This window comes from Agrobacterium vitis (assembly GCF_013337045.2).
Classification (GTDB): domain Bacteria; phylum Pseudomonadota; class Alphaproteobacteria; order Rhizobiales; family Rhizobiaceae; genus Allorhizobium; species Allorhizobium vitis_B.
On sequence record NZ_CP118259.1, the window covers coordinates 1,373,808 to 1,430,432 of the forward strand.

General features: G+C 57.9%; 54 protein-coding genes (2 of these 54 running past the window's edge). 29 read left to right on the top strand and 25 right to left on the bottom strand.

Features of this window, described 5'->3' with window-relative positions:
* Positions 1-652 carry the 5' portion of a zinc ABC transporter substrate-binding protein ZnuA gene (gene znuA / locus G6L01_RS06475; protein ID WP_139190317.1) on the bottom strand. 281 nt of this gene lie to the left of the window's left edge, so only the first 652 of its 933 coding nucleotides appear in the window; it begins with the start codon at positions 650-652; its stop codon lies beyond the left edge, outside the window.
* Between the two features lie 176 nt (positions 653-828).
* Between znuA and G6L01_RS06480 the strand changes: the two genes are divergently transcribed.
* From G6L01_RS06480 to G6L01_RS06490, 3 genes are read left to right on the top strand one after another with little or no spacing between them, the layout of a single operon-like run.
* Entirely contained in the window at positions 829-1,788 is a 960-nt protein-coding gene (locus G6L01_RS06480) for an ATP-binding cassette domain-containing protein (protein ID WP_337692691.1), read from the top strand.
* Positions 1,778-2,590, top strand: a complete 813-nt coding sequence (gene znuB / locus G6L01_RS06485; RefSeq protein ID WP_070164670.1) for a zinc ABC transporter permease subunit ZnuB — start codon at positions 1,778-1,780, stop codon at positions 2,588-2,590. Before G6L01_RS06480 ends, znuB begins: the two co-directional genes overlap by 11 nt.
* 7 nt (positions 2,591-2,597) lie before the next feature.
* Positions 2,598-2,996 carry a Fur family transcriptional regulator gene (locus G6L01_RS06490; RefSeq protein WP_070164671.1) on the top strand — a complete coding sequence of 133 codons (399 nt, stop codon included), beginning with the start codon at positions 2,598-2,600 and terminating at the stop codon, positions 2,994-2,996.
* A 10-nt stretch (positions 2,997-3,006) separates the two neighbouring features.
* On the opposite strand, the gene G6L01_RS06495 is transcribed toward G6L01_RS06490, so the two are convergent.
* The 8 genes from G6L01_RS06495 to G6L01_RS06530 all read right to left on the bottom strand — a co-directional run bounded on the left by G6L01_RS06495 (position 3,007) and on the right by G6L01_RS06530 (position 11,303).
* Positions 3,007-3,534, bottom strand: coding sequence for a gamma carbonic anhydrase family protein (locus tag G6L01_RS06495; protein ID WP_070164672.1), 528 nt, complete (start codon positions 3,532-3,534; stop codon positions 3,007-3,009).
* Between the two features lie 156 nt (positions 3,535-3,690).
* Positions 3,691-4,059 carry a hypothetical protein gene (locus G6L01_RS06500; RefSeq protein ID WP_070164673.1) on the bottom strand — a complete coding sequence of 123 codons (369 nt, stop codon included), beginning with the start codon at positions 4,057-4,059 and terminating at the stop codon, positions 3,691-3,693.
* A 182-nt stretch (positions 4,060-4,241) separates the two neighbouring features.
* Positions 4,242-4,541 (bottom strand): hypothetical protein, encoded by a 300-nt coding sequence (locus G6L01_RS06505; RefSeq protein WP_156584033.1) that lies wholly within the window; start codon positions 4,539-4,541, stop codon positions 4,242-4,244.
* 87 nt (positions 4,542-4,628) lie between these two features.
* Positions 4,629-6,053 carry a D-alanyl-D-alanine carboxypeptidase gene (locus tag G6L01_RS06510; protein WP_409050038.1) on the bottom strand — a complete coding sequence of 475 codons (1,425 nt, stop codon included), beginning with the start codon at positions 6,051-6,053 and terminating at the stop codon, positions 4,629-4,631.
* Positions 6,054-6,322: 269 nt separating this feature from the next.
* Positions 6,323-7,078 (bottom strand): hypothetical protein, encoded by a 756-nt coding sequence (locus tag G6L01_RS06515; protein ID WP_070164674.1) that lies wholly within the window; start codon positions 7,076-7,078, stop codon positions 6,323-6,325.
* Between the two features lie 286 nt (positions 7,079-7,364).
* Positions 7,365-7,979 carry a transglutaminase-like cysteine peptidase gene (locus tag G6L01_RS06520; RefSeq protein WP_070164675.1) on the bottom strand — a complete coding sequence of 205 codons (615 nt, stop codon included), beginning with the start codon at positions 7,977-7,979 and terminating at the stop codon, positions 7,365-7,367.
* A gap of 566 nt (positions 7,980-8,545) precedes the next feature.
* Positions 8,546-9,157, bottom strand: a complete 612-nt coding sequence (locus G6L01_RS06525; RefSeq protein ID WP_070164676.1) for a PilZ domain-containing protein — start codon at positions 9,155-9,157, stop codon at positions 8,546-8,548.
* A gap of 220 nt (positions 9,158-9,377) precedes the next feature.
* A complete protein-coding gene (locus G6L01_RS06530) occupies positions 9,378-11,303 on the bottom strand; it encodes an acid phosphatase (protein WP_070164677.1) in 1,926 nt (641 codons plus the stop codon).
* A 288-nt stretch (positions 11,304-11,591) separates the two neighbouring features.
* On the opposite strand from G6L01_RS06530, the gene G6L01_RS06535 reads away from it, so the two are divergent.
* Positions 11,592-12,383 carry a rhomboid family intramembrane serine protease gene (locus G6L01_RS06535; protein ID WP_139190289.1) on the top strand — a complete coding sequence of 264 codons (792 nt, stop codon included), beginning with the start codon at positions 11,592-11,594 and terminating at the stop codon, positions 12,381-12,383.
* 138 nt (positions 12,384-12,521) lie between these two features.
* Positions 12,522-12,956, top strand: coding sequence for a CBS domain-containing protein (locus G6L01_RS06540; RefSeq protein ID WP_070164678.1), 435 nt, complete (start codon positions 12,522-12,524; stop codon positions 12,954-12,956).
* A 172-nt stretch (positions 12,957-13,128) separates the two neighbouring features.
* Here the strand turns inward: G6L01_RS06540 and G6L01_RS06545 are convergent, their stop codons facing one another.
* The 3 genes from G6L01_RS06545 to folE form a co-directional block, all read right to left on the bottom strand.
* Positions 13,129-14,079, bottom strand: coding sequence for a patatin-like phospholipase family protein (locus G6L01_RS06545; RefSeq protein ID WP_070164679.1), 951 nt, complete (start codon positions 14,077-14,079; stop codon positions 13,129-13,131).
* Positions 14,080-14,497: 418 nt separating this feature from the next.
* On the bottom strand, positions 14,498-14,956 hold the full coding sequence (hisI, locus tag G6L01_RS06550; protein WP_070164680.1) for a phosphoribosyl-AMP cyclohydrolase: 459 nt from the start codon (positions 14,954-14,956) through the stop codon (positions 14,498-14,500).
* A 98-nt stretch (positions 14,957-15,054) separates the two neighbouring features.
* Positions 15,055-15,660 carry a GTP cyclohydrolase I FolE gene (gene folE, locus G6L01_RS06555; RefSeq protein ID WP_070164681.1) on the bottom strand — a complete coding sequence of 202 codons (606 nt, stop codon included), beginning with the start codon at positions 15,658-15,660 and terminating at the stop codon, positions 15,055-15,057.
* Between the two features lie 272 nt (positions 15,661-15,932).
* Between folE and G6L01_RS06560 the strand changes: the two genes are divergently transcribed.
* From G6L01_RS06560 to thrS, 4 genes are all read left to right on the top strand, one after another.
* The gene (locus G6L01_RS06560) at positions 15,933-16,376 is read left to right on the top strand and encodes an iron-sulfur cluster assembly scaffold protein (protein WP_070165118.1); all 444 of its coding nucleotides are present in this window, start codon (positions 15,933-15,935) and stop codon (positions 16,374-16,376) included.
* Positions 16,377-16,389: 13 nt separating this feature from the next.
* The gene (gene yidD / locus G6L01_RS06565; protein ID WP_070164682.1) at positions 16,390-16,776 is read left to right on the top strand and encodes a membrane protein insertion efficiency factor YidD; all 387 of its coding nucleotides are present in this window, start codon (positions 16,390-16,392) and stop codon (positions 16,774-16,776) included.
* Positions 16,773-17,207: a DUF2267 domain-containing protein gene (locus tag G6L01_RS06570; protein WP_070164683.1), complete on the top strand. Its 435-nt coding sequence runs from the start codon at positions 16,773-16,775 to the stop codon at positions 17,205-17,207. Before yidD ends, G6L01_RS06570 begins: the two co-directional genes overlap by 4 nt.
* 113 nt (positions 17,208-17,320) lie before the next feature.
* Positions 17,321-19,321, top strand: a complete 2,001-nt coding sequence (gene thrS / locus G6L01_RS06575; protein ID WP_070164684.1) for a threonine--tRNA ligase — start codon at positions 17,321-17,323, stop codon at positions 19,319-19,321.
* A gap of 47 nt (positions 19,322-19,368) precedes the next feature.
* Here the strand turns inward: thrS and G6L01_RS06580 are convergent, their stop codons facing one another.
* On the bottom strand, positions 19,369-19,905 hold the full coding sequence (locus tag G6L01_RS06580) for a hypothetical protein (RefSeq protein WP_070164685.1): 537 nt from the start codon (positions 19,903-19,905) through the stop codon (positions 19,369-19,371).
* A gap of 295 nt (positions 19,906-20,200) precedes the next feature.
* Here G6L01_RS06580 and G6L01_RS06585 point away from each other — a divergent pair, with 295 nt between their 5' ends.
* From G6L01_RS06585 to nadC, 4 genes are all read left to right on the top strand, one after another.
* Positions 20,201-21,097: an NUDIX hydrolase gene (locus tag G6L01_RS06585; RefSeq protein ID WP_156584034.1), complete on the top strand. Its 897-nt coding sequence runs from the start codon at positions 20,201-20,203 to the stop codon at positions 21,095-21,097.
* 169 nt (positions 21,098-21,266) lie between these two features.
* The gene (gene nadA / locus G6L01_RS06590) at positions 21,267-22,238 is read left to right on the top strand and encodes a quinolinate synthase NadA (RefSeq protein WP_070164686.1); all 972 of its coding nucleotides are present in this window, start codon (positions 21,267-21,269) and stop codon (positions 22,236-22,238) included.
* On the top strand, positions 22,235-23,782 hold the full coding sequence (locus G6L01_RS06595; protein ID WP_070164687.1) for an L-aspartate oxidase: 1,548 nt from the start codon (positions 22,235-22,237) through the stop codon (positions 23,780-23,782). Before nadA ends, G6L01_RS06595 begins: the two co-directional genes overlap by 4 nt.
* Before the next feature lies 1 nt (position 23,783).
* A complete protein-coding gene (nadC, locus tag G6L01_RS06600; RefSeq protein WP_070164688.1) occupies positions 23,784-24,641 on the top strand; it encodes a carboxylating nicotinate-nucleotide diphosphorylase in 858 nt (285 codons plus the stop codon).
* Positions 24,642-24,647: 6 nt separating this feature from the next.
* Here nadC and G6L01_RS06605 read toward each other — a convergent pair whose 3' ends face one another.
* Positions 24,648-25,634, bottom strand: a complete 987-nt coding sequence (locus tag G6L01_RS06605; protein ID WP_070165120.1) for a hypothetical protein — start codon at positions 25,632-25,634, stop codon at positions 24,648-24,650.
* Positions 25,635-25,856: 222 nt separating this feature from the next.
* Between G6L01_RS06605 and G6L01_RS06610 the strand changes: the two genes are divergently transcribed.
* Both G6L01_RS06610 and G6L01_RS06615 read left to right on the top strand, forming a co-directional pair.
* A complete protein-coding gene (locus tag G6L01_RS06610) occupies positions 25,857-26,441 on the top strand; it encodes a nitroreductase family protein (RefSeq protein ID WP_070164689.1) in 585 nt (194 codons plus the stop codon).
* On the top strand, positions 26,441-27,046 hold the full coding sequence (locus tag G6L01_RS06615) for a flavin reductase family protein (protein WP_070164690.1): 606 nt from the start codon (positions 26,441-26,443) through the stop codon (positions 27,044-27,046). Before G6L01_RS06610 ends, G6L01_RS06615 begins: the two co-directional genes overlap by 1 nt.
* Here G6L01_RS06615 and G6L01_RS06620 read toward each other — a convergent pair.
* A complete protein-coding gene (locus G6L01_RS06620) occupies positions 27,035-27,694 on the bottom strand; it encodes a hypothetical protein (RefSeq protein WP_139190290.1) in 660 nt (219 codons plus the stop codon). The two genes, G6L01_RS06615 and G6L01_RS06620, sit on opposite strands and share 12 nt — an antisense overlap.
* Before the next feature lie 140 nt (positions 27,695-27,834).
* Here G6L01_RS06620 and G6L01_RS06625 point away from each other — a divergent pair, with 140 nt between their 5' ends.
* Positions 27,835-28,971 carry a DUF2336 domain-containing protein gene (locus G6L01_RS06625; protein WP_070164692.1) on the top strand — a complete coding sequence of 379 codons (1,137 nt, stop codon included), beginning with the start codon at positions 27,835-27,837 and terminating at the stop codon, positions 28,969-28,971.
* 27 nt (positions 28,972-28,998) lie between these two features.
* Here the strand turns inward: G6L01_RS06625 and G6L01_RS06630 are convergent, their stop codons facing one another.
* On the bottom strand, positions 28,999-29,397 hold the full coding sequence (locus G6L01_RS06630; RefSeq protein ID WP_015916014.1) for a hypothetical protein: 399 nt from the start codon (positions 29,395-29,397) through the stop codon (positions 28,999-29,001).
* A gap of 134 nt (positions 29,398-29,531) precedes the next feature.
* On the opposite strand from G6L01_RS06630, the gene G6L01_RS06635 reads away from it, so the two are divergent.
* Complete coding sequence (locus tag G6L01_RS06635) at positions 29,532-30,017, top strand: GNAT family N-acetyltransferase (RefSeq protein ID WP_070164693.1); 486 nt, start codon at positions 29,532-29,534, stop codon at positions 30,015-30,017.
* A 21-nt stretch (positions 30,018-30,038) separates the two neighbouring features.
* On the opposite strand, the gene parE is transcribed toward G6L01_RS06635, so the two are convergent.
* Complete coding sequence (gene parE, locus G6L01_RS06640) at positions 30,039-32,162, bottom strand: DNA topoisomerase IV subunit B (RefSeq protein WP_156584035.1); 2,124 nt, start codon at positions 32,160-32,162, stop codon at positions 30,039-30,041.
* A gap of 301 nt (positions 32,163-32,463) precedes the next feature.
* Between parE and G6L01_RS06645 the strand changes: the two genes are divergently transcribed.
* Positions 32,464-33,357 carry a dienelactone hydrolase family protein gene (locus G6L01_RS06645; protein WP_070164694.1) on the top strand — a complete coding sequence of 298 codons (894 nt, stop codon included), beginning with the start codon at positions 32,464-32,466 and terminating at the stop codon, positions 33,355-33,357.
* 40 nt (positions 33,358-33,397) lie between these two features.
* On the opposite strand, the gene G6L01_RS06650 is transcribed toward G6L01_RS06645, so the two are convergent.
* On the bottom strand, positions 33,398-34,594 hold the full coding sequence (locus tag G6L01_RS06650) for a GGDEF domain-containing protein (RefSeq protein WP_070164695.1): 1,197 nt from the start codon (positions 34,592-34,594) through the stop codon (positions 33,398-33,400).
* 565 nt (positions 34,595-35,159) lie between these two features.
* On the opposite strand from G6L01_RS06650, the gene tpiA reads away from it, so the two are divergent.
* The 5 genes from tpiA (at position 35,160) to G6L01_RS06675 (ending at position 40,322) form a co-directional block, all read left to right on the top strand.
* Complete coding sequence (gene tpiA, locus G6L01_RS06655; protein ID WP_070164696.1) at positions 35,160-35,930, top strand: triose-phosphate isomerase; 771 nt, start codon at positions 35,160-35,162, stop codon at positions 35,928-35,930.
* A gap of 97 nt (positions 35,931-36,027) precedes the next feature.
* Positions 36,028-36,432, top strand: a complete 405-nt coding sequence (gene secG / locus G6L01_RS06660) for a preprotein translocase subunit SecG (protein WP_070164697.1) — start codon at positions 36,028-36,030, stop codon at positions 36,430-36,432.
* Positions 36,433-36,547: 115 nt separating this feature from the next.
* Positions 36,548-38,185: a CTP synthase gene (gene pyrG / locus G6L01_RS06665; protein WP_081341883.1), complete on the top strand. Its 1,638-nt coding sequence runs from the start codon at positions 36,548-36,550 to the stop codon at positions 38,183-38,185.
* A gap of 188 nt (positions 38,186-38,373) precedes the next feature.
* Entirely contained in the window at positions 38,374-39,414 is a 1,041-nt protein-coding gene (locus tag G6L01_RS06670) for a serine hydrolase domain-containing protein (protein WP_070164698.1), read from the top strand.
* A complete protein-coding gene (locus tag G6L01_RS06675) occupies positions 39,411-40,322 on the top strand; it encodes an agmatinase (RefSeq protein WP_070164699.1) in 912 nt (303 codons plus the stop codon). The genes G6L01_RS06670 and G6L01_RS06675 overlap by 4 nt, the downstream gene beginning before the upstream one ends.
* Positions 40,323-40,417: 95 nt before the next feature.
* Here the strand turns inward: G6L01_RS06675 and G6L01_RS06680 are convergent, their stop codons facing one another.
* Positions 40,418-47,185, bottom strand: coding sequence for an apolipoprotein A-IV repeat region-like domain-containing protein (locus tag G6L01_RS06680; protein WP_070164700.1), 6,768 nt, complete (start codon positions 47,183-47,185; stop codon positions 40,418-40,420).
* A 493-nt stretch (positions 47,186-47,678) separates the two neighbouring features.
* On the opposite strand from G6L01_RS06680, the gene G6L01_RS06685 reads away from it, so the two are divergent.
* Positions 47,679-48,047 (top strand): Hpt domain-containing protein, encoded by a 369-nt coding sequence (locus G6L01_RS06685; RefSeq protein WP_015916025.1) that lies wholly within the window; start codon positions 47,679-47,681, stop codon positions 48,045-48,047.
* Positions 48,048-48,263: 216 nt separating this feature from the next.
* Positions 48,264-48,584, top strand: coding sequence for a 2Fe-2S iron-sulfur cluster-binding protein (locus G6L01_RS06690; RefSeq protein WP_015916026.1), 321 nt, complete (start codon positions 48,264-48,266; stop codon positions 48,582-48,584).
* A 71-nt stretch (positions 48,585-48,655) separates the two neighbouring features.
* Here the strand turns inward: G6L01_RS06690 and G6L01_RS06695 are convergent, their stop codons facing one another.
* Positions 48,656-49,312 (bottom strand): DUF922 domain-containing Zn-dependent protease, encoded by a 657-nt coding sequence (locus G6L01_RS06695; RefSeq protein WP_071206372.1) that lies wholly within the window; start codon positions 49,310-49,312, stop codon positions 48,656-48,658.
* A gap of 278 nt (positions 49,313-49,590) precedes the next feature.
* On the opposite strand from G6L01_RS06695, the gene folP reads away from it, so the two are divergent.
* The 3 genes from folP (at position 49,591) to folK (ending at position 51,356) form a co-directional block, all read left to right on the top strand.
* On the top strand, positions 49,591-50,484 hold the full coding sequence (folP, locus tag G6L01_RS06700; RefSeq protein ID WP_070164702.1) for a dihydropteroate synthase: 894 nt from the start codon (positions 49,591-49,593) through the stop codon (positions 50,482-50,484).
* Entirely contained in the window at positions 50,477-50,845 is a 369-nt protein-coding gene (gene folB, locus G6L01_RS06705) for a dihydroneopterin aldolase (RefSeq protein ID WP_070164703.1), read from the top strand. The genes folP and folB overlap by 8 nt, the downstream gene beginning before the upstream one ends.
* 61 nt (positions 50,846-50,906) lie before the next feature.
* Positions 50,907-51,356, top strand: coding sequence for a 2-amino-4-hydroxy-6-hydroxymethyldihydropteridine diphosphokinase (gene folK / locus G6L01_RS06710; protein ID WP_234891844.1), 450 nt, complete (start codon positions 50,907-50,909; stop codon positions 51,354-51,356).
* 79 nt (positions 51,357-51,435) lie between these two features.
* Here the strand turns inward: folK and G6L01_RS06715 are convergent, their stop codons facing one another.
* From G6L01_RS06715 to G6L01_RS06730, 4 genes are all read right to left on the bottom strand, one after another.
* Complete coding sequence (locus G6L01_RS06715; RefSeq protein ID WP_070164705.1) at positions 51,436-51,984, bottom strand: hypothetical protein; 549 nt, start codon at positions 51,982-51,984, stop codon at positions 51,436-51,438.
* 152 nt (positions 51,985-52,136) lie between these two features.
* Positions 52,137-53,234: a YcjF family protein gene (locus tag G6L01_RS06720; RefSeq protein ID WP_070164706.1), complete on the bottom strand. Its 1,098-nt coding sequence runs from the start codon at positions 53,232-53,234 to the stop codon at positions 52,137-52,139.
* The gene (locus tag G6L01_RS06725) at positions 53,231-54,700 is read right to left on the bottom strand and encodes a YcjX family GTP-binding protein (protein WP_070165122.1); all 1,470 of its coding nucleotides are present in this window, start codon (positions 54,698-54,700) and stop codon (positions 53,231-53,233) included. Before G6L01_RS06725 ends, G6L01_RS06720 begins: the two co-directional genes overlap by 4 nt.
* Before the next feature lie 157 nt (positions 54,701-54,857).
* Positions 54,858-55,358, bottom strand: a complete 501-nt coding sequence (locus G6L01_RS06730) for a SixA phosphatase family protein (protein ID WP_070164707.1) — start codon at positions 55,356-55,358, stop codon at positions 54,858-54,860.
* A gap of 296 nt (positions 55,359-55,654) precedes the next feature.
* On the opposite strand from G6L01_RS06730, the gene dksA reads away from it, so the two are divergent.
* Complete coding sequence (dksA, locus tag G6L01_RS06735; protein WP_041696655.1) at positions 55,655-56,074, top strand: RNA polymerase-binding protein DksA; 420 nt, start codon at positions 55,655-55,657, stop codon at positions 56,072-56,074.
* A gap of 526 nt (positions 56,075-56,600) precedes the next feature.
* On the opposite strand, the gene G6L01_RS06740 is transcribed toward dksA, so the two are convergent.
* Positions 56,601-56,625: the end of a flagellar biosynthetic protein FliO gene (locus G6L01_RS06740; RefSeq protein ID WP_070164708.1), read on the bottom strand. Its footprint extends 1,439 nt past the window's final position; only the last 25 of its 1,464 coding nucleotides appear in the window; its start codon lies beyond the right edge, outside the window — the gene reads right to left on this strand; the stop codon is at positions 56,601-56,603.

Here is a 56,625-nt window from a genome sequence, read left to right on the forward strand (position 1 = left end):
AGCGGTGCTCGAAATATTGATAGGCGTCATGGAAGACGATGAAAGGCTTGTCCTTGACCGGGGCCAGCATGGTGGCAATCTGCTTGTCCATGGCATCGACCTGCGCCTGGAACTGAACAAGATTTTCGGCATAAAGCGGAGCATTGGCCTTGTCCGCGCTGCTCAAGGCTTCGGCGATGGTTGCGGCCATCGCCTTGGCATTGTCAGGGTCGAGCCAGATATGCATGTCATTGATGCCATGCTCGTCTTCATGGTCATGCCCGTGGCCTTTGTCGTGGTCATGTCCATGCCCGGCTTCGTGCGCATCGCCATCGTCATGGGCCTCGAAAGGACCACCCTCGCGCAGGGGCAGCAGTTCCACGCCCTTGGCCTCGGCCAGCGCCACCACTTTGGCCTTGCCTGCCAGCGCATCCAGCGGCTTGTCGAGAAAGGTTTCCAGCCCCGGCCCGACCCAGAATATCAGGTCGGCCTGTTGCAGTGCCTTGGCCTTGGAAGGCTTCAAGCTGTAATCATGCGGGGAACCGGCACCTTCGACCAGAAGATGCGGCGTGCCAGCTCCTTTCATGATCGCGGCGACGATGGAATTGACCGGTTTGATCGAAGCAACCACATCAGGGGCGGCGACGGCTATGCCGGGCGCGAGCAGAAGCATGGGGATAAGGCTGAGCAGGGGCATTGTCTTCACAGGCAAGGCGGTCTCCAATTTATATATGCGAAAGCAAGGACAGTTCCTTGTATGGGACATGTAATGTTATTACATTGATTGCGTAACGCTATAACGTGTGTCATAGCCGGTTGCAACACTCAATCTGTGGAGTTTCGGTATCCGTGTTGAAGGTGCTGGGTGAAAAGCCATTGGTGACATTGCGCAATGCCGGCATCAGGCGCGGCGGGCGCTGGCTGGTGCGCGGTGTCGAGCTTTCGATCCGCAAAGGGGAGCTTGTCACCCTGATCGGCCCAAACGGATCGGGCAAATCGACAACAGCGAAAATGGCGCTAGGCGTGCTGAAGCCCGACGAGGGTGAGGTGTTGCGTGAGCGGGCGTTTACGGTTGGTTATGTGCCGCAAAAACTGAGCATCGACTGGACCATGCCGCTCACTGTAGACCGGCTGATGACCCTGACCGTCAAGCTTTCGAGGGCGGAGATCGAGGCTGCTTTGGAGGCCGTCGGCATTTCCCATCTGCTGCGCGCCGAAGTTCAGCATTTGTCCGGTGGCGAATTCCAGCGGGCGCTGCTGGCGCGTGCTCTGGCCCGCAAGCCGGACCTGCTGGTGCTGGATGAGCCGGTGCAGGGTGTGGATTTTGCCGGTGAAATCGCCCTTTACGAATTGATCGCCGATATCAGGCGCAAGACCGGTTGCGGCGTGCTGTTGATTTCACACGATCTGCATATGGTGATGGCCGAGACTGATATCGTTGTGTGCCTGAATGGCCATGTCTGCTGCCGTGGCACGCCGGATGTCGTTAGCCAAAGCCCGGAATATCAGCGGCTGTTCGGGGCTGCTGCGGCGCGCACGCTTGCCGTCTACAATCATCGCCATGATCATACGCATCTGCCGGATGGCCGGGTCCAGCATCTGGATGGATCGGTGACTGATCACTGCCATCCTGATGACGGCCATCATCATGGCATGGGTGAGAAGGGCCATCATCATGGCCGGAGTGAGGAGCACCATAATCATCATCACGATGACGCGCTTGAGGTTGAAGAGAACCATCACGATCATCATCACCACGGCGAGGGGCCATCGGTGACTTCGGGAAGGGGTGACCGTCATGATGGATGATTTCTTCGTTCGGGCTCTGCTGGCAGGAGTCGGGCTGGCGCTCACGGTTGGGCCGCTTGGCTGCTTCGTGATCTGGCGGCGCATGGCTTATTTCGGCGATACGATGGCACATTCCTCGTTGCTCGGCGTGGCGCTGTCGCTGCTGTTTTCCGTCAATCTGACGCTCAGCGTGTTTCTGGTCGCGGCAATTGTCTCGCTGCTGCTGTTGCTGTTGCAGAACCGGCGCGGGCTTTCCGCCGATGCGCTGCTGGGTATTCTCAGCCACGCGACGCTGGCCATCGGCCTTGTTTTGGTTGCCTTCATGACCTGGGTGCGGGTCGATTTGATGGCCTATCTATTCGGGGATATTCTGGCCGTGACGCCGCAGGATATCGCCACCGTCTGGATTGGCGGGCTCGGCGTCATCCTGTGCCTTTGCCTGTTGTGGAGGCCCTTGCTGGCGGCCACCGTCAATGAGGATGTCGCTGAGGCGGAAGGCTTGAAACCAGCGCGGGCCAGGCTGATCTTCATGCTGCTGATGGCCGTGGTGATTGCTATCGCCATGAAAGTCGTCGGTATTCTGTTGATTACGGCGTTGCTGATCATTCCGGCTGCAACCGCCCGGCGGTTTTCCATGACACCGGAAATCATGGCGGTTCTGGCGTCGGTCATCGGTGCGGTTGCCGTGGTTGGCGGCCTGTTCGGGTCACTGACCTATGATACGCCCTCTGGCCCCTCTATCGTGGTGGCCGCCCTTGTCCTGTTTATTCTCAGCTTGCTGCCGATACGCCGTTTTTCAACGGCTGCCGTGAAGAAAGGATGATCGTCCGATGTCCACACCGCAATTGACCCGCAATCAGAGCCTGGTGTTTCAGGCGCTTGAAAAAGCAGATGGCCCGCTTTCGGCCTATACGATCCTTGACAAGCTACGCGACAGCGGTTTTCGCGCCCCGCTACAGGTTTACCGGGCGCTGGAAAAACTGCTGGAATTCGGCCTTGTCCATCGGCTGGAGAGCCTCAACGCTTTCGTTGTCTGCTCCCACCTCCAGCATGATTGCTGCGACCATGGAACCGTGGCCTTTGCGATCTGTAGCAAATGCGGGCAGGTCAAGGAGTTTCACGATCACTCCATCGACCATCGACTGGGCGATTGGTCGAAGGGCCAGGGTTTCAAGGCCGAGAAAACCACAATCGAAATTCGCGGTATCTGCGCGGAGTGCCTCGTCTGAAATTACTGTTTCAGAGCGGTTTCAGTTCCCTGGCGAAGCATTGCCAGTTGGCGATGTAGTTTTGCGCGGAGCGCTTGAGGCCTTCCACGGCCTTGTCATCGAGAGTGCGTATGGCGCGGGCCGGTGAGCCGACAATCAGGGAGTTGTCGGGAAATTCCTTGCCCTCGGTAATCAGCGCATTGGCACCGATAAGGCAGTTATTGCCGATCCTGGCGCCGTTCAGAACAGTAGCGCCCATGCCCACCAGCGTGTTGTTGCCCAGAATGCAGCCGTGAATGATGGCATTGTGGCCAATTGTGCATCCTTGGCCGATGGTTGCCGGAAAGCCCATATCGGTGTGAATGGTGACGTTTTCCTGCACATTGGAGCCTGCGCCGATGGTGATTGGCTCATTGTCGCCCCGCAGCACCGCACCAAACCAGATGCCAACATCCTCACCGATGACCACATTACCGATGACCTGCGCATTGGGTGCGACCCAGTAACGGTCGGCGGAAGGCAGATGCGGTTTTAGATCCCCGAGGGTGTAAAGCGGCATGATGGCAGGTCCTTTTATCGATCTGCCACCGATCTTTCGGGATAAGCCCAAGAAAAGCAAGAGCTTTGAACCTGATGGGAAATGGCGATACATGCCGCGCCATGGCAATGAGATCCGGGCCGGGCGTGCGTGTCCGGCCCTGTCACGACGGATATGTCAGCGGACGTAGAGCACGAAGCTGCCATCGGATGCTTCGTCGGCGTAAATCACATTCTTGAGCTCTACATTCTGTGACAGCAATTGCCTGCGCAGAACCGGGTTTTCGCGAATGGCGGCCTGGACGTCACGCGCTTGCGGGCTGCTAGGCGTCAGAGACCCGAGAAAGTCCTGAAATGTGTCGTGCTTTTCGATCTCATCCGGTGTGCTGATCATGATGCGGGGATTGTGAGCTCTTGCCAGCGCCCTGTCAGCAGCAGACATGGCTGCATGGCTGGCTCCAGTCATCGCTGCGGTTGCGAGAACGGCGGCAAGAGAAATTTTGGCAAAACGAGACTTGGCAGTGCGAGAGTTGGCAATGCAAGACATGGGTTCACTCCTCCAGGAACAAAACCGGCGAGAAAAACTCGTTAGCCGGTGAAGGAGATCCTCGCGCTTAATCCGATCAAATCCAATTCACCAGCGAGTGAGATTGGATTAATTCTTGGTCATGTTCGCCGAGGCAGCGGACATGTGATCTGCTCAAACTTGCTCGTTCGGGGCCTATGGTTTTACCGCAGCCGTAGCTTTACCGGTACCCGACGGGAATGCGGGTGCAGATGCAGGTGAATACTTGCTTCCGGCTGAGAATAGCGCCATGCACGCGCACCGTGGCAGAGGAGCAGGTTCATCAGATCCCGCGTCTTGGCACGCGGCTTGTTGATGCCATCGGCCAGCCTTATCGCCGCCTCATGCAGCGGGTTGAGGCCGGCGCGCGGGTTGAAGCGAAACGCCGGATCACCGCCAACTGCGTGTTCGGCTGCCTGGTCCACGACCTGGCCGGTGTTCAGGTGGTTTTCATTGCTTGCCATGATTACATCCTCGTACGCATTACATTTCGAGGTGAACTGACCGGACCTTGCGCAAACACCTGCGCAGGCCACGGTAAGACAGAGTGACTACTGCATTGCGGCCCAGCAGCTGACGCCTGCCTTTTTCAGGCGATTGCAGGCATTGATCGCAGATTTCTGATCATCGAAGCCGACGAACCGGGCACGATAAACCTGGGATGCTCCCTCGCCATAGGCCATGGCGAAAGGTCGCGCACCCTTGAGTGAAATACCGCTCTTGGCACGGGCGCTTTTCAGCAGGTCCATCGCCGCTTCCTGGCTACCCGAAACACCGATCTGGACGGTCCAGCCAGAAGGTGCCGCAGCTGGGGCCTGGGTGGAGAACGTGACTGTATGGTCGACATCGGCTGGCGGCTTGGGTCCAGATGACTTGGAATGGCGCGATGCACTTTTGCGGGTCTGCGGCATGGGAGCCGCTTCTGTTTCCAGGGCCTGGCTTGCCTCCGCTTGCTTGGCAAGAGCGGCAACCGCATCATTGGCGCCTCCGCCACCGGCATAAGCTGTTTCGCTCAGGCTTCCCGTATCATAGCGTCCGCCCGGCACGGGTACGCCGGATTGAGGCAATTGCGGTGCAACGGCGGTTTCGCGGGCGACAGGTGCCATCGGCTCCGGTACGGTGCTTTGGCGGGCAATAAGCGGGCTTGCGCCACCACGACGGGATGCTTCCGGCAGATAGGTTGCCATCAGTTTCCGCATCTGGTTGTCGCGTGCGGCGCCGGAGGCACCACCCAACACCACGCCAACCACGGATTTGCCGTCGATCTGCAAGGAGGTGACGAGGTTGAAGCCGGAGGCATTGGTAAAGCCGGTTTTGATTCCGTCGACGCCGCGCACCGAGCCGATGAGGCGATTGTGATTGCCGATCACCTGGCGGCCATAGGTGAAGCTGCGGGTGGAAAAGTAAGCGTAATATTGCGGAAAATGCTGTCTTAGCGCCATGCCCAGCCGCGCTTGGTCGCGGGCCGTGGTCATCTGGCCGGAGTTTGGCAGGCCATTCGCATTGCGATAGGTGGTGCGGGACATGCCAAGTGCGCGCGCCTTGGATGTCATCATCTGGGCAAACCGAGCCTCGGAGCCGCCGAGATATTCGCCGAACGCTGTTGCCGCGTCATTGGCGGAGCGGGTGACGAGGGCCTGAATGCCTTGCTCTACGGTAAAGCTGCCGCCGGGCCTAAGGCCAAGCTTGGATGGCGGTTCGGAGGCAGCATGGGCTGACACGGGAACAGAGGAGTTCAACCGGATCCGGCCTTTTTCCAGCGCTTCGAAAACCAGATACAGGGTCATCATCTTGGTGAGCGATGCCGGATAGCGCAGGCTGTCAGCATCGGTGGCGCGCAAAACCTTGCCGTTATTCACATCCACGACGATGTCGGCATAGCGCGATGCAGCGGCGGCCTCAGAAGCCGGAGCCACCAACGTGGCGCAGACCAGAGCCACGGTGAGAGAGACACGCATGACAGGCCGAACAATCATGTTTCGACCAAGGAGGCTAGCAACTCGCATATTCACCACTGCACTCTTTCCTGAATTCCAGCCCTGATCACGCATAGGGTCGGGGCGACATGCCCGATCTGGTGCTATGCGTATAAATTCCTGCTTTGGCCGCCCCCCAGCGACATATTTCCTGACGCTAACACCACAGCGTTACCAAGTGGTTTATGATGAACAACAGGTTGCCGGTCGCGGCTGCATTTTTCTAAAATTTTGCCGATTTCCATAAAAAATCTGGACCAAGCTCTGATCTACTCACTCGACACCGTGAGGCGGGAGGCGACGAATGCTTCGACAGCGGTATCGATTTGCCGCCAGTCGGCCAATTTCTGGCGCGAAAACCGGTAAAGCACGCTGAGATCGTGACCGGCGTTGAGATCGCGCTGGCAGGTATCGACGGCTGGTCCGTCCTGTTGCAGCCCGGCTTGATCGGGTGAAAGGCAACGGATGGCGAAGTCCGGGCGACCCGGCCGTGGTGCAGTATAGAGAATTTCACCGTCATAGCCGCTGCCTGCCCGAAAGCGGTGGCCAGTCAGGCCAAAGGGGCCTGGCTGAGGCGCTCCTTCGAACAATTGCTTGTAGATAGGCTCAATCCGGCCGGACATGTCGCGTGACATGGTGCTCTGGGAAATCTGAAGGAAGATCAACTTGTTCGATTGGCTGACATCATCGAACCGCAGCCGGTCTGCCTGGCTATAGCCGCGCATTTCCGGCCAAGTCAGGGCCAGATCCACACGGGCGAGAGCGCCATCGTGGCGCTGACGTTGGAACCTTATGGTGTTGTCTTCAATGCGCAGATGATCAAGGCCAATGGTGATCGCCCGCGGTGTCGTGCTCGCGCTGCGCCGGTCACTTGTCAGTGCGCGGCCAATCCAGTCGCTGCCCAGAAACAGCGCCAGGGAAAAGACGAGGAGAAGGCCGAGAACCGCAAAACAAACGGTCAGCACCCTGGGAGAGATCAGGGGCTTCTCGATGTTGGCTGCGGGTGACTTGACGGCATGGTCCATGCTTCGACTGGCCTTTTCTTGGCTGCGCAACCCTTCCACGTCATCATGGGTGAGGCACTGGCCAACAACCTGAAAGACGGGACCCGAGTCGCGCCTGGAAGCATGGCCAGCGCATGGTTAATGGCGCGTTAATGGCGCAGTTCTGTCCGTCTGCAATATCCAAAAAAGTGAGCCGGTTCCGTGGCAGCGGAACCGGCTCTTGGCCTTGGTCGGACGGAGATGCGGGGACGACCGGGGCCAATATCTGCCAGATGTCGTGGATGCGGTCGCGTCCTCGCTTTGGCGGTCAGTTTTTCGGAAGGGCGGCAACCGTTGCAGCACGACCATCCTGGATCTTCATCCATTGCCCCGGATTGTCGGAGGACTGGCGTTTCAGGAAGGTATATTCCGTATCCGACCACAGCAGCACCTTGTTGCGCATGTTGTCGAGGATGAAATCACCCCGATCTGTGCGGACGGTCAGCACGGCATGGCCGTCGCCATTGGGTTGAAGTACCACGGTTATCAGCAGGTTGGATTCAGCTACGCCTTTGGCAATCAACTGACGGCGCTTGAGCAGCGCGTAATCTTCACAGTCGCCGGCAATGGTTGGGTATTCCCACCATTCCTCGACACCGTAAAGCTCCATATCGGTTTCTGGCTTGATGGTGGTGTTGACGGTGTAGTTCACCTCAAGAATGTCCTGCCAGATCGCGGGCGTCAGTTGTTGCGGACCTCTATCGCTGCCGGAGGGTCGGCATTCGCTGGCATAACGCTGGCAGAACTCGTAATGGCCGATCGGCTGGCTGGCTTTGCCGTTGATTTTCATCGAAGGCTGGCCGGCAAAAGCCGCTTGTGCGCTGGCGAATGCCACGATAGCGGCGATGATGGCGAAACCTGTTGTTGTCTTCTTGTTCGTCATTGGGTGTCTCCCCGTTATGGGAGTACAATGACAGTGATACTTTGCTGTCTGGCAAAATTGGAACGTAGGAATAAGTACAAAGGAGAGGAAAATAAGTATAAAATTATAATAAAATTTTAGGCAATTTACTACTGTTTTCTATGGGAATTGGCAGGGTCAGATGCTGAAAATGCCTATATCGGCATTTTAAATAGGATGCCTATCCATCTGGAAAATATGAAAAAAATGCAGAAATACACGCCAATAACATTGTGACGTGTTGTGCCGAAAGAATGCATCATTGTTCCACGAGTTTAGGCGGACGTTGATGTCGAATGGTCTCAAAAGGGGATTTGCGCCCACAAGGCCGCAGGAAATACTCAAATTACTCCAAAAATGCATGGGTTTTGGTGAATGATGGATGAACGGGATTGGGATCAGGCATCCTGTCGAAAAATGCACAGTGGCGTTCGATACGGGAAATCTGCAAGGCAGCCGAAAACCGAGGGCGGAACCCTCTGAACACATGCTTGAGACGATCAGCGGAAAGTGAACCCGGTTTTGCGAAAAGATGGATCTGACCGGTCCTACAGAAACTCTGTCAGGGCCTCGCGGGATTGCAGGGTGGTGAACTCGATGGCAACGCCTTCAAGGAAGTGGCGCACGACGCGGCCACGCATGCTGCCCAGGCGTACCGCAGTGCCGAGGGGTGGGCGAATATCGATATCGATCGCCGCACCTGAAAGGGACAGGTCCATGATCCGGCAATTGTATTTGCGACCGTCATCAAAGACCAGTTCGGTGCGCGGCTGCTTTGGTGTCAGCCGGTCATGACGGCGGTCTTCCGGCAGTCCCAGTTCATGCTTGTTGGCAATCCAGGTCAATTGAGCTGCAAGCTTTTCGCGTTTGCGCTCCGTTGCCACGATGCTGATGACAAAGCCATCATCGGTGGTCTTGATCACGGTGCCCTCGATGCGGCCGATATGGTCGATATAGGCAATGATCCTTTCGCCCGGCACTGGGCGGGCAGCGCAGATCACCCTGACATCGCCCGGCGACATATCCACCGTCAGGCAGACATATTCATCCTCGCTCGGCACCATCAGCCGACCCTCAAGACTCACGGAGACGCGCTGAAACGCCCGCTGAACCGGGGGCCGTGCTGAGCCGCTATTGGGAGCTTGATGATAGGAATGCATGCCACGATTCTTCAACGCTTTGAGTCGCCTGAAATATTAGGCGCTATGCGTTAACAGAGTGTTTTGCTCTTCACCAATCTGTCCACTGATCTTCAGGGGCTCTATCCAAATATAGTTCAGAGAAAAACGGACCCGGTCTTCCCGAAAATCCAACGAAAACAAAGGAAGCGATAGCCTGCCAGGCTCAGGTTGAACCAGGCAGGCTATCGGCTTTTGGGTGTTATTCTTCAATGCGCAGGGAGATGGTTTTCTTGCCGTAAACCGGCTTGACCTTATGGCCTTCAACCTCGATAGCGCCGAATTTTCCAGCAATCCTGGCGGCGGTGATCAGCTTGATGGTCTGTCCGGCTTTCCATTGACCCTCAGGTTTGACCACCAGTTTTCCACCGTCAATAAACAGTGTCTTGCTGACGACAAGGCTTGGGGCTTTGGTGGATTTGCTCGATGTGATGTCCAATGTCGCATCGTTGCGCAGCGTCAGTGTGCCGGTCACGGTCAGAGGCGCGGAGGCAATGTCCACCGTGCCGCCAGCAAGATAAACGTCGCCCTTGCCCAAGGCGGTTGATGATTGCGCAACTAGGCGACCATCCTCGATCACCGTGCCGCCGGTCCAGCTGTTCTTGGCAGACAGTGTCAGCGTGCCGCTGCCCTGCTTGGTCAGCTTGCCTTTGCCGGAAATCGGGTTTTTCCAGGTGTCGTCGGCATTGAAGCCGCCTTTGGCAGCGTCCATCACAAGGGTAACATCGCCGTCGAAGGCGCCGTACCCATCGGCGGCCCGGAACAGGTCGAGGCGGCCCCAGCCTTCGGGATCACTGATGATTGGATAGCCGGAGGCCAGTTCCGTGGTTTTCAAAACGACCCGGCGCTGGTCGGCGCTTAGATAGGGTAGGCGGGTTTCCAGCAGCACTTCGGCACCCTTGGGCACGCTGGGCGCCAAGGATGGATCGCCGATCTGCTTGTAGCCATAGGTCAGGCGTGGTTCGAAAAATTGCTTGTTCCAGGCATAATCGGCATAGGCATCCGTCGATTTCGGCAGGGCATGGGCCGCCGCCAGCAGTGCCTGGCCGTCTTTCGCACCGGTTTGCTTCATCAGCCAGGTCTGGCTCTGCTGATAGGCTTCACTGCGCAGCGGTGTATAGTCCGGGCGGTTGAGATTATAGGCGACGATGGCGGTGGCCAACACCCGCCCACCCAGCACGTCGAAGGTCTGGTGCATGCCAGCGCGAATGCGGTTTTCGCCGAGCATGGCGGCGCGGGTCAACATTTCCTGGTAGCGCTGCGGCACCAGATAGGCCATCACCAGTGCATCGCGCCAGCCTTCGGCGGTATGGCCGGAGGGGAAGCCGCCGTCGGAGGCCGGTTTGTTGCTCTTGGCCAGCTCCAGTTGCGGTACGATCCGCACCTTGTCGCTGGCGCGGTAGGGGCGGGCATATTTGTAATAGCGCTTGGCAGGCTCGGTCGAGCCATCGGCGCTTCCTGCCTCGATCAGGTCGACAGCCTTGCCGAGATCGGTATTGTCCTTGGAGCCGACACCGCGATTATTGCCCTTGTCATCATATTTGACGGTGGTCGCGTCAGCGGGCATGCCGGTGATCGTCGTTGTCTGCCGCACGCCCTGACGCCAGGCGTCGGCGAGGGGGCCAAGGCCATCTGTAATGCTGACATTCTTGCCGCGCCGGTCGTCCAGATAGGCGGCCAGATCGCGTTCCGGCGTATGTTCGCCAGTGACCTTGATGGAATAGGCAATATTCTGTTCATGCAATTGCGGGAGCTTCTTGACCCCATCGGTCGGGCTGCCGGGAATGCCGCTCCAGTCCGATTTGGCAATCGCCGGGCAACCATCCTTGGCCGCGGCCTCCTGATCGGCATCGACGAAGGGCGTGCGAGGCGTCCAAAGATCCAGGAAACCGGAGAGAACCCGCACACCGGCATTGGTTTGTGGTGTCGCATGGCAGGCGTCGCCGCGCTGGTTGGTTGCGCCGGTATCCACATAGGCCATGACGCCTGCCGGTGGCGGCGCGCTGTCGGCATGGCCGACCCCGGCTGGAACGGGCGGTAGGGTGAGGCCATCGGCGAAGGCTGGCGTCAGCGCTGTTGCAAGTGAAAGGACAGCCGCGAATGCGGCGATTGAAGAGAGTTTTTTCATGGATGGCCTTTCTCTTGGGGCTTTGGAAACCCTGCGATAACGAGAGCTTGCTGCTGATCTGCTGCGTTTTCCGGGCTTTCGCAGCGGCGGATGTTATTCGTCAGGGTGGTAGATTAATAGCTGTGAAATTCCCATGTCAATCTTGGGCGTAGTGGAATGAAACCGTCTTGCTGGCGATTGCTTAAGGTCTGTGTGCAACAGTTTTCTGACAGCGGCGATCTCCTGCATTTCCTTTTGCTGATCTCTCGCTATATGCTGATGCTCACGGGTCACAAGGAATAGAGATGCATGGACGACAGGCCGAAGGGGCAATGGGACCGCGAGCCTGAAGATGGGGACGATCCGCTGGACGAGGGCCTCGGCCCGGAGACCGGTGGACACGAACCGGTGTTCAATATGCCGGGCGGCATTCTTCTGGCGCTGCTGCTGCTGGTGATGATCTATGCCCTGACCGGCTGGATTCTGTCTGATGAAATCTCCAATTGGATCATGGTGGAATTCGGCTTTTCGCCGGTGCGCTATGTCTATGATTTTTCCAACCAGGATCTGGCATGGCTGTGGACACCGTTCACCTATTCGTTGCTGCATGGCAGTATCGAGCATCTCGGCTTCAACGGCCTATGGCTCGCTGCCTTCGGCACGCCGGTCTGGCGTCGCATAGGCGCAGTGCGTTTCTGGCTGTTCTGGCTGGCGACGTCAGCCGCTGGCGCTCTTGCACATGTCTGCCTGAACTGGGGTGATGCAAGCCTGTTGATCGGCGCTTCCGGCGTCATTTCCGGCCTGATGGGGGCTGCCTGCCGGTTTGCTTTCGGCCAAGGCCGCTCCGGCCTGCGCCTGCGCGAACAGGATGCCTTTCCACCCCGGTTGAGCGTGCTGGCCAGCCTGTCTGAGCGCACAGTCCTTGTCTTCATTATCATGTTCCTGGCCGGCAACGTGATCATCGCATTCGGGATTCCGCTGGTTGGTGATCCGGGCGCGGCCATCGCGTGGGACGCGCATCTGGGTGGTTTCGCCCTAGGTTTTCTGGGGTTTACGCTGTTTGACCGCCGCCCAATCGGGCAAAAAATGGCAGACGATTAAAAAAAGCTGTGTCGATGCATCCAATTGGTTGCGTTCTCTAGCAAATACAGGCAGCATTCCTGATCAGGGGGCGTCGATCCAGGAGGAGGAGAGGCACCCAATCCTGCATGCCCGGAGATTTGCCAGGAGGAGGCGCATATGTCTGTGACAGTAAGGAATATTCTCAGCGAAAAAGGTCGTGATGTCATTACGGTCGGTCCGACGGTCAGTCTGGCCGAGGCCGCCAAGGTGTTGCATCATAACAAGATCGGTGCGGTGGTGGTTGTCGGCATGGAAAGCCGGATCGTCGGGATTTTCACCGAGCGCGATCTGGCGTCAGCCATCGGCAAAGGTGGGGTTGAGGCTCTGTCCTTGCCGGTATCCAAAGCCATGACCGCCAATGTGTTTCGCTGTAGCGAAGAGACCACCGTCAACCAATTGATGGAAATGATGAGCAGCAAACGCTTCCGTCACGTCCCGGTGGAAGACGGCGGCAAACTGATCGGCATCGTTTCGATCGGTGACGTGGTCAAGCAACGTATCCGCGAGGTGGAGCTGGAGGCCGAGCACATCAAGGCCTATATCGCCGGATAATGCCGGTGTCGCGCCTGGTTTTAGGTGCGGACATCACGCGATAAATCGCCAGTTTTCCGCTTGAATTTTTGGTCTGCCTGGTTTGTCCGGGCAGGCTTTTTTTATCTGCGTGGAGAGAATGTCCCCCACAGCTTTGGATCGAAAACCGATTTCCGCGTTTCAGTCCGATACTTTATCGCATCACAGCTTCCTGCATCCGGCGGATTTCAGCGATACGGGCGGTGGTTTCTTCGTATCCGCGCGCAATGCATTCACCAGCACGGTGAAATTCCGACAGGCCGATATCGTTGACACGCGGATGCAGTGCCAGATCGGGCGGATCGCCTGCCAAACGGGCGCGGGAAATCCGGTCCTGGATGATGTTGAAGGATTGCACCATCACGCCGGTCAGCCCCAGCCGATTCGGCTGCTTTACCGCACCGGTATCCGGGCCAATTGGGCCGACCTTGTGCTTGACCACCGCGGAGCGACCATAAAGATCGTAGTGAAGATTGACCGCAACCACTAGCGGTTGCTCATAGGAGCGGCAGACCGATACCGGGACGGGATTGACCAGCGCACCGTCGACCAGCGTCCGGTTGTTGCAACGCACCGGCTCGAAAATACCGGGCAAGGCGTAGGAAGCGCGAAGCGCAGTGACCAGATTGCCGCCATCGATCCAGACTTCGTGGCCGCTCGTCAGTTCGGAAGCAACCGCGACAAAGGGCTGCGGCAGATCTTCGATGGTCAGGCCTTCCAGATGTTCCTGCATGCGTTTCGTCAGGCGCATGCCGCCCAACAGGCCGCCGCCGCCAATGGTCAGGTCGAGAAGGGCCGCGATGCGACGGACGGTCAGGGATCTCGCAAATTGCTCCAGCTCGTCCAGCTTTCCTGCCAAATAGCAGCCGCCAACCAAGGCGCCGATAGACGTTCCAGCGACCATGCCGACTTCGATGCCAGCCTCATCCAGGGCGCGCAAAACGCCGATATGCGACCAGCCACGGGCTGCACCTCCACCAAGGGCAAGCGCAATTTTTGGCTTGACGACCGGTGGTGGCAATTCGGCGACGGTGCTTCCGCCTGATGGGGTTCCAGGCTTTGCGGACCGACCCGCTCCTTGACCTCTTAAATTCCAGTTCAGCATTTCAGAACACCCTTTCGACCGAACAGTCCCCAACTGCATTGCCTGAAGCCGCCGTTGGCTCAGGCCAGAAACCATGCAGTGGTGCATCATGCCCGATGCACGGCGCTGCCATGTAGAGCAATGCCCCTGTACAGCAATGCTTGACGCCCCTGCCGCGTAATTCCTCAAATCGAGCCTGATCCAAGGAGAGAATTATGCGGCAAATTCAAAGTGCTAAAGCATAGCGCGCTTCATATGACGCAGTATGCTGTGGCGACGTTTTAACGCCCACCCGCATTTTCATGTCCACCAACTCTGTTTTGAGAGCATGCAGCAGATTTATTCTGCCTTCAAATGCGGTATTTCCGGGGTAGTCTGCGCCGCTATGTTTACCAAAGCGTTTCTGTAAAGACTTTTTGATGTTTAAAATAGCAAATGTCTACTTTTGGTCCTTGCTGGCATAAACCTGCGCAGGATCGAAATGTCTGTGATCGTCGGTAATCACCATTTTCGCCTCGCCATCGGCAAGCTGAACGGAGCGGTAAAAACAGGATCTGCGACCAGTATGGCAAGTGGCGTCGTGGCCGGCAACCTCGACCTTGAGCCAGATGGCATCCTGATCGCAATCGACGCGAATTTCCTTGACGCTCTGCATGTTGCCGGAGCTTTCACCTTTTTTCCAGAGGCTTTTGCGTGACCGGCTGTAATAATGGGCAAGGCCGGTTTCGATGGTCAGTGCCAGGGCCTCGGCATTCATATGGGCAACCATCAGCAATTCGCCATCGCGGTTATCGGTCACAACGGCTGTCAACAAGCCATGGGCGTCAAATTTCGGTGTCAGCACGCCAGCGCCTTCCAGAATGGTCTTGTCCGTCGAAGGGGCTGCAAAGCTGATCATGCCGTCTATCCAATACAAAGGCAAAAAATAACGCACCGCGGTAAGGCGGTACGTTATTGTATTACATCAAAATTGTCAGGCTGCAAGCATGGAGGCGATCAGCGGTTTTGCACCATGGTCATGAACCGCACCTGCTGAGCGACATCGGTCTTGAACTCACCGGTAAAGGTGGTGGTCAGCGTCGTGGAGCCGGATTTCTGAATGCCACGCATTGCCATGCACATATGTTCTGCATCAACCATGACGGCAACGCCGCGTGGCTGAAGATATTGAACGAGAGAATCGGCAATCTGTGCCGTCATGGTTTCCTGGGTTTGCAGGCGGCGGGCGAAAAGATCGACGACGCGGGCAATCTTCGACAGGCCCAGCACCCGGCCATTCGGCAGATAGGCGACATGCGCCTTGCCGATCACTGGCAGCATATGATGCTCGCAATGGGAGAAAAACGGGATATCACGCACCAGCACGATGTCGTTATAGCCGCCAACCTCTTCGAATGTCGTGCCGAGGATGTCCTCGACATTGACATTGTAGCCGCCAAAAAGTTCGCCATAGGCTTTGGCCACGCGCTTTGGTGTGTCGAGCAAGCCTTCACGGCTCGGATCGTCGCCAGCCCAGCGCAGCAATGTGCGCACGGCGTCTTCGGCTTCCTCGCGGCTGGGGCGGGACATTTCAGGCGACATTTTTTTCACTGTGGCATCCATGCCATTACTCTCCCGGTCACTCATACTGGCAGAAGCCCTTTTCGACGATCCAGGCTTTAATTGCGTAATTCGAGCCATAATGGCAAGTCCAATCCTCGTGGGCGTGTTTCAAAGTTTTCGCCTTGATGTTTCTACACCGACATACGATGTGATATATAGAGAACTCGCACAGTCACGACATACGCCAAAACGCGACACAGTGTTGCGCAAAAATGGATAATCCAACAGGTCGGGTTTTGCGTATGGGCAGGCTTTTGGAGCAAAGTTTGGCGATGGATGATATTTACAATAGCAAGATCTTGGAATTTGCCGGCAATATCATCCGCGTCGGCGCGTTGAACAATGCCGATGCCGTGGCTGAAAAGCACTCCCGCTTGTGTGGTTCACGTCTCAAGGCTTTTGTAACCGTGGACGGTGATAAAGTCACTGATTTTTCGCAGGAGTTGCGGGCCTGCGCGCTGGGGCAGGCCTCTGCATCGATCATGGCGCGCCATGTGGTGGGTGCCAGCTTTACCGAGATCCGCAAGGCCCGCGCCGATATGCTTGATATGTTGAAGGAAGGCGGCGAGGGGCCGCAGGGCCGGTTTGAGGACATGCGCTACCTGATGCCCGTCAAGGATTACAAGGCCCGCCATGCCTCGACCATGCTGATTCTGGAGGCGCTTTGCGACTGTCTCGACCAGGTCGAGGCCCGCCAATCGGCATTGGCTGGCTAGGATTATCTCGCCGATGTGCCAGCACTGCGAAAACCTCGACGACGATGAGGACAAAATGCCGCGCTACAGGGGCCGAAATTATCAGGGACCCTTTCGCAAGACACCGGACAGGTTGTTGGGAATGGGGCTGATCCGGCTTTACCAGCTGACGCTCTCCAGCGTGGTTGGCAGTCATTGCCGCCATTCCCCGACTTGTTCGGAATATGGCTACGAGGCCATCGCCCGCCATGGACTGTGGAGTGGCGGCTGGCTCACCCTGTTTCGGGTTGGGCGATGCGGCCCGGGTGGCACCTGGGGCGTGGATGATGTGCCGCACACCCTTGGAGGCCGCTTTCGTCCCTGGCAGATCTGGTCGCTGTGGCGGGTTGGACGCAAACGGCGGTTACGGCAGGTTTCATGACAGTACCGGAAGAATATCGTCAGGCGTCTCGTGATTTCGAGGCCATTCTGGTTGAGGTGCGGGATCAAGCCATGCTGGGCACGACGCACCGGGCCTATACGACATTGGAGGCCGTACTCCTTGTCTTTCGCCGTCGTCTGACTGTGGCGCAAGGGCTGGCCTTTGCGGATCTACTGTCTGTTGGTGCAAGGGCACTGTTCGTCAGCCATTGGGATTGTCATGAAATCGTTTTGCCCTTTAAATCGCCCCAGGAGATGATGGCGGAAGTCATGGCGCTTCGCCACAATCACAATCTCTCGACGCCAGGCGCCATAGAAGATGTGGTCTCGGTCTTGCGGCGTCACATGGATGAAGCAGGCCTCAAGGCCTTTCTGGAAAGCGTTTCGCCTGAGGCGCTCAGGTTTTGGCGCTTCGATCTCCCTGCGGAATAAGCTTTACTGAAAAGCCGAATTTCAGTATTCAGCCGCTTCAATCCCGGCCAATTGCGCCGGTCATTTTTACCACCCGCATTGGTTGGCGGGACTGGATCAGGAGCCTTTAAAACATGTCCGACACCGTTTCCCTTACATTTCCCGATGGTTCTGTGCGCAGCTTCGCGGCTGGCGCGACCGGTCGTGATGTTGCCGAATCGATTTCCAAGTCTCTGGCCAAGAAGGCCGTGGCCATTGCGCTCGATGGCGTTGTGCGCGACCTTGCCGACCCGGTTGTTGATGGAAAAATCGAGATCGTTACCCGCGCCGATCCGCGTGCGCTGGAACTGATCCGTCATGACACCGCCCATGTTCTCGCCGAAGCCGTGCAGGAAATGTGGCCGGGTACGCAGGTGACCATCGGCCCGGTGATCGAAAACGGTTTCTACTACGACTTTGCCAAAAACGAGCCGTTCACGCCGGAAGATCTGCCGAAGATCGAAAAAAAGATGAAGGAAATCATCCAGCGCAATCAGCCCTTCCGCAAGGAAGTCTGGTCGCGTGAAAAGGCGCGTGAAGTGTTTGCCGCCAAGGGTGAGTCCTACAAGGTCGAGCTGATCGATGCGATTCCTGAAGATCAGGATATCAAGATCTATTATCAGGGCGACTGGTTCGATCCTTGCCGTGGACCGCATATGGCCTCCACCGGCCAAATCGGCACGGCCTTCAAGCTGATGAAGGTGGCCGGTGCCTATTGGCGCGGCGACAGCAACAATCCGATGCTGACACGTATCTACGGAACGGCCTTTGCCGAGCAGGAACAGCTCGACAATTATCTGCATATCCTGGCCGAAGCCGAAAAGCGTGATCACCGCAAGCTGGGCCGCGAAATGGATCTGTTCCATTTCCAGGAAGAAGGCCCGGGCGTGGTGTTCTGGCATGGCAAGGGCTGGAAAATGTTCCAGTCGCTGACCGCCTATATGCGCCGCCGGTTGGCCAATACCTATCAGGAAGTCAACGCGCCGCAGGTGCTGGATAAATCGCTCTGGGAAACCTCCGGTCACTGGGGTTGGTATCAGGAAAACATGTTTGCGGTGAAATCCGCCCATGCCTTTACCAATCCGAACGACCCGGAGGCCGACCAGCGCGTGTTTGCGTTGAAGCCCATGAACTGCCCCGGTCATGTGCAGATTTTCAAGCATGGATTGAAGTCTTACCGTGAACTCCCGGTCCGTCTTGCGGAATTCGGTCTCGTGCATCGCTACGAAGCTTCTGGCGCTTTGCATGGCTTGATGCGTGTGCGCGGCTTCACGCAGGACGACGCGCATGTGTTCTGCACGGAAGAGCAGATGGCGGCGGAATGCCTGCGGATCAACGATCTGATCCTGTCGGTCTATGAGGATTTCGGCTTCAAGGAAGTCGTGGTCAAATTGTCGACCCGCCCTGAAAAGCGTGTCGGTTCTGACGAGCTTTGGGATCGCGCCGAAAGCGTGATGACCGAAGTGTTGAAGGCCATCGAAGAGCAGTCCGGTGGGCGCATCAAGACCGGTATTCTGCCAGGCGAGGGCGCGTTCTACGGCCCTAAATTCGAATATACGCTGAAGGACGCGATTGGCCGCGAATGGCAATGCGGCACGACGCAGGTGGACTTCAATCTGCCGGAACGCTTCGGCGCCTTCTATATCGACCAGCATTCGGAAAAGACCCAGCCGGTGATGATCCATCGCGCCATATGCGGCTCGATGGAGCGGTTCCTTGGTATTTTGATCGAGAATTTCGCCGGTCACATGCCGCTGTGGTTTGCGCCCTTGCAGGTGGTGGTTGCGACCATTACCTCCGAGGCTGACGATTATGGCCGCGACGTGGCTGAACAGCTGCGCGATGCCGGTCTCGAAGTGGAAACCGATTTCCGCAACGAGAAAATCAACTACAAGGTTCGTGAGCACTCGGTCGGCAAAGTGCCTGTCATCATCGTTTGCGGCAAGCGCGAGGCGGAAGAGCGTACGGTCAATATCCGTCGCCTCGGCAGCCAGGACCAGGTGTCGATGACGCTGGATGAGGCCATCGCCAGCCTGGTCGATGAGGCGACGCCGCCGGATGTAAAGCGCAAGCGGGCAGCCAGGAAACTGGCTTAAGGGTCTGTTTAAAGCAAGGGGCGGGTTGCCGCCCCTTGCAAGTCCCGTCAATGACTGGGCGTATATGGCAGCGATGAATGCTGTATATTGATTTTCAGGTTGCCATCTGCGGTTTTGATAAAGCCCATCGTGTAATCGGCTTTGGTCACTGAGCCGTCCTTGGCGGTGAAGTAGTAATTGCCCATAGAGATCGCTGTTTTGCAGTCGTAAATGATGGCGTGGTTTTCAAACCGCACATTCGTGTAGGGCGTCAGCGCAAATCCATGGTCTTCCGCCAGTCTCCCGGTAACGAAATAGGATAGCGCGTCTTCGGGCGTATCGCGAAACTCAACCACGGAAGCCTTGGTTGGCTTAAACAGGACCGTTCCCTCCTGATAGCCATAGGTGTCGGCTATGAATTTTTTTGCAACCGTTCTTGCGTCTTCGGCTGCGCCAATTTCGACCAATCCTTTGCCCCATCTCTCCTCTGCCTGCAGGACCTCAGTTTCGCTGATTGCGGCTGGGCAATTTTCGGCCCGGCTGGTCGTTGATGACATTAAAACCGATGTCATTACAAAAGTTAAATATATAAATTTCTGTATCATATAATAATCCGCTATTTGTACTTTGAAATTACATCGGTAACGATCGGTTGTTTTTATGCGGAATAATATATGGGAAAAATGCCGAGCTTTGAAACTCAAAAAATGTTTTTAAATATCTTGTTTATGAGTTAGTTGCTTGGAGTTTTTCGACAAAAAAGGAATGGCTGTGTCAATCATTTGATCTTCAAAAGTCAATCAATTGAAAAGAAAGAGAATTTTCTGTAAGTCTTCCAACAACAACGACAACGACATTGTAACCATCATTCCCACGCCAATCCCATGCAGGACCATCACCTTGCTCAATGCCATTGCCCATGCCGAACTGATTGCCGTCTTGACGGCTGTGACCGGGGACGAGCCTCGGGTCATGACGGTACGCGGTGGCGATGCCTTGCCGTCCGGTCCGTTCGAGCTTGGCCATCGCAGCTTGCAAGGCGGTTTGCGGGAATGGATCGAGGATCAGACCGGGCATCCGGTCGGTTATCTGGAACAGCTCTACACCTTTGCCGACCGGGATCGCGACACGGATATAGGCGGTGGGAGGACGATTTCGATCAGCTATCTAGGTCTGGTCCGCGAGCAGGCAGCGCCCGGCGCCGGACGACCCGGCTGGCATGGCTGGTACGAATATTTCCCCTGGGAAGACCGCCGCAACGGCCCACCGGAAAGTTTGGCCCGCATTCTCGATGCCCTTCAGGCGTGGGCGGTGGCTGATACCAGCCGGCGTGAACATCGCCAGCGCAGGCTCGATTTTTCCTTCGGCTTGAACGGCATGGATTGGAACGAGGATCTGGTTTTGCAGCGTTATGAGCTGATGTATGAGGCCGGTCTGGTGCAGGAAGCCGGGGCTGCTGAAGCCTCGGGCCGGGTGATGGTTGGCGATCATCGCCGCATTCTGGCGACCGGCATTGCGCGCCTGCGCGCCAAGATCAAATACCGGCCAGTCGTGTTCGAGCTGATGCCGGAAAGCTTTACGCTCTCGCAACTCCAACGCTGTGTCGAGGCGCTGGCTGGCCTCACGCTTCACAAGCCGAATTTCCGCCGCCAGATTGACCAGCAAGAGCTGATCGAGGAGACCGGCGACATGGCAAGCGAGACGGGCGGACGCCCGGCCAAACTTTTCCGCTATCGTCATGCCGTGTTGGAAGCGCGCGCCTTGTCTGGCTCGAAGCTGCCGCTGTCTAGGTCATAAATCACTGATATTAAAAGATTTAATGAGGTGCAGTCATCCGTGTGGATGTGCATCAGGGGGCGTTTTGTCGTTTTCATAAAAATAATTGTCGCGTGATTGACATAAACTCCAATCGAGAATAACTCTTGGCTTGAGGATATACTCAAAATGAGTAGAAAAGGGAAAGCCGATGAATACCGCCCCGTCACTGTCAACACTCTATGATCGGGTCTCCCGGGTTATTCCGAGGGCCGAGTGGATGTCGTTCGAGGATGACATCGCAGCGATCCTGGAGCTGAAGAAGCGCCGCAATGCCGTGATCCTTGCCCACAACTACCAGACGCCGGAGATTTTCCATGGCGTTGCCGACATTGTTGGCGATAGTCTGGCCCTAGCCCGCAAGGCCATGGAGGTTGATGCGGATGTGATCGTGCTGGCTGGCGTGCATTTCATGGCCGAGACCGCCAAGCTGCTCAACCCGACAAAAACCGTGTTGATTCCGGATATGGCAGCGGGCTGTTCGCTGGCTGATTCGATCACGCCTGAGGATATTGCCCTGTTGCGTGCCGCCCATCCCGGCGTGCCTGTGATCACCTATGTCAATACATCTGCGGCGGTGAAGGCGGCCTCCGATATCTGCTGCACCTCCGGCAATGCCAAGGCGGTGGTCGAAAGCCTTGGCGTGCCGAAAGTGTTGATGATCCCGGACGAATATCTGGCTCGTAACGTGGCGCGCGAAACCAATGTCGAAATCATCGCCTGGCACGGCCATTGCGAAGTCCATGAATTGTTCACCGCAGGCGATATTGCCGAGCTGCGCGAGGCCAATCCCGGCGTCGTCGTGCTAGCCCATCCCGAATGTCCGCCGGATGTGGTTGCAGCGGCAGATTTTGCCGGATCGACGGCGGTAATGTCGGATTATGTCGCCAATCATAAACCGGCCCGTGTCGTGCTGCTGACGGAATGCTCGATGAGCGACAATGTCGCCGTCCATCATCCCGACGTGGATTTCGTGCGACCCTGCAATCTCTGCCCGCATATGAAGCGGATTACGCTGGCCAATATCCGCCAGGCACTGGAGGAAAACCGGCAGGAAGTGACCGTCGATCCCGCCATCGCCGATGCCGCACGCCGGGCGGTGGAAAGGATGCTGGCGGTATGAGCAGGCTGGATACTACAGAAGATCGGATCGTGGTGATCGGCAGCGGTTTGGCCGGTCTGGTCACGGCGCTTTGCCTTGCGCCGCAGCCTGTCACCATTGTCACCCGCGCTGCTCTCGGTGCGGAAACCTCCAGCGCCTGGGCGCAAGGCGGCATTGCCGCCAGCATGGGGGGTGATGACAGCGCGGCGCTGCATGCGGCGGATACGCTTGCGGCAGGTGATGGACTTTGTGATCCTGATATCGTTGAGATGATCACATTCGCGGCCCCTGCGGCGATTGCCATGCTCGAACGGTTCGGCGTCCGTTTCGACCGGAATGCCGAGGGCGAGTTGGCGCTGGGCTTGGAGGCCGCCCATGGCCGCCGTCGCATCGTTCATGCCGGGGGTGACGGGTCCGGCGCGGAAATCATGCGCAGTCTGACGGCAGCGGTGCTGGCGACGCCATCGATTTCGGTGATGAGTGGACTTCAGGTGCGCCGCCTTTTGGATGATGACGTCGGGATCACCGGAGTTCTCTGCGCCTCGGCGTCAGGACCGGTGCAGATTGCCGCTTCGCGGGTGGTGCTGGCTACTGGCGGCCTCGGCGGGCTGTATGATTCCACCACCAATCCCTCCGGCAATTACGGACAGGGCATCATGCTCGCCGCCCGTGCCGGTGCGGTTCTGTCGGATATGGAATTCGTGCAATTTCACCCGACGGCGCTGGATGTTCCCCTTTATCCGCAGCCGTTGGTCAGCGAAGCCGTGCGCGGCGAAGGCGCTGTGCTGGTCAATGAGCGCGGCGAGCGCTTCATGACCTCCACCCCCGGAGCCGAACTTGCACCGCGTGACGTTGTGGCGCGGGTAATCAGCGCAGAGCGGGCCAGGGGGGGCACGGTTGCCCTCGATGCCCGAAAGGCACTTGGCCCCGGTTTTTCCAGCCGGTTTCCGGCCATCGACGCACTTTGCCGGGCGGCTGGTATCGATCCGTCATCGCAACCAATCCCGGTGCGCCCCGCCGCGCATTATCATATGGGCGGTGTGGAGACCGATTGTTTTGGTAGAACCTCGGTTGCCGGTCTCTGGGCTGCAGGCGAGGTGGCGTGCACCGGGCTGCATGGCGCCAACCGTCTGGCCAGCAACTCGCTGCTGGAAGCGGCGGTGATGGGGATGCGGGTCGCAGAGGATGTCGCGGGCGTGGCACACCGTCAGACTACGCCTTCCAGGCCGCAAGCCGTCCCGCCAGCCGACGATATTGCCTCGGTCCGGGCAATCGTCTCGGCCAAGCTTGGCGTCTTGCGCGATGAGCGCGGCTTGCAGGCGGCAATAGCGGATCTTCTGCCACTCGTTGAAGCAGGCGGTTCGGCCAGCGATCCGGCTGTGGTGGCGCTGCTGGTCGCCGTGTTTGCCCTGGCGCGACGCCATTGCGCTGGCGCCCATGCCAGGACCGATTTTCCACAGTCCTGTCCAGATCCTATGCGCCAGCGCATGACGCTGGATGATGCCCTTTCCCTTGCCCACGACACCGTTTCCCCTGCCTTGCAGCCCTTTGCCCGGAGCGCCTGACATGTTTTCTCATTCCCTGCCGCGCGTCATCGTCGAGCCGCTGGTGCGCAATGCCCTCTCGGAGGATCTGGGACTGGCCGGTGATATCACCTCCATGGCGGTCATCCCGGCGGACCACCGTTCGACGGTGCAGATTGCCAGCCGCCGGGACGGGGTGATTGCCGGGCTCGATGCCAGTGCCATCGCCTTCGAACTGGTCGATCCCGGTCTTGTCATGACCTGCCATGTCAGCGACGGTACCGCGGTCAAGGCGGGTGATGTTCTGGCAACAATTTCCGGCTCCTCCCGCAGCCTTTTGACCGGCGAGCGGGTGGCCCTGAACTTTCTCGGTCATCTCTCCGGCATTGCCACGGTAACGAGCCAGATTGTCGCTGCCGTTTCCGGCACCAAAGCGGCTGTCGCCTGTACCCGCAAAACCACGCCGGGCCTGCGGGCTCTGGAGAAATATGCGGTGCGGTTGGGTGGTGGCATGAACCATCGCTTTGCGCTCTACGATGCCGTGCTGATCAAGGACAATCACATTGCCATTGCCGGAAGCGTCACTCAGGCCATCCTGCGGGCGCGGGTCGGTGTCGGCCACATGGTCAAGATCGAGGTGGAAGTCGATACGCTGGAGCAATTGCACGAAGCGATGGAGATCGGTGTCGATGCAGTGCTTCTGGACAATATGACGCCTGAACAATTAGGCGGGGCGGTGGAGATTGTCGCAGGCCGCTCCATCACCGAGGCATCCGGCGGCATCACTCCGCAAACGGCAAGGGCAGTGGCGCAAAGCGGCGTCGATCTCTTGTCGGTCGGCTGGATCACCCATAGCGCGCCGGTGCTGGATATCGGCCTGGATTTTGTCGAGGCCGAGTGAAGACACTCAGTTGGTGTCGTATCCAGCCTGTTGCTGAACATTCTGCTGGCTATCTTTCAGCAGTAGTTCGACATCGGCGTTTACCCCGGCCTTGACCTGAAATTCCTTCTGGTAGATCCGGTCTTTATTGCGGGCGATCGCGGTGTAATTGCCTTCGGAGAGAACCAGAACCGGATAGGCGCTGACGCTTTCCGCCACGGCATCGCCGGAGGAGGTCAGGATCGACCAGGCGGTATCGGCAATCGCTTCGCCACCCGGTTCCGAGACCAGCTTGAAATTCATCTGGGCTGCGCGGTGCTGGAGCGTCGCCTCGGTGATCTTTCCGGCTTCGACCTTGATATCGGCGCGCACCAGCGCATTGACTTCGCCATATTGCGAGACGACGTGATAGGTGCCGGAATTGAGGCTGACGAGTGTGTTGGGCTCGATATTGTCCATGATCAGGCCGCGATCATTGTCCTCGGGACCATCGCCTGCGTAGATTTTGAATTTCAGTTTGGTGGGCTTGATCCGGGTGTCTGGGCCGGAAACGGCATTCAAGACCATGCCGCCAGCATCCAGCACCATGACCTGCTTTTGCACTTCGCCGTCGGTAGGCACATCGAGCTTGCGGGTAACGCCCGCCCGACCAAAGGACACATTGACGAAATAATCCCCAGGCGCCAATTGCAGTTCCGCCGAGCCGCCCTGGCTGCTGGCGACCATCGGCAATTTGCCATCGCTCCCGGCAATCGGGCTATAGACCCGCCATTCCAGGCCTTGCTGCAAGGGCTGGCCGTCATTGTCGAGCTTTGCTTCAAACCGGATAAGCTTGGAATGGGACTGAGGGGCAGGGGCAATCGGCGTGGAAAACGCACTCAGCTTCGGCATTTTCACCGTGCTGTCCAATTGCTTGAACGATTTGAATGCATCCTCGGCCATGCCGGGTCCGGCGCTTGCCGCCAGCAGCGAGGCCGCGAGGATCAGGGGAAGACGGCAGGAAAAAGATATCATATGAATGCCCGACCGATTCAACCGCGATGATTGGCGTGTTGATCGGCTGGTACTACAATCCGACCGCCAAGGCAAATTCAAGGCTTGCAATTTCCTGAATTTTCTACTCCAGTTTTCCAGTATTCGGGCTCTGAATTCCGACGCTTTCGCAGGGCGGGCTTTCACGACCACTGATCTGACTTTCTTCAAGGCTCCGCCGATCTTCAAGGAAAAGACGTTAACATGTACGAACATATCACCCTTCTCGATTATTTGGCCACCCGTCGTTCCGTTCCGGCTTTTCAGATGTGCGAGCCCGGTCCCTCCAGACTAGAACTTGAATCTATCCTAAAGCTTTCGGTGCGCGTGCCCGACCACGGCAAGATCGCTCCCTGGCGCTTCATCGTCTATCGCGGCGACAAGCGGGTTGAAATCGGCGAGGCGCTGCTGGCCATGGCATTGGAGAAAAAGCCGGAGCTGGATGAGGAGATGATCAAGGTCGAGCGCGCTCGCTTCACGCGCGCCCCTGTGGTGATCGGCGTGATCAGCACGGCGGGACCGCATCCCAAGGTGCCGGAATGGGAGCAGGTCATGTCGGCGGGTGCGGTTTGCCTCAATCTGTTGATGGCGGCCAACGCCCATGGCTATGTGGCCAATTGGCTTTCCGAATGGTTTGCCTTCGATGAAAAGGCGTTTCCTTTGCTGGGCATCAAGCCGGGCGAGAAGGTCGCGGGCTTTATTCACATGGGGTCCACGACATTTCCGATTGTCGAGCGTCCGCGTCCGAGCATAGATGACGTGGTGAGCTGGATGGGAGACACGGATTGATGTTTTACGAAACCAAGACCAATGCCCATGGCATGGCGCACGACCCTTTCAAGGCCGTGGTCTCACCACGGCCTATCGGCTGGATCGGATCGAAAGGCCGGGATGGATCGTTCAACCTGGCGCCCTATTCGTTTTTCAACGCCATTTCCGACAAGCCGAAAATGGTGATGTTTTCCTCCTTCGGGCGCAAGGACAGCCTGCGCAATGTAGAGGAAACCGGCTGCTTCACGGCCAACTTCGTCAGCAGCGACTTAGGCGAGGCCATGAACCGGTCTTCGGCACCAGCAGCTTATGGCACGAGCGAATTCGAGCTTGCCGGGCTGACCCCCGTCATGGCCCAGCTGGTGGACGCGCCTTATGTGGACGAAGCTTATGCCGTGCTGGAATGCAAGGTTACCGAGGTGATTTCGCCAAAGACGCTTTCGGGCGAACCCAGCGAGAATTTCGTGGTGTTCGGTGAAGTCGTCGGCATTCATCTGGCTGACAGTGCCATGCGCGATGGCCGATTCGATGTAACGCTGGTGCAACCCCTGTCACGGCTGGGCTATCTGGACTATGCGGCCGTGACCGAAGTGTTCCAGATGGTACGACCGTCAAAGGCCTGATTTTCCCGGCAAGGCGGCGCAGATCGCTGCCACCGCCTTGCCGCTATCGCCGATGAGAGCGGTAAAGCCGCGCTTTAACAGATCAGTTGCTGCGTCAGGATCTTCGAGGCTGCATGGGCGGACGAAGGTAGGCAGATTGGCGCTGGCTGCGGCCAGTTGCACGAGGCTGCGGGAGGTTTCCAGAACCGGCTGGGCATGGCGCGGTGTCTCGGCTTTGATAGCAGTGATGACCGCTTTTTCATCCAGGCCAAGACCGATCAGCCGGGCCGAACTGGCGGCGATGGCGGATGCCTGGAAAAAGCCGGAAGGGTCGCCGCCGAGAAGGGCAATGAAGGGTGTGCTGCCATCGGCAAGCCCGGCTCTCGCTTCCTCGACCCGCAAGAGCGCATCCAGCCGCTGGCTATCGGCGGCTGTTGCGACATCCGTCAGCATCAACCCATCCGGCTCCAGCGCCATCAGCCGGGCGAGAAGGGCCGCGAAGTCATCATGGTCCAGCCGGGCGGAAAGATGAAACAGCACGGGCAGGGTGGGTGAGGGTTTTTTTTGTCGCCAGCTGGCATATACTGCGGCTGGATCGGTGCTGCCAAAAACCAGTGCGTCCGGGGAGGCTGGCGACGACTCTTGTTTTGTCTCGATCAGCAATAGCACCTGGCAAGGTTTCTCCTTGAAGAAAAGCAAACGCTGATCCTTCCGATCCTCATGGTTAAACGACATGGTGAACCAATCTTAAACTTTTCTCGCATATCATAATGGCAATGGGTCGGGTTTAGTTTTGATTGGGGTTGTCAGTGCTTGTAAAGGCTTTCTTTCGCTGGTCTGAAACCGCAAAGGCGTGCGACCGGGCGAAGGCCGCCAATGCGCTGGGCCGGGCCTATCTGCATTCCCCGATGACCGAAGACGACCGGCGCTCCACCTACGTCGCCATAACCTATCTTCTGGACGATCCCTCACCCAAAGTGCGGCTGGCGCTGGCCGAGGCGCTGGCCTGTTCGGCTGAGGCGCCGCGCGCCATCCTGATCTCCTTATGTGAAGACCAGCCGGAGATCGCCTCTCGGGTCATTCTCTGCTCGCCCGTGCTGCAAGACCGTGACCTGGTTGATCTGGCCGGTCGAGGCAGCAGCATGACGCGGGCCTTCATTGCCGCGCGTCCACAGCTTTCCTGCGCCGTTGCCGCCGCCCTCAGCGAGATTGGCGACCTGCCGGAATGCCTGGTGCTGCTCGATAACCCCACCGCCGCCATTTCGCCTTTCAGCCTACTGCGACTGACTGAGCGCCACGGCTCCCACGATTCGATGAGGGGTGTCTTGCTGGAGCGTCTGGACTTGCCGGGCCGGGCGAGGCACCTGCTGGTTTCACAAGCCAGTCAGGCGCTTGCGGCCTCCGGCCTACTGCGATTTTCCCTTGGGGAAAGCAAGCTCACTCGGCTGAACCGTGAAATCGGCGTCAGTGCAGCCGCAGTGATTGCCGGTGAGGTCAGCTTCGATGAAATTCCCGATCTGGTCGAGCAGATGCGCATCAATGGTCAATTGACGCCCGCCTTGCTGATCGAACTTCTGTGCCGAGGCAAGGTGGATTTCTTCGCCAGTGCCATCGAATCGCTGAGTGGTTTACAGGAGCGCCGGGTGCGCTCGATCCTGGCCACGGGCCGTATGCATGCGGTGCGGGCGCTGCTTCTTTCAGCCGGTCTTGACCACACAATCGCACCGCTGTTCGTTGAAGCCGTGCTGCTTTGGCGTCATGCCGTGCAGACGGCGACCCATGGTGAGATCGGCAGCATTTGCCAGCCGCTTCTTGCCAAGGGGAGCAAGCTGGCGTCTAGCGAGGCAGCGCGGCAATTGCTGGATCTGGTGGAAACCATGCTTCATCAGGATGAGCGCCGACAGGCCCGCCAATATGCCGCACATCTTGTGGTCGATGCAGCCTGATTTCTTCCGGGATGAGGTCGTGCCGGGTTATTTGGTCAGCTTTTTCGCGGCCCAGGCATAGGTATCGGTGACCACATGCACCGGGGTGGTGAACACCATCTTGATATCCTCCTTGCCGGGCAGAACCTGTTTTACACTGTTAATGGCACGATCCGCGAGAGACCGCTTTTCAGCCTCTGGCACTGGATCGGTTGGCGTTGCTGGGACCGCTGTCACGGTCGTCTGGGGAGGTGTCACCGTCTGTTGCTGGCAAAAGGCAACGACGCTGGGGAAATTCACATTGGAATATTGCCCCAGCACATTTTCCGAATCGCGATTGCACAATTCCACCGAAACCCAGCGCTGCTCGGCGGTGGCGATATACTGGCATTGGCTGACGCTGTCATTGCATCCCAGAATGGTCATGATCACAAGTGAGGCTTGCATCGGATCGTCCTTCCAGTCAGTAAAGTTATCAGTAACGCAACAAGATTGGCGCAACCAAGACCAATCGGCCCTCGGACAAAAAATTATAACATATAATCGTTTTTGTCCGGTTTGGTGCCTTTCAGGATCGACAGATGTCCGTGAACAATCCTCTTTTGGCAATCACCATTGAACCGCCCCGCCAGCCCGACGTGATCCGGTTGCTGGATCTCTCCGATGCTTATATGGCTGCACTCTATCCAGCGGAAAGCAACCATCTTCTGGAAGTTTCGTCACTGGAAAAGCCTGATGTCCATTTTTTCGTGGCGCGCCATGAAGGGCAGGTGGTCGGCTGCGCCGCCATTGTCGAGGCTGGTGATGGCACGGCGGAGATCAAGCGGATGTTTGTCGACCCGCAATCAAGAGGCCTGTCCCTCGGCAAAAAGCTGATGGCAGCCTTGGAGGAGCAGGCAAAAAAGCTTGGCCTTGAGGCGCTGCGCCTTGAGACAGGCATCAGCCAGCCGGAAGCGATTGGTCTCTATCGCAAAGCCGGTTTTGAGGAAATCCCGCCCTTCGGCTCTTACCGTCCCGATCCGCTCAGCATGTTCATGGAAAAACGGCTGGAAAATCCTGTCGCTTGATCGGCCTTCGTCGTTGAAGGGTTAAATATCCAGGTTTTCCGCAAAGGCGGCCCGTTCCTGAATGAAACGGAAGCGGGCTTCCGGTTTTGTCCCCATCAAGGCGTCCACCGCATCACGGGTGCCTTCGAAATCGACGTCGTCGATCTCGACTTTCAGCAGCATCCGCTTGGCCGGGTCCATGGTGGTTTCCTTCAACTGGGCTGGCATCATTTCGCCGAGACCTTTGAACCGGCCGATTTCGACTTTTTTGCCTTTGAAGGTGGTTTCCATCAGTTCGGCACGGTGAGCATCATCGCGGGCATAGACCGTCTTTGCACCCTGGCGGATCACGTAGAGCGGCGGCACGGCCAGATAGAGATGATTGCCCCGGATCAGTTCCGGCATTTCCTGATAGAAAAAGGTGATCAGCAGCGAAGCGATATGGGCGCCGTCCACGTCGGCATCGGTCATGATGACGATGCGCTCATAGCGCAGGTCTTCATCACGATATTTCGTGCGGGTGCCACAGCCGAGCGCCTGGATCAGGTCGGCAATCTGCTGGTTGGCCATCAGCTTTTCACGGCTGGCGCTCCCGACATTGAGGATCTTGCCGCGCAAGGGCAGAATGGCCTGGTTGGAGCGGTTACGGGCCTGCTTGGCCGAGCCGCCAGCCGAATCGCCTTCGACGATGAACAGTTCCGCGCCCTCGGCGGTGTTCTGGGCGCAATCCGCCAGCTTGCCGGGCAGGCGCAGCTTGCGCACCGCGGTCTTTCGGTTGACTTCCTTTTCCTTGCGCCGCCGCAGCCGTTCCTCGGCCCGCTCGATCACCCAGTCCAGCAGCTTGGCGGCTTCATTCGGATTGTCAGCCAGATAATGGTCGAAAGGATCGCGCAGGGCGTTTTCGACCAGACGCTGCGCCTCGACCGTCGCCAGCTTGTCCTTGGTCTGACCGACAAATTCCGGTTCGCGGATGAAAACCGACAGCATGCCGACCGCCGAAATCATCACGTCATCGGTGCTGATTTGCTGGGCACGCTTGTTCTGGGTCAGTTCAGCATAATTCTTCAAGCCCTTGGTCAACGCAATGCGCAAACCGGCCTCATGCGTGCCGCCTTCGGGCGTCGGGATGGTGTTGCAATAGGAATGAACCTGCGGATCGCCGCCATACCAGGTGATCGCCCATTCCATCGCGCCATGGCCGCCGGTTTTTTCGGTCTTGCCGGCAAAAATTTCGCGGGTGACGGTAAATTCCTTGCCGAGCGTCGCGGCCAGATAATCCTTCAACCCGCCGGGGAAGTGAAACACCGCCTTATCCGGAATGTCGCCGCCGGTGGTCAGGATTGCCGGATCGCAGGACCAGCGGATTTCCACGCCACCGAACAGATAGGCCTTGGAGCGGGCCATGCGGAAAATCCGGCCCGGATCGAATTTCGCGTGATCACCGAAGATCTGCGGATCGGGGTGAAAGCGCACCCGCGTACCACGCCGGTTATGGACATCGCCCAATTCTTCCAACCCGCCCAGCGGCACGCCGCGCGAAAACCGCTGGCGATAGAGCTTGCGATTGCGGGCCACTTCCACTTCCAGCAGATCAGACAGCGCATTGACGACGGATACGCCGACCCCGTGCAAGCCGCCTGAGGTCTCATAGGCCTTGCCGTCGAATTTGCCGCCCGCATGCAGCTTGGTCATGATCACTTCAAGGGTGGATTTGCCCGGCACCTGCGGATGCAACTCGACGGGAATGCCGCGACCATTGTCGGAAACCGTCAGAAAGCCTTCGGCATCCAGATGGACATCGATGAAATTGGCATGGCCGGCCACCGCCTCGTCCATCGAATTGTCGATCACCTCGGCAAAGAGATGGTGCAGGGCCTTTTCGTCCGTGCCGCCGATATACATGCCGGGACGCATCCGCACCGGCTCCAGCCCTTCCAGAACACGGATGGAGGACGCGCCATAATCGTCGGGATTGCCAGTGGAGGCGGGCGTGGCTGAGCCGAAAGCCACTGCCTTGGCCGGGGTTTCCGGCTGGGCGGCGGGAACAGTCGTGGCACTAGCCGCCGCCACATCGGCAGCACCTTTCTGCGTCTTCGCCGCCTTGGGGGGCGTCGACGGCAGGGCGGCAAAAAGGTCGTTGTTATCGTCCATGATCTTGTCTGTCATTTGCTTGTGGTCTTCAGCGGAGCGTCGTGAAGAATTCTGTCTTGCGATAGGGCATACGCTCGTCCGTCCCTGGCGCTTTCGGCGCAGTTTCCGGTTTGTTCCTGATTAGCGCATATTCTCGGCAACAATCAACCGATTGCGTTCAAGTACGCCCATTCCTTTATTGCCTGTTGCGGCAAGGACGCGGGAGAATTATGTAGCACTTGGTCAAACCATGTCCATTCAGCCTGTTTTCAAGGAAAACTTTTGCGTTTCTCGTGACGGCGTGGCAAGGCTGCGCCGTTAAGGAGACCTGATCCCGATGCGGATGTCCACAGTTCATTTGTTCGCCCCCGTGGTTCTGGCCGCTCTCTGCTCGGTCGCCAGCTCTTTGCCTGCAACGAGTGCGCCTGCCTTTAGCCTCAAACCGTTCAAGGACGAGCTGTTTTCCGGCCAGACCGTGCTGGAAAGCCGCGACAAGGGTGATTTCCAGACCATCGACTATCAGGAAATGCGCGACATCAATGGCCGCGACGAAATTCCAGAGCGCCGGGTGAAGTCCGCCTACGTCTCGCTTGGTGTGCGTCACCAGCAAAAGGACGAGACGCTGGATCTCGGTGATGCCGGCAAGCTGGACGTAACGAGGACCGGACCTGCTGATGGCGCGGCATTCACGGTGATCTTCATTCACGGCCGGGGCGGGGACCGCCGCCTTGGAGCCGATGACTACAAATTCGGCGGCAATTTCAACCGGCTGAAAAATCTCGCCAGCGACAATGGTGGAACCTATTACGCCCCCTCCGTTCGGTCCTTCGACCAATCGGGGGTAACGCAGGTTGCGGCCCTGATCGATTATGCCTCCGCCCATTCCGGTGGGCGTCCGGTGGTATTGTCCTGCGCGTCCATGGGCAGTTTCATCTGTTGGGGCCTGACCCGTGACGAACGAATCGTTGCCAAACTGTCCGGCATGGCCATTCTCGGCGGAGCCAGCGATCCGGATTTCACTGCCAGTGCGGCCTTCAAACGCAAGCTGCCGATGTGGTTTACCCATGGCAGCCGTGATAGCGTCTATGCCGCCGGCGACCAGATCGCGCTTTACGAGCGCCTGCACCGCACCGGCTATCCAACCCGATTCACGTTGTTTCTGACCGGTTCTCACGGGACGCCGGTGCGCATGACCGACTGGCGCGCCGTACTGAACTGGCTGATCCGCTAGAAACTACTGTTTTGGTCTGTCATTTGGGGAAAGCAGGGTTTCAATTTTCCCTGGCAAATTCCAGATTGAGCTGCGTTGACCCGCTCACGCAGACACGGTTGCGCCCGCTGCGCTTTGCCTCGTAAAGGGCCGCGTCGGCGCGGTTCAGCAGGTCTTCCAACGAAACCGTTGCCGTGGGGCCTTCCGCTACACCCAGACTTGCTGTTGTCACCTGGCCTCTGCCTTTGCCCAAATGCGGGATGTTCATGCACTCGATGGCCCGGCGGATGGCCTCTGCTATCGCACAGGCAGCATCAACATCCGTATTCGGAAGCAAAACGAGCATTTCCTCGCCGCCGTAGCGGAAGGCAAAGCCTTTTTCACCGGCATTGTCGCGAATGCACTGGCTGACAGTGCGTAGACATTCATCACCTTCCAGATGGCCATGCACATCGTTGTAAAGCTTGAAATCATCGATATCGAGCATGATGGCGCAAACATGTGTTGCCGGCACTTTGCCTTTCCACATGTCGGTCGCGACCTGCACCAGCGAGCGACGGTTTAGCAGGCCACTCAACTCGTCACGGGCGGCGTTATGTTCCAATTGCTGTTGCAGCAGGCCAGCGCGCAGCCTGTTGAGGAAATTCAATCGATCGGTATGTTCGAGAAAATAGGCACTGAGCGCCAGGAAAATTGCGATCGTAATGTAGAAACTGATCAGCCCACTATAGGTGATGTCATCGAAAGAGCCGTTCAACTTTGCGGTTTTCAGCAGCACGGCGCACATCAGCGTCAGGCCGATTACCACGATATGAAACCGTGGCCGTAGCGCAATGACGAAGAACAGGAATGCCGCGACATTGCCGTTCTGGTAAACGAACATGTACGGACTATTGCTGTAGATTGCGACCGACATCGGCAGGAGAATGCTGAATGTGCCTATTGCCAGCGACAGAAGTTCGTAATTCAGGGCGGTGCGCCAGCGTCTGACGGCAAGCACGCTGATAATTGCAAAGGGCGTGAATATCCCAAAGCGCACGATCATCAGTTTGTCGAACACGTCGGCCATCATCGTCGCGTCACCGATGAAAACGGCATCGTAGATAAGCGTGCCGACCACTGCCCAGAATGGTGTCAACTTGATCCGATTGGCGACATATTCCTGAAGAAATTCCGCTTCTACGGCAGGGCTGAACCGCAACGCCGGGAAGCCGCGGGCAATTTGCCGGTCGATGGCTTCAAGGGATACGGTGGCCATTGCGGCTCTCCGGTTGGCTAAGGGGAAACAAGCTTTCCGCATACGCCGAAACGTGGCTTTGGAGAAGCGTCGGCGTTAAGAAATATCAAAACAATTTAAAAGTCTTGCGAAGAACGAATCGGTTAAACAGCCCGCCCAGGATTTGGTTCAAGAGTTTGGCAGCATCGGATTGAAACAGAGAGACTCGAAGCTTTTCTTGTTTTCATTTGTCTTTTCGGAAAATCAGTCTCCCATTTTTCCTAGAAAAATCTCTGTTTTAATCCCTAAAATCACAGGGTTAAGTTGCCATCCTGCATGAATTAACGGCATGTTGCATTGCAACTTGCCTTTTTTGCCGCCACGTCCTTTTATAGGGTGTCTATAGCCTGTCGCGTTCAACTGGAATCAGTTGAACGATAACGGACATGCGGAAAATAAAACAAAGCGCGACATCGTTGAATTCAATGGAATACGCCGCGCTTTAATGTGGAAGATTATTGTTTATGATTTCCCTGGTGTCGGTTGAGGCGCGAAAAAGCGGTTTCCGGCGGATCAGGGTCATGGAATCAGGGTGGGTTGGATCGATATGACACCAGATGTACGTCCGCTTGTTGCGGGCAATTGGAAGATGAACGGAACCCGCGACGCGCTTGATCAGATCAAGGCGATGGCCGAAGGCGTGAAAGGACCGCTCAGCGAGAAAGTGGACAGTCTGATTTGCCCGCCGGCCACGCTGCTTTACGTGGCAACCGCGCTCTGCGACGACAGTCCGCTGCTTATTGGTGCGCAGGATTGCCATCAGAATGCGTCTGGTGCCCATACCGGTGACATTTCGGCGGAAATGGTCGCCGATTGCTTTGGAACCCATGTCATTGTCGGTCATTCCGAACGCCGCACCGATCACGCAGAAACCGATCATCTGGTGCGCGCCAAAGCGGTTGCGGCTCATGCGGCGGAACTGACGGCCATCATCTGCATTGGCGAGACCGCCGATCAGCGCAAAGCAGGGCAGACGCTGGATATCCTCAAGCGTCAGCTCGCCGGTTCTGTGCCGGACGAAGCGCTCGCCGAAGATACGGTTATTGCCTATGAGCCTGTCTGGGCGATCGGCACCGGCGTGACGCCAACCATTGCTGACGTGACCGAGGCACACGCTTTTATGCGGGCCGAGTTGACGCGTCGGTTGGGCAATGAGGGTGCTAAAATGCGAATCCTCTATGGCGGTTCCGTCAAGCCTTCTAATGCACGGGAACTGATGGGCGTTGCCAATGTTGATGGTGCCCTGATTGGCGGCGCAAGCTTGAAAGCCGCTGATTTCCTTGCCATATACGGTGTCTATTCGGATTTGACAGCCTGATCTTTGTTGAAAAGGGCTTTCTTTGCGGCGGCTCCTCGTGTAGAGAGCCGCCGAATGTTGTTTTGACTTGGCCCTACGTGGGCAGGATGGATCGTCCATGCAGACCGTACTGATCGTCATTCACCTCATAATCGTGATTTCGCTTGTCGGCGTCGTGCTGATCCAGCGGTCCGAAGGCGGCGGGCTTGGGATCGGCGGCGGCTCAGGCTTCATGTCGGCACGCGGCGCGGCCAATGCCTTGACCCGGACAACGGCTATCCTGGCGACGCTGTTTTTCATCACCTCGCTTGGACTTGGCATCTTGTCGCGGTTCGAGGCAAAGCCGACCGATATTCTCAATCGTATTCCGGCTGGCCAGCAGGCACCTTCCGGCAATATTCTTGACCAGCTGCCTGGCGCACCGGCGACAGCTCCTGCCAATGGCGGCGCGCAGGCACCAGCCAATGGCGCTGCGACAACGCCCGCACCGGCCCAGCCCGGCGCTGTTCCGACCGGCAACTGATCGGTCTGGTTCGTCTTCGCTCCGGCGGACTTAAACAGTCCGCCGGTTTTTCTTTGTGTGTATTGTCGCCGGTGTAAAAATAACGCTGGCGGAATCAGAATCGAAACGGTATCCGGTGAAGCCCATGGCGCGATATGTATTCATCACAGGCGGCGTGGTTTCCTCTCTTGGTAAGGGAATAGCGGCTGCGGCACTCGGGGCTTTGTTACAGGCACGTGGTTATCGCGTGCGGCTGCGCAAATTGGACCCCTATCTCAACGTTGACCCGGGCACCATGAGCCCGACTCAGCACGGTGAAGTCTTCGTCACCGACGACGGCGCCGAGACGGATCTCGATCTCGGACATTACGAACGCTTCACGGGGCGCTCGGCCACCAAGACCGATAACATCACCACCGGACGGATCTACAAGAACATTATCGACAAGGAACGGCGCGGCGATTATCTCGGCGCAACGGTTCAGGTCATTCCGCATGTCACCAACGAGATCAAGGACTTCATCGTTGAGGGCAATAGCGACTATGATTTTGTGATCTGCGAAATTGGCGGCACGGTGGGCGACATCGAGGCCATGCCTTTCGTGGAAGCCATTCGCCAGCTGGGCAACGAGCTGCCACGCGGCGCGGCGATTTATGTGCATTTGACGCTGATGCCTTACATTCCGGCGGCTGGCGAGTTGAAGACCAAGCCGACCCAGCATTCCGTCAAGGAATTGCAGGCTCTTGGCATTCATCCGGACATTCTGCTGGTGCGTGCGGATCGTGAGATTCCTGAACCGGAACGCCGCAAGCTGTCGCTGTTTTGCAATGTCCGCCCATCGGCGGTCATTCAGGCGCTGGATGTTGCCAATATCTATGACGTGCCCATGGCCTACCACAAGGAAGGGCTGGACAATGAAGTCCTGGCCGCCTTTGGCATCGAACCGGCCCCCAAGCCACGTCTCGATGCCTGGGAAGAGGTTTCCAACCGCATCCGCACCCCGGAAGGCGAGGTTACCATTGCCATCGTTGGCAAATATACCGGCCTCAAGGATGCTTATAAGTCGCTGATCGAAGCGCTTCACCATGGCGGCATTGCCAACCGGGTGAAGGTCAAGCTCGAGTGGATTGAATCCGAGGTCTTCGAGAAGGAAGACCCGGCGCCTTACCTCGAAAAGGTCCATGGCATTCTTGTGCCCGGCGGCTTTGGCGAGCGCGGGTCGGAAGGCAAGATCCTGGCCGCGCAGTTTGCCCGTGAGCGCAAGGTTCCTTATTTCGGCATCTGCTTTGGTATGCAGATGGCTGTGGTGGAAGCCGCTCGCCATCTGGCAGGTATCGAACAGGCCTCTTCGACTGAATTTGGTCAGACATCGGAGCCGGTCGTCGGCCTGATGACCGAATGGATGAAGGGCAATGAGCTTGAGAAGCGTTCTGCTGCCGGCAATCTTGGCGGCACCATGCGTCTTGGAGCCTATAAGGCTGCGCTGAAGAAAGATTCGCGGATTGCCGACATTTATGGCTCTACCGAGATTTCCGAGCGTCACCGCCATCGCTACGAAGTGAATGTGGACTACAAGCAACGGCTGGAAGACTGCGGTCTGGTCTTTGCAGGCATGTCACCTGACGGCCTTCTGCCGGAAACGGTGGAATATCCCGATCACCCATGGTTCGTCGGCGTGCAGTATCACCCGGAACTCAAGTCCCGCCCCTTGGACCCACATCCATTGTTCAAGAGCTTCGTGGAAGCGGCTTTGGAGCAAAGCCGGCTCGTTTGAGGCCGTCAGACCATCAAGACAATGCAGACAAAACCCGCCCGCAAGGCGGGTTTTGCTTTTGGACGGCGGAAAAGATAAAATCGGCTCGGAACACTGTCTTTGCTCCATCGCAAAACCCTATTCTACATTCAAACATTGACAGCTAAATGCGTATCGAATTTCCGCGATGAGTGCGAAAGCTGATCTGGATGCCCATACGTTTACTTTTCCAAGTTTTACTGTCTCTGTTAATGCTGCTCTCCCTGGGAAGTGCGCATGCTCAGCCGTGGCAGACTATTGATCCGGCGTTGGCTGGATGGAATGTCGACAGGCTGAAAGCCGCTCAAGATTATTCCACTCGGTTGAAACCGACAGCCGTTATGGTGGTTCAGGATGGAAAGGCTATTGCGCGTTGGGGTGACGTTTCGCGCAAAGTGAACGTGGCGTCGATCCGGAAGAGCGTGTTGAGTGCGCTCTACGGAATTGCCGTATCCGAGGGCCGCATAAACCTCGAGAATACGCTTGAGAATCTGAAGATTGATGACAAGCCTCCCAGCCTTACCGCAACAGAAAAACAAGCGACTATCCGTGACTTGCTTATGGCAAGGTCAGGGGTTTATCATCCTGCAGCCTCCGAAACCGACGAGATGCGGAGCAAACGGCCAGAACGTGGAAGCCATGCACCGGGCTCGTTCTGGTGGTACAACAACTGGGATTTCAATGCCCTCGGCACGATCTATCGCCAGCAGACAGGCGAGGATATTTTCCAGAGCTTTGCACAGCGCATCGCTGCGCCGCTCGGCATGGAGGATTTCTCGGTGCGTGACGGCCATTATGTAAAGGTTGCTCAATCAGAGCATCCTGCTTTCCCGGTCAGTCTCAGCGCCAGGGATGCCGCTCGTTTTGGTCAGCTTTATCTGGATGGCGGAAGATGGAACGGCAGGCAGGTCATTCCCGGATCATGGGTGAAGGATTCCACAAAGCCTTACTCCCAAACCGATCGGGGAAGTATGGGTTATGGTTATCTCTGGTGGACATTGAACCCTGCCGTATTCGGAGAAGGAGCGGCTCTGGCATCCGGCTATGGCGGTCAAGCTATTGCAATCATCCCTCAAAAGCATTTGGTCGTCGTGCAGGTTGTCGACGCTTCACTAAATCCCAAAGGCATTCGAACAAGCCATTTCGTGGCCATGCTGCAAATCCTCGCGACGGCTGCTCCTTTGGGCATTGAACCAGGATCTGAAAAATGAGCAATGGACCTTCATTTCTTGGCTTTCCTGAACGGCTTTCCGGCGGGCGTAAACCCGAAATCGTGATTGTCGGAGCTGGTCACGGTAGCACCTATGCCAGACAGGATAGCGGAGGTCACGGCTTGGCTCCGGATGCTATCCGCGTTGCCAGCCAGGAAGATGCGGGGTTGATCGACCATTGGGATTTCGATCTTGGTGGCCCGCTTTTCGCTAACAAACCGGCTTGCTGCATTGATGTTGGTAATATTTCGACAATCATGCACGATAATATTGGTAACCGAACCAGAATCGAGGCAAAAACACGGGAGATCCTGGCGTCTTCGGCTGTTCCAGTCGTGTTGGGCGGGGATGATTCCATCCCGATTCCCTTTGTCTCAGGCTTTTCGCAGCACGGTCCTGTCTGGGTGCTGCAAATTGATGCCCATATTGATTGGCGCGACGACATAGATGGCGAACGCTATGGCTATTCGAGCCCGATGCGCCGGATCAGTGAAATGCCTCATGTCGCCGGTATCGTGCAGGTCGGCATGCGCGGCGTCGGCAGCGCAGCTATTACCGAAGTTGAGGCGGCGCAGCAGTATGGCAGTCGCATAATAACCTCTCGCACATTTCACGCTCAGGGTATCGATGCTGTACTCCAGCACATCCCGGAGGGCGCGCAAACCATCATCACTCTCGATTGCGACGGCCTTGATCCCTCGATCATGCCAGGTGTGGCGGCTCGGACGCCTGGCGGCCTCACATATACCCAGGTCATCGACCTGATCGCGGGTGTAGGCAAGCGGGGCAGAATTGCCGGGTTCGATCTTGTCGAACTCTATCCTCCCGCTGACATTGATAACCTCTCCGCTTTGACCGCAGCACGTCTTGTCGTCAATGTCATTGGCGCTATCGTTCGGCAGGGATGACATTCGAGCCTGCCGCTAAATTATTTGAGCGTTACAAATACAAAACCCCGGAGTTGCCCCCGGGGTTTTGTTCATATTCAGGCATTCAATCGTTCTCAGCTAAACCGGCCTGCCGCATGCGCGAGCATGGTATAAACCTTGCCGGTGTCGGACGTCAGGTAGGACTGGGTGATCGACTTGTCGCGGTCGGTACGGGCCACGTCGGACAGCAGCTTTTCGAAATCGGCGATATAGCGGTCGACGGCAGTGCGGAATTCCGGTTCGCGGTCGTATTTACGCTTGATTTCATCAAAGGTCTGCTGGCCCTTCAGCGTGTAGAGGCGACGGGTGAAGACGTCGCGCTCGCCGCGCTGGTAGCGGCGCCACAAATCGACCGAGGCATCGTGATCGATGGCCCGGGCAATATCGACCGAAAGTGAATTCAGCGATTCGACCATATGGCGCGGGTTGCGGCTGTCATTGCTGCGCGGAGCTTCCCCAGCTGGGCGAGTGGCGCGGGCAGGCGAGGTGATCGTCTGTTCCTCACGCGAAGCGCCGCGCAATAGGTCGCTGATCCAGCCGCCGGAGCCTTCGCCCGCAGCGGGTGCTGGCTGTTCACTTTGCAGGCTGCCACGCAGGCCAAGCGGGCTGGCGGCAGGGCGTGGAGCTTGCTGGACTGGTGCCGCCGAAATTGCCGGGCGGGCAGGCGCGGAGACCGGAGCCGGTGCGGGCTGTGAAACCGGTGCATGGGCCTGAACAGTCGGTGCTGGGCGAGCCGGTTGCGGCTGAACAGCAGCAGGGGCAGGCGCGGCAGCGCGAGGCGCTGGCGTGGAAATTTCCAGCTGCTGGGCGCTACGACCCACCAGTTGTGAAATATCCTGCAAGGCCTTGATCTGCTCGGCAACAGCACGCCGCATGGCACCGGCACTTTCCTTGGCTTCTTCCGGCAGGTCGAAGGCGCCGCGCTTCAGTTCGGTACGGGTCAGGTCAAGTTCCTGTCGGATTTCCTGGGCCGAACGACGGATCTCGTCGGTGGCGCCGGAGAAGCGGCCAAGGGCATCCTCGACGGCCGACCGCACGGCTTCGCGCATCTGGTTGGCCGTACCATCCGATTTCTGACCGGCCTCTGCCAGAATACGGTCGACATCGGCGAGCGACGACGACAGGCCACCGCGCAAGCGGTTTGCCAGCTCACTGGAGCGTTTTTCTGCATCACCCAAGGTGCGCTCGATGGCGCGGGTGGCATCTTCGCCAGCCGAGAGCAGCGAATCGCGCATGGAGCCAGCCGCGGACTTGGCTTTCTGTTCGGTCTCTCCGAGGATCTGGCCAATATCCGCAAAGGAGGTTTCAATCCCCTGACGCAGGTTTCCGGCCACCTGGCTGGAGCGCTGCTCAGCCTGACTGAAGGCGCCATCGACCATTCCGGCCAGCGACTTCATGGTATTCTCGATCTCTTCCGACCGCTTGACGATGCCGATGGAAAGATCGCGCAGGGCCTGCTGACGCTCTTCCAATGTACCGGCAAGGTTGGACTGCGCCGCGCCGAGCAATTCGGATGCCTGACCGAGCACTTTTGCATGATCGCCGAACCGACCGACAATGCCCGTCACCTGAGACAGGGCCTGGTTGGAGACATTCGACAGCCGTTCCAGATTGCTTTCCAGCAAGCGGCCAGACGTCGCCAAGACATCGGCGGCCTTGTGGGTGGTCGCGGCCAGCCGGTCAGTCGTTGCGCCAAACTGACGGTCGGCATTGGCCATGGACTGGGCGGCCTGTTCGACGACGGCATGCAGCGTCTGGTTGGTTTCGCTGATGCGGTCGATCATTTCGCCAGCGCTGGATGTCAGGCTGTTTTCCGCAGCATTCATCTGGCGAGCGGCTTCGGCGGCACGGGCTGCCAGAGCATCGGCCAGCTTGGCATTTTCCTGGCGCAGGCTGTGGGCGCTCTGGTCGGCGGCCTGGGCGATCCGTTCGACGGCATCGCGGCCAACCTGGGCATATTGCTCGACGGTCGGCTTGGCTTTTTCCTCGATCAGGCGCGCCAATTCCGACGTGCGGCCTGACAGCATTGAATTCAGCTCGCGGGTGCGCTCATCCAGCGTGGTGCGGATTGCATTGCCACGGGCATCCAGCGCCTTGTCGACGCTGTCGAGGGCGTCGGTCATGTCGCCGGTCGTTGCCGACAGCGCGGCGCGGATCGCCGTAGCACGTTCTTCCAGGGCCTTTTCGGCATCGGTCAACGTGCCAGCGATGGCGCCTGCCTTGGCGGTAATGGTGGCTTCGGCTGCCGAAACCTTGCTGACGATGGCATCACCAGCGTCCGAGAAGCTTTGGGCGATCTGCGCGCCCTGGCCAGCGAGCCGGTTCTGGGTGTCGGAGATCCGGCGTGTAAGATCTTCGGCCTGTTCGCGCACCGAACGGGTGAATTCCTCGTTGCGGGCATTCATGGTCTCCGAGAATTCCTGGCCGGTCCGGCCCAGCAATTCGGCGGATTTCTGCGCCTCACTGTCGATCTCACGAGTGGCGCCGATAACGGCTTCGCGCAAGGAAGAGGCGAGACCTGCGGCCTTGCCCTCGATGGTGTTGTTCACGTTCTGCAAGCCGATATTCAGGGCGCGGTCCATGGTCGACAGACGCTCATCGATAACAGACGTGCGGCTGTCGAAAGTATCCGAGACGCGCTGCGTGGCATCGCCGAGTGTCTGCTCGATCCGCTGGGTCGCATCCATGGTGACGCGCTCCAGGTCGGAAACCTTTTCGGAGAGTTTGGCGGCAACATTGTCACCGGCATTGCTGACCTTGAGATCAACGCCTTCGAGGCTGCCCTGAATACGCTGTTCGAGACTGCCAAGGCTGGTCTCGATCCGGGTGCCTGTCTCGGACAACCGGTTGGCGACGCCGTCCAGCGAGCCTTCGACCCGTGTGGAGAATTCTTCCGCCGTGCGGCTGATTTCGCGGGCCGCCTGACCGAACTCTCCGGCAATGGCGCCAGCCGAACCGCGCAGCCTGTCCTGAAGATCACGGCTTGAAGCGTCGATGGTGGAGCGCAGATTGTCCTGCTGTTCTTCCAGCGACATTTCCAGCATGCCGGCGCTGGCGGCGATCGACGCGCCGATGGCCATGCCCTGTTCGTTGAGGGTTTCTTCCAATCCGCTCCGCGCATTCTGCAGGGCACTGGTGATGGCATTGCCACGCTCGTCCAGCGTCTGGCGCAGTCGATTGTGATTGTCTTCGAAGGTGGTTTCCAGCCGTGAAACACTGCCGGTAATGTCACTCTCGATCCTTGAGACGCCAGACCCCAATACCTGTTCAACCCGGTCGGTCGAGCGGCCAAACACCTGTTCGACGCGGTCGGTGGATTGGCCAAGGGTTTCGGTCAAGCGGCTGGAATGGGCTTCCAGTGACTGTTCAAGGCGGCCCTGGTTTTCTTCGTAGGCGGCACGGATATCATCAGCCTTGTTGCCGAAGGCGAGCGCCATGCGCAGATCGGCTTCCGTAGCGGTATCCATGACCTGGTTGATACGGCTGTCGAGCATTTCGGCCAGACGACCATGATTAGCTTCATAGGCTTCACGAATTTGGTCAGCCTTGGCGCCAAGTGCTTGCTGGACACGGCTATCGGCAAAGCCGACGGTTTCGATCAGCTGGCCAAGCTTGGCGTCAATGGTTCCAGCCAGTCTCGCTTCGCTATCTTCATAGACAGAGCGGATCGAATCAACCTTGCTGCCCAGTGCAAACTCGATGCGCATATCGGCTTCGGCAGCCACATCGCTGAGTTGCTCGACCTTGCTATCCAGGGTCTGCGTAAGGCGGGCCTGGCCCTCCTCATAGACGGCGCGGAGCTGGTCAGCCTTGGAGCCGAAGGCTTGCTCGATACGGCTGTCGGCAGTGCCGAGTGTCTCGGTCAGAGCGCCGAGCTTGGCATCGATCGTGCCGGAAAGCCGTGTTTCGCTCTCCTCGTAGACGGCGCGGATCGTGTCCATGCGATTGCCGAGCGCCAGTTCAATGCGCATGTCGGCATCGGAGGCAGCGTCGCTGATCTGTTCGATCTTGCTGTCGAGCGTGCGGGCAAGGCGAGCCTCGCTTTGCTCATAGGCGGAGAGAACCTGATCGGCCTTGGTGCCGAATGCCTGTTCGATGCGGACGTCTGCATTGCCGAGCGTCTCGGTCAGCGCGCCAAGCTTGGCGTCGATTGTGCCGGAAAGCCGTGTTTCGCTCTCCTCGTAAACGGCACGGATCGTATCCATACGGTTGCCAAGCGCCAGTTCGATGCGCATGTCGGCATCGGAGGCGGCATCGCTGATCTGTTCGATCTTGCTGTCGAGCGTGCGGGCGAGACGGGCTTCGCTTTGTTCATAGGCCGAGAGAACCTGATCGGCCTTGGTGCCAAACGCTTGTTCAATACGGCTGTCGGCATTGCCGAGCGTCTCGGTCAAGGCGCCAAGCTTGGCATCGATGGTGGTGGCCAAACGGCTTTCGCTGTCTTCGTAGACGGCGCGGATCGTGTCCATGCGGTTGCCGAGCGCCAATTCAATGCGCATGTCTGCTTCGCTCGCCGCATCGGTGATCTGGTCGACCTTGCCGTCGAGCGTCCGGGTAAGGCGCGCTTCGCTTTCTTCATAGGCCGCACGGATCGCATCGGCCTTGTTGCCGAAAGCAGCCTCGACACGGCTATCGACGGCGAGGGCCGTCTGTTCAAGCTGCTCGACCTTGGCATCGAGAACCGATGTCAACCGCTCATGGTTCGTCTCATAGGCGGCGCGAATCGCATCGGCCTTGTCGCTAAGAGCGGCCTCAATGCGGGCGTCGGCACCGTCGGCAGCCTCTATGATCGTCTGTGCCTTGCGGTCCAGCGTGTTGGCCAGACGGCTTTCGGAGGAGGTGACAGCTTCGACAATCCCGGAAGAGGCATTTTGCAGCAGATCGGAAATGCGATCATGGCTGCCGGTGAGCTGGTTGATCACGGCTTCCGAACGGCTGCCCAGCGTTTCGTCAAAACGGGTCTGACTGGTATTGAGGGCCTCGGTCAAGGCTGTGCCACGCTCGGCCATGATCTGGTCGATACGGCTCTGGGCGTTGGAAATTGTTTCGTCCAGTTCACGACGGCGGCGCTCAAGGGCGTCCGCCAATTCCCGCGAATGGCTGGAAAGGGCTTCGTTCAACGCTTCCTGATTGCCGCCAAGGGTTGCGGCCAGCGCGAAGGATTGATCGGTCATGGTATTGCCGAGACGGTCGATTGACGTCGTCAGCATCCCGTCAATGGCTTCCGAGCCGCCCGCCATGGTTTCGTTGATGCGCAGCAGGCTTTCGTTCAGCTTGCTGTCGAGCGTGCCGGCACGCTGGTCGAAAGCGGTAGCGAATTCGGTCATCCGGTCATCGAACGTGGCGTTGATCTGACCAATGGTCGCCTGCATCCGGTCTTCAAACAGGCCGGAGCGGATGTCTATATCGACAAGCGCGTCTTCGGCATTGGTTTGCAGACTCTGGCGGAAGGTAACAGACTTTTCTTCAAGAGAGGCGTTGAGGCGAGACAGCGCAGTATCCAGGCTACCGCTGATCGTCGCTTCGCCCTGGGTGAAGCTCTGGGCGATTTCTCGGGTACGGGCGACCAGCGTTTCGTTCAACTGGCGGGCGCGGTCATTTAACGCAGCATTGAGCTTTTCGGTATTGGCATCCAGCGTCGAGGCGCGGGTCTCGAACTGGCGCAGAATTTCTTCGCCATGGGTAGACATCGAGCCGGTGAGGGCCTGCAAACGGGTGTCGAATTCGCTCGACAGCGAGAATCCGGCGGCGCCCAGCGTCTGGACCATTTCGTCGGTCTTGGCGGTCAGCAGTGATCCAAGCGTCGTGGCGGCGGTGTTGGATTTCTCCATGATCGTTGCCGCGCGCATATCGATCATCGAGGCAAAAGCCTCGCCCGAAGTCGCCAGTCGAATACCGATTTCTTCTGTCGCCAGCGACAGATCTTCCTTCAACTGGTCATGGGCACCAACGATGGAGGAGCGGATGCGGTCGGCATGGTTGACGATGGCATCGCGTTCCGCCGACAATTCCTGCACCAGGCTGCGGACCCGAAGCTCGTTATCGGTATAGCTGCGTTCCAGCGCGGTCACCTCTGAATGAACCAGGGTTTCCAGTTCGGTGGCGCGGGCGATGGTGCGCTCGATGCCCTCGTTCATCGCCGAGACTTCACGGCGCACAGCCTGGCCGACCGACATGATGCGCTCGGAGGCGACGGTTTCCGGCTCGGACAGGCGCAAGGCAACTTCCGCCATGGAGCGGGCGGCATTGCGCATGTCCTGCGCCCGCGACATCATGATAGCAAAGGAAAAGAATACGAAGATCGGCAGGATAGTGCCGACGAGAATGGCGATAATGCCAGGATTGGCAAAAATGGCGGCCGCGCCGCCGCTCCAGATCTGCGAGCCATAGAGCAATTGCGACAGAGCAAGGCCACCAGCGCCCCAGAGTAGCGAAACGATAGTGGCATTGCGTAGCGCGCCGCCCATCGAGCCGCCATCAAGCGATTTCAAGACAGCGGATGAACTGCGGCGGGAGGCATCGTTGGCAGGCGCAAGGGAAGGGGATCTCGGCGCGGGATCGGTGGGTGTCGCGGAAGCGGGTTTTGGGGCCTTGGCGGCTTTTGCCTGGGCGGCGGCCCGCATCCGTTCTTTTTCATGGGCTGTCGTATCCGCTTGCGGCGCGGAGGTCCGTGGTGCAGGCTTGGTCTGTCTCGGTGTGTCGGACACTGTTGCCTCCGCCGCTACAGGCGCGGGGCCACGCACTGGCGTATCGTCTTCTTCCTCGAAGTCGATCCTCAGGGCTGCCTCGAGGGCCTGGAAAGCGCTATCGTCAATCGACTCGCTTGTCTTTTTGGTCGCCATAGGTACGCCTCGCTTACGCCTACTCAGGCCGCATTGCCCGACCGGATTGCTTATAAGGCCCGGCAAACGCGGCTAACACCTTAATCATCCAGTCCCCGCACCCATTTGGCCGGTTTCCCCGGCCATCCGGACTGAATTTCGGCAGATCTCCACGGATTTGCGCATAATGCCCTGGGCTGCAATGGTCATCCATAGCACTACAGGGACTAGCAGCAAAGCCTTGAGGTAATCTGCCTTTCTACCCGTTCCGTAGTGACACATTCCCGATACTGTTACAATTAACGGCACGGCTTATCCCAAAGAGATATCAGGCTTATTAACACAATTTAAAGGATCTCAGGTCGGGAAAACACATAATCTGACGGCCTTTAACGGAAATTAACCATAAGTAGAAATATCCGGAGACGTCTGGCCCGAATTTAACCCCAATCCCACGATTGACAACCATCCTGAATATGAGAACCGTATCATAACAAAAAGGATCTAAAGGGTCATGGCTGCCGTCAACATCGCTTTCGAAGCTCCAGAAGTACAATCCGGACTGAGCCCGTCCAAGGCAAGGCCGATCGATCTGGTCCATCTTGCCACGCAAACCATGGGCGACAAGGCCTTGGAAATCGAGGTTTTGCAGATGTTTGCAAAGCAGGCGCGCAGCTGTCTGCAGGGTCTCGCCAATGCGTCCGCTGATCCGGTTGCCATCGCTCATCGCCTGAAGGGGGCGGCCAGCGCCGTCGGTGCCTTCAAGGTGGCAGAAGCTGCTGCCGAAGTCGAAGGCAAAGGCCCTGATGCCGCCCGGATTGCGGCGATTACCGCAACTGTGGTTGAAGCCGAGCATTTCATTTTGAAGCTTTGCCGTATCTGAAACGGTAGCGCCGTATCCACGCCAGTCGAGGCTTGAACGTTGCTATGCCCCGGTTGACTGGTATGCGGATTTGTCAGAAAACTGCGCGCCTGACGGCTGCGCCGGCCGCTGATATCAGCGGCCTTGTTCATCCGGCCAGATTATCGTCTTTGTCTTCATCACCGCGATGTGCTGACCGTTGCGCGCGGTGTGCTCTTCAAGCCCCGGATAGATCCCATGACCCAGTTGACCATTGTTGCCTTTGATGGCACCCGCTTTGACCTTGATGCCGCCGATGGCTCGACCGTGATGGAAAATGCCGTGCGCAATTCTGTTCCCGGTATTGATGCCGAATGCGGCGGCGCCTGCGCCTGCGCCACCTGTCATGTCTATGTCGATGAGGCCTGGGTGGAGAAGACCGGCGGTCCGGCGCCAATGGAAGAGGACATGCTGGATTTCGCAACTGATGTGCGACCCAATTCCAGACTTTCCTGTCAAATCAAGATCGCCCCGGCGCTGGCCGGTCTTGTTGTCCATGTGCCGGAGCGCCAAGGCTAATCCACGCAGTCGTTTTTCTGCTGTGAAAAGCGCGCGCATCTCGCAGGACTGTATCGAAGACGCTGGCTCTATCAGTCGTGATGGGCTTGCTTCTTCGTGTAGCGATATTTCAGCAGCCTCATGATCCGGTCGTTGAAATTAACCGCTTCGATCCGGTCGAACCGCAACTGGTCGGCGTCATGTTCCTGCGTTACCTGATCCGTCAACACTGAGACCTCTTCCTGAAGCTCTTCGCAGGAGGCGGCGCTGGGCATAGCTTTTAACTTTTGATCGAGGTCGCGGGCGTGCTGCACGGCGATTTCGGCATGGCGGGATTCGTGGCGATTGATATCGGCCGATAATGTATCCCAGATCAATCCCAGTTGCGGATTGGCCGAGCCGCGGTTTTTCCAGCGCGGCACAATCACCTTGATCGACACCGTCACCTTGATATTGCCAATGGCACAGCGGCCCTGATGACGCACATAGTCCATGGTGCCGCCAAAACGGATGCGGGTGGCGCCCGGGTGCCGGGTTCCGGTGCTGACCGTGTGCGGGCCTTTGCGCTCCAGTTCATGGTCGAGATCAGTGGCTGTCCGCCCGCCAATCGGGAAATAGACAGTCGATTTGCGGACAATGGTTTCTGCCTGCGCCATGCCTGTCGTGCCGATAACTGAGAGAACCATGCCGGAGACAATCACGCGGGAGACGAGCGTGGCACAAACCAGTGTGCCTTTTCTTTTGGCCATTGAACGTATCCACGACATTGAACTTGGTCCCGGTTTGGGGCATACAGCGCCGACATCGACCTGATGTGCCAGCCATTCTGAACAACCCTTGTTTTTCAAGGTGATCTTCACTGCGAATTTCAGCCGTTTCAAGGAAAGGCCGCATAAATCCCCAAACCCGATCGGATTTAAGGAAATATGCAGCTGGCATAAAGTGTTACGGCCAGTCTTGTTGCCTTGTATATGGCGCACTGCGCCGTATCGGCAACGGTCTTTTCTGCAAGGCGTGGGGAAACAGCGTGAAGATCTCAACTCAGCAATGGCACCTGGCGCATGGCCGCAGCCTGACGCTCGGGTCTCAGGCCCGCCTGATGGCGATCGTCAATGTCACACCGGATTCGTTTTCGGATGGCGGCGCCCATTCCAGCCGTGATGAGGCCCTGCGCTTTGCGCTGCAATGTCTCGAGGATGGCGCTGATATCCTCGATATCGGTGGCGAATCGACGCGGCCGGGGGCCGATTCCGTCTCAGCGGCCCAGGAACAGGACCGCATTCTGCCTGTCATCGAAGCATTGGCGCGCGACACCGATGCGCTGATCTCGGTCGATACCTATCGGGCTGAGACGGCGCGGCTGGCGCTGGCCGCCGGTGCCCATATTGTCAACGATGTGCATGGCTTGCAGCGCGAGCCGGAGATTGCCGATGTGGCTGCGGCAGCCAGGGCAGGGCTCTGCATCATGCATACCGGACGAGGCCGCGACGTGCTGGCCGATCCGATTGCCGATCAACGGCTGTTTTTCGAAAGCTCACTTGCTATCGCCCGTAAGGCAGCTGTAGCAGCTGAGACAATTGTGCTCGATCCCGGATTCGGTTTTGCCAAGGAAACCGTGGAGGCCAATATCGGCCTGATGGCGCGCTGTCATGAATTGCGGGATCTGGGCTATCCGCTGTTGGTGGGGACATCGCGCAAGCGCTTCCTCGGCACATTGATCGGGCGCGACGCCCCGGGGCGTGATGCGGCAACGGCAGCAAGCTCGGTTCTGCTAAGATTACAGGGGGCTGCCATATTCAGAGTACATGATGTAAGGACAAATCGCGATGCCCTGGCAGTGGCGGATGCAATGCTAACCATGGCCCCCGATGACGGGCCCGCCGCGCAGACGCGGCTGCGGGAAGGACGGATCGATGGCTGATACCTATACAATCACACTGAAGAATTGCGGGTTCTTCGCCCGCCACGGCCTGCATGAGCAGGAGAAATTTCTAGGCCAGCGATTTTTCATTGATGCCGAACTGGAGCTGCGGTTTTCCTCGGCTCTGGAAACCGATGAACTGGCCGGAACGGTGGATTATGGCGTAGCCTTCAACCTCATCGAAGAAATCGTCACTGGTAAGCGGCGCTATCTGATCGAGGCTTTGGCGCTGGATATCGCCAAATCGCTCTGTGACCGGTTCGAACAGATTCTGCGGGCGAAAATCACTGTGCGCAAACCGAGCGCGCCGATTACCGGCATGCTGGATTATGTCGAGGTTTCCGTTGACCATCATCGATAAGCGCGCCCCGGCGATCGCAGCGCTCGGGCTGGGTGGCAATATCGGCGATCCCGCGCATGCCATGGCAGCGGCACTGAAAGCCCTGGATGAGCGCCCGGATTGCACGGTGCTGGCCGTATCGCGGCTTTATGGTACGCCGCCCTGGGGAAAGCTGGATCAGGCGGATTTTTTCAATAGCTGCGCGCTGGTGCGCACCACATTGCCGCCATCCGCGCTGCTTTCGGTCTGTCTGGAGCTTGAGCGGGTGATGAAACGCGAGCGTCGGGAGCGTTGGGGGCCGCGCACGCTTGATATCGATATTCTGCTCTACGGTGACCAAACTATCGAGGAGGATCACCTGTCGATCCCGCATCCGCGCATGGTGCAGCGGGCTTTCGTCCTTCAGCCTCTCTGTGATATCGGCAGCGACCTTGTGGTAGAGGGCAGGTCGGTGGCCGACTGGCTAGGGCAGGCGGATGCCCATGATATCGTCGTCGCCGATACCGATCCGCTCTGGTGGAAAAGGGGCTGAATGCAAAAACCCGGCAATCTTTCGATGCCGGGTTTGAAAACTGTTGCCGCGATAGCAATGTCATACCGGCAAAGCCGATTTACTTCTTGATCGAGCCCACCGCGACCTGGTCAACCTGGCGATTGAGCCGCAAACCGATGACCGGAATCATCCGGTCTTCGACCTTGACGGAAATGGTCACGTTCATGGCCTTGTCATCTTCGATGCTGGCGACCATCGCGCCGTTCAATTTGGCACGGTTGATGCCCATGACCACCTTATCGCCATTCACCTGACCGGAGATGATGTCGAGGCCCTTGCCTTCGGCGCCGTCGAGGAACTGGCCGCTATAGGCGCCGCCCTTCATTGAGATCACCGCATTCATCGGCTGGGAAAACACGCCGACCCGGCACGTTCCGCCCAGCTTGATACCAGCCTCGGCGCCTTCGACAGGCTCACCTGTCAAGTTGCAGTTGAATTTGGTGCCTTTATACTTTCCAGCGACGATTTCGCCCGGTCCGCTCCAGACACCGGAAACGGATTCGAAGAACTGGCGATCCTTCTGGGCGGCATCAGCGACGCCTGCCGGAAGGGCAATGGCGCAAGCAACGGCAAAACTGCCGAGTAGCAAAGAGAAACGGTGCGGCATCGGCTTTCCTTGGCGTAATCGACGAACACTTGGTTGCTGATTTATAATGCCATGATGGTTAATATTTCCTTAGTTGCCGCGGTCTCGATGCGGTTTGCAGCCTTTATCCCACAAGAGATGTCTTGAAGAAGGGTTTTCTGAATTTGTAAGCTTTACAATGCCTTGTCGCTGGGATTGATGGCTGGTTTCAGCGCTGGCATAAAGTCTCCAATGCCTGGACGTCTTAACGCTTTGAACTCCAGGGGTCGGCAGAGGTCCATGGCGGCAATACCGATTCTCGCCGTCATCAGCCCGTTGATCACCCCTTCGCCAAGCCGTGCCGATAGCCGTGAGGCAAGGCCGTGACCCAGAACTTGTTGGGCAAGGCCGTCACCAATGGCAATCGATCCGGTCACGGCCAGATGCGCAAAGACATCGCGCAGCAGCCGTAACATGCCGATGGAGCCGGGGCGGCCACCGTAAAGTTCGGCCATGGCGCGTACCAGACGCACCACTTCAAACAGCACATAGGCAAGATCGACGAGCGCGCGCGGGCTGACGGCGGTAACCACCGACACCCGTTTTGAGGCATTGATAATCAGGCTTCGCGCCTTGGCATCCAGAGGCGCCAGCAATTCCCGCTCGGCCAAGGCAATCAGATGCGGGGCATCGATAATGTCGTTTTCGGCAGCTTTCAGCACGTTCCGCCCCCGCGCGGTTTCTGCCCGGTGCTGGGTCAGATCCTCGACGTCCTTGACCAGTTTACGCGCCTCGCTGGCTGTACCCTGCAAGGACAGTGCGCTGGCACGCTGTTTGATGGTCTGCACGGCATTCAGCCGGTAAATGCCAGCCAGCTCCCGGATCACCACCACTGCCAGCGCCAATTGGCCGATGCCCAGCAGGGTCAGTGCGGTATAGCCAAGCCAATCGGCGCGGGTAAAAAGATCACGGATCAGATCGTCGATCCAGAGACCGATGGCAAAGGAAGCGAGCGCGCCAAATGCTGCACCGGCCAGCTTGCCGAAGGAGAACCGGCGCTTGGCGGGCCTTGCAATCGGTACAATGGCTTCGTCTTCGCTCAAGCCTGCCAAAAACGGGTCTTCAGCATCGGGCGTGATCGTCACATTGGCATCGAAGCTTTTCGGCGCACGTCTTTGCGGCTCTGGCGCCTCGACAAAAGGCGGGCGGGCAGGGGAGGAGGATGGCTCATCAAGCGAAAAGGCCGCAGGCCTGCGTGGCAGTGGGCGTTGGTCTTCTGGTGTCTTGCTCATGCCAGACGGTCTCCGAGGAGAAATTGCAGGGCGCGGTCGAGCCTTATATGCGGAATGGACAGCTTGATGCCGCCGCCTGTCTCGTCCAGTTCCGGCGGGCGAAACCTTATAATGTTGAGATCCGGCCCGGTGTCTTTTCCGGATTTTGTCGTTTGAAACAGGCTTTCGATATTATCCGGCAGGTCGCCGGGAAAGACCGCTGTCTTGCGATTGCCGTCGAAGCGATCACCACCAATGGTTTCACCCTGCATCGGGGTGCCGACCACCACCGGCAGCAGATGGCCATCCTGCTTGACGGTTGCCTCGCGCGTTGCCCGCACCGAAGCCAGGGCAACGACCTCAATACCTGCGCCCGCCATGCCGATGGAAGTGATCGCCCCATCCACCAGCCGTCTGGTGACGGCCTGCAATTGCTCATGGCTTTCGTGGTGCAAATGATCGGCCTTGGTGGCGGCCACCAGAACCTTGTCGATCCGCCGTCCAAGCAGGCCCCGCAGCCAGCTGGAACTGCCGGGGCGAAAACAGGTCAGCACATCAGCCAGTGCCCGCTCCAGATCCTGCACCGCTTCCGGACCGCGATTGATGGCTTGAAGCGCATCCACAAGAACTATCTGTCGGTCTAGGCGGGCGAAATGTTCACGGAAGAACGGTTTGACCACCACGCTTTTATAGGATTCGTAGCGACGCTCCATCATGGCGCGCAGCGAACCCCTGACGATCTTAGTGTCGGGCTTCAACGCCAGCGGCGCGAAGGTCAGCGCTGGCGACCCGTCAAGATCGCCCGGCATCAGGAATCGGCCGGGCGGTAGCGTCGAAAGTGACCGCTCGTCGGCCTTGCAGGCTTTCAGATAATCGGCAAAAGCCTCCGCCAATTGGCGGGCGGTGGTTTCGTCGGCGGGCGCATCCGGATCGACCCGGCTTGCCAATCCCAGCCAACGCGCCGACAATTCCTTGCGGATTCCTGTCTGGGCCAATTCTACCGTATTGCGGCTGAAGGTTTCATAATCCTGTTGGAGAAGCGGCAGATCGAGTAACCATTCGCCCGGATAATCGACGATATCAATGGCGAGCTTGCCGGAGGAAAACATCCGGCCCCAACTGCTGGCGCTCTGATATTCCACCACCAGTCGCAGTTCCGAAATGGCTCGGGTAGAGCCCGGCCAGACCCGATCGCGGACCAGCGCGCGAATATGGTCTTCGTATTGAAAGCGCGGCACGGCATCATCCGGCTGCGGCTCCAAGGTGACGCGGGAAATACGGCCTGATTGCAGCGGCTCGAACAAGGGCAGGCGGCCGCCATTCAGCAGATTATGGACCAGCGAGGAGATGAACACGGTTTTGCCAGCCCGCGACAGGCCCGTGACCCCGAGACGGATCGTTGGATACAGCAGGTTCGAGGCCCGGTCGGCAAGATTGTCAAGCGCGATGCGGGTCTCGTCGGTAAAGCTGGTCATGGATGGCGGCACTGGGCAATGGTCCTGTTGTTTGCCTGCATATAGGGTGTGCGCCAGCGGATTGAAGGCCCAGCGCATGAAGGCTCAAGCCTAATACTATTGCGTCATGACCGCTTGCGCGCCTTTGCTACGTGCGCCTTTGCCACATCCGCTTTTGGTAGCCGACCCCTCAGGGCTGAAGAAAATCCACCAGCTGCCATCGGCTTGGGGTGTCTGCTGCGTCGATAATCGCCAGCCCGCCCGCCGGGTAGCCTTGCGGGATGGTGCTGGCCAAAGCCTGTTCGCCGATCAGCACATGCAGACATTCCTCGATTGCCGGATTATGGCCGATCAGCATGATCGACCCCTGCGGGGAAGAGGAGTGCAGGATTTCCAGATAGGTCTCGGCGCCACCGTTATAAAGCGCATCGACATAGCGGATTTCCACATCCTCTGCGCACATGCTGCGGCGCACGGCATCCGCCGTCTGACGGCATCTGACAGCGGTCGAACAGATCACCAGATCGGGGCGGTAACCTTTGTCGGCAGCCATGCCGGTTATCATCTCGGCATGAGCGTAACCCGTATTGCTCAAGGGCCTGTCGAAATCCTTTTGCCCGGCCCCAGGCCAATCGGCGGCGGCATGCCGCATGAGATAGACCCGGAAAGGTTTGGAGACGGTGACGGTCATGCAGATGGTGTCCGTTGGATCGAAGCCTTACCTATCCCGCCAGTTCATGCGGCGTCAACAGGATGGGTTGTAGCGGCCGGAAGAGGTATGTGACCAGGCTGGAGGCGCTGGGTGTAAACCTTTGTCAAGGGGTTCTGCGACAAATAAGCCACACGAAGGAAAAACGATGAAAAAATAGTCCTTTAGCTGATTTTTGTAACAGATTTAAAAATCAAGGAAAGCCTTGAGTAAGGCTTGAATGCGACCTTTTCAAAGTATATACGTCCGCCATTGAGATGTTCTTCAGGAGAATCGCGTTGAGTGAGAAGATCAATCTTAGCGACTATGTGCTCTCGGACGACGACGAGTTCATGAACGCGAACCAGCGAGCTTATTTTCGCGCCAAGTTGATCGCTTGGAAAAACGACATCCTGCGGGAGGCAAGGGAAACCCTCGGCCATCTCGCGGAAGAGAGTGCCAATCACCCTGACCTTGCAGACCGGGCATCTTCGGAAACCGACCGCGCAATCGAGCTTCGAGCGCGTGACCGGCAGCGCAAGCTGATCTCCAAGATCGATGCTGCGTTGCAACGGATCGACGATGGCACCTATGGCTATTGCGAGGAAACCGGTGAGCCAATTGGCTTGAAGCGCCTCGACGCCCGCCCGATCGCGACCCTGTCGATCGAAGCGCAGGAACGCCACGAGCGACGCGAAAAAGTCTATCGGGACGAATAGACCCAAAACAGTCAGCGCAGTGTTCAGAGGCAAAAGCACGCAGTGATTTTGCGTGCGTCTTCTGTGCAGAGAAGCACGACTAAGCGCAACCGTAGCGTCGCCGGCAAGACGCCGGCCCTGAAACCCGTAACACCCGCCTATGCGGTTGTTTGTTAGAACGGCATCTTTCGTTTCGGTAGACTGTTGAATATTTTCCAGATCGTAGCCGTATTGAGAAAAAGCCATACCTGAGCTTGACCGAACGCCGATGCCCTCCATGAGGCATACGGCAAAGGAATAGATTCTGATTGAATCGTCCCTAACGCGCCGTGCGTTTTATAAAGCGCGCAAAGGGCGCTGTGACAAACTGGATCTGCTGCATAATTTCCTCCTTCAATCGATTCTGCCTTAAGGAATCGTCCGGTAGAATATCATTCGCATCAACGCAGCTAGACGATGGGCGTTGTTGTGTTGGAGCCTGTGAGGCGTTGCCCTTAGACGCGGTTTCTTTCAGAGAAATTGGGTTCCCTTTTCCCTAAGACAAACTCTAATTCTTGCGCGGAGCGCCCATT

What these genes read in the sequence shown, in the direction of transcription:
- G6L01_RS06645 (WP_070164694.1), top strand. Translation starts at nt 32,464, where the DNA reads ATGCGGATGTCCACAGTTCATTTGTTCGCCCCCGTGGTTCTGGCCGCT.
- tpiA (WP_070164696.1), top strand. Translation starts at nt 35,160, where the DNA reads ATGACACCAGATGTACGTCCGCTTGTTGCGGGCAATTGGAAGATGAAC.
- parE (WP_156584035.1), bottom strand. Translation starts at nt 32,162, where the DNA reads ATGACAGACAAGATCATGGACGATAACAACGACCTTTTTGCCGCCCTG.
- G6L01_RS06535 (WP_139190289.1), top strand. Translation starts at nt 11,592, where the DNA reads ATGGACGACAGGCCGAAGGGGCAATGGGACCGCGAGCCTGAAGATGGG.
- znuB (WP_070164670.1), top strand. Translation starts at nt 1,778, where the DNA reads ATGATGGATGATTTCTTCGTTCGGGCTCTGCTGGCAGGAGTCGGGCTG.
- G6L01_RS06680 (WP_070164700.1), bottom strand. Translation starts at nt 47,185, where the DNA reads ATGGCGACCAAAAAGACAAGCGAGTCGATTGACGATAGCGCTTTCCAG.
- G6L01_RS06595 (WP_070164687.1), top strand. Translation starts at nt 22,235, where the DNA reads ATGAGCAGGCTGGATACTACAGAAGATCGGATCGTGGTGATCGGCAGC.
- nadC (WP_070164688.1), top strand. Translation starts at nt 23,784, where the DNA reads ATGTTTTCTCATTCCCTGCCGCGCGTCATCGTCGAGCCGCTGGTGCGC.
- G6L01_RS06630 (WP_015916014.1), bottom strand. Translation starts at nt 29,397, where the DNA reads ATGCAAGCCTCACTTGTGATCATGACCATTCTGGGATGCAATGACAGC.
- G6L01_RS06650 (WP_070164695.1), bottom strand. Translation starts at nt 34,594, where the DNA reads ATGGCCACCGTATCCCTTGAAGCCATCGACCGGCAAATTGCCCGCGGC.
- G6L01_RS06530 (WP_070164677.1), bottom strand. Translation starts at nt 11,303, where the DNA reads ATGAAAAAACTCTCTTCAATCGCCGCATTCGCGGCTGTCCTTTCACTT.
- G6L01_RS06610 (WP_070164689.1), top strand. Translation starts at nt 25,857, where the DNA reads ATGTACGAACATATCACCCTTCTCGATTATTTGGCCACCCGTCGTTCC.
- hisI (WP_070164680.1), bottom strand. Translation starts at nt 14,956, where the DNA reads ATGATCAGCTTTGCAGCCCCTTCGACGGACAAGACCATTCTGGAAGGC.
- G6L01_RS06720 (WP_070164706.1), bottom strand. Translation starts at nt 53,234, where the DNA reads ATGAGCAAGACACCAGAAGACCAACGCCCACTGCCACGCAGGCCTGCG.
- G6L01_RS06690 (WP_015916026.1), top strand. Translation starts at nt 48,264, where the DNA reads ATGACCCAGTTGACCATTGTTGCCTTTGATGGCACCCGCTTTGACCTT.
- G6L01_RS06490 (WP_070164671.1), top strand. Translation starts at nt 2,598, where the DNA reads ATGTCCACACCGCAATTGACCCGCAATCAGAGCCTGGTGTTTCAGGCG.
- G6L01_RS06500 (WP_070164673.1), bottom strand. Translation starts at nt 4,059, where the DNA reads ATGTCTTGCATTGCCAACTCTCGCACTGCCAAGTCTCGTTTTGCCAAA.
- G6L01_RS06670 (WP_070164698.1), top strand. Translation starts at nt 38,374, where the DNA reads ATGCCCATACGTTTACTTTTCCAAGTTTTACTGTCTCTGTTAATGCTG.
- G6L01_RS06730 (WP_070164707.1), bottom strand. Translation starts at nt 55,358, where the DNA reads ATGACCGTCACCGTCTCCAAACCTTTCCGGGTCTATCTCATGCGGCAT.
- folB (WP_070164703.1), top strand. Translation starts at nt 50,477, where the DNA reads ATGGCTGATACCTATACAATCACACTGAAGAATTGCGGGTTCTTCGCC.
- G6L01_RS06605 (WP_070165120.1), bottom strand. Translation starts at nt 25,634, where the DNA reads ATGATATCTTTTTCCTGCCGTCTTCCCCTGATCCTCGCGGCCTCGCTG.
- thrS (WP_070164684.1), top strand. Translation starts at nt 17,321, where the DNA reads ATGTCCGACACCGTTTCCCTTACATTTCCCGATGGTTCTGTGCGCAGC.
- G6L01_RS06545 (WP_070164679.1), bottom strand. Translation starts at nt 14,079, where the DNA reads ATGCTGAACTGGAATTTAAGAGGTCAAGGAGCGGGTCGGTCCGCAAAG.
- G6L01_RS06505 (WP_156584033.1), bottom strand. Translation starts at nt 4,541, where the DNA reads ATGGCAAGCAATGAAAACCACCTGAACACCGGCCAGGTCGTGGACCAG.
- G6L01_RS06510 (WP_409050038.1), bottom strand. Translation starts at nt 6,053, where the DNA reads ATGATTGTTCGGCCTGTCATGCGTGTCTCTCTCACCGTGGCTCTGGTC.
- G6L01_RS06685 (WP_015916025.1), top strand. Translation starts at nt 47,679, where the DNA reads ATGGCTGCCGTCAACATCGCTTTCGAAGCTCCAGAAGTACAATCCGGA.
- G6L01_RS06520 (WP_070164675.1), bottom strand. Translation starts at nt 7,979, where the DNA reads ATGACGAACAAGAAGACAACAACAGGTTTCGCCATCATCGCCGCTATC.
- G6L01_RS06615 (WP_070164690.1), top strand. Translation starts at nt 26,441, where the DNA reads ATGTTTTACGAAACCAAGACCAATGCCCATGGCATGGCGCACGACCCT.
- nadA (WP_070164686.1), top strand. Translation starts at nt 21,267, where the DNA reads ATGAATACCGCCCCGTCACTGTCAACACTCTATGATCGGGTCTCCCGG.
- G6L01_RS06495 (WP_070164672.1), bottom strand. Translation starts at nt 3,534, where the DNA reads ATGCCGCTTTACACCCTCGGGGATCTAAAACCGCATCTGCCTTCCGCC.
- G6L01_RS06560 (WP_070165118.1), top strand. Translation starts at nt 15,933, where the DNA reads ATGGATGATATTTACAATAGCAAGATCTTGGAATTTGCCGGCAATATC.
- yidD (WP_070164682.1), top strand. Translation starts at nt 16,390, where the DNA reads ATGTGCCAGCACTGCGAAAACCTCGACGACGATGAGGACAAAATGCCG.
- G6L01_RS06675 (WP_070164699.1), top strand. Translation starts at nt 39,411, where the DNA reads ATGAGCAATGGACCTTCATTTCTTGGCTTTCCTGAACGGCTTTCCGGC.
- G6L01_RS06715 (WP_070164705.1), bottom strand. Translation starts at nt 51,984, where the DNA reads ATGCCGCACCGTTTCTCTTTGCTACTCGGCAGTTTTGCCGTTGCTTGC.
- G6L01_RS06635 (WP_070164693.1), top strand. Translation starts at nt 29,532, where the DNA reads ATGTCCGTGAACAATCCTCTTTTGGCAATCACCATTGAACCGCCCCGC.
- secG (WP_070164697.1), top strand. Translation starts at nt 36,028, where the DNA reads ATGCAGACCGTACTGATCGTCATTCACCTCATAATCGTGATTTCGCTT.
- G6L01_RS06570 (WP_070164683.1), top strand. Translation starts at nt 16,773, where the DNA reads ATGACAGTACCGGAAGAATATCGTCAGGCGTCTCGTGATTTCGAGGCC.
- folE (WP_070164681.1), bottom strand. Translation starts at nt 15,660, where the DNA reads ATGGATGCCACAGTGAAAAAAATGTCGCCTGAAATGTCCCGCCCCAGC.
- G6L01_RS06515 (WP_070164674.1), bottom strand. Translation starts at nt 7,078, where the DNA reads ATGGACCATGCCGTCAAGTCACCCGCAGCCAACATCGAGAAGCCCCTG.
- G6L01_RS06695 (WP_071206372.1), bottom strand. Translation starts at nt 49,312, where the DNA reads ATGGCCAAAAGAAAAGGCACACTGGTTTGTGCCACGCTCGTCTCCCGC.
- G6L01_RS06525 (WP_070164676.1), bottom strand. Translation starts at nt 9,157, where the DNA reads ATGCATTCCTATCATCAAGCTCCCAATAGCGGCTCAGCACGGCCCCCG.
- G6L01_RS06540 (WP_070164678.1), top strand. Translation starts at nt 12,522, where the DNA reads ATGTCTGTGACAGTAAGGAATATTCTCAGCGAAAAAGGTCGTGATGTC.
- folK (WP_234891844.1), top strand. Translation starts at nt 50,907, where the DNA reads ATGGCAGCGGCACTGAAAGCCCTGGATGAGCGCCCGGATTGCACGGTG.
- G6L01_RS06580 (WP_070164685.1), bottom strand. Translation starts at nt 19,905, where the DNA reads ATGATACAGAAATTTATATATTTAACTTTTGTAATGACATCGGTTTTA.